At 62.8% G+C, this 56,934-nt stretch carries 53 protein-coding genes (1 of these 53 running past the window's edge); 24 read left to right on the top strand and 29 right to left on the bottom strand.

The window, feature by feature from the left end:
• Positions 1-51: 51 nt before the first annotated feature.
• Entirely contained in the window at positions 52-357 is a 306-nt protein-coding gene (locus RB548_RS25765; RefSeq protein ID WP_331376598.1) for an NADPH-dependent FMN reductase family protein, read from the bottom strand.
• On the opposite strand from RB548_RS25765, the gene RB548_RS25760 reads away from it, so the two are divergent.
• A complete protein-coding gene (locus RB548_RS25760; protein ID WP_331376597.1) occupies positions 346-1,032 on the top strand; it encodes a GlxA family transcriptional regulator in 687 nt (228 codons plus the stop codon). The two genes, RB548_RS25765 and RB548_RS25760, sit on opposite strands and share 12 nt — an antisense overlap.
• Positions 1,033-1,086: 54 nt before the next feature.
• Here RB548_RS25760 and RB548_RS25755 read toward each other — a convergent pair whose 3' ends face one another.
• The 5 genes from RB548_RS25755 to pcaD form a co-directional block, all read right to left on the bottom strand.
• The gene (locus RB548_RS25755; RefSeq protein WP_331376596.1) at positions 1,087-2,142 is read right to left on the bottom strand and encodes a 3-carboxy-cis,cis-muconate cycloisomerase; all 1,056 of its coding nucleotides are present in this window, start codon (positions 2,140-2,142) and stop codon (positions 1,087-1,089) included.
• Positions 2,143-2,232: 90 nt separating this feature from the next.
• Positions 2,233-2,847, bottom strand: a complete 615-nt coding sequence (gene pcaG / locus RB548_RS25750; RefSeq protein ID WP_331376595.1) for a protocatechuate 3,4-dioxygenase subunit alpha — start codon at positions 2,845-2,847, stop codon at positions 2,233-2,235.
• Positions 2,848-2,857: 10 nt separating this feature from the next.
• Entirely contained in the window at positions 2,858-3,607 is a 750-nt protein-coding gene (gene pcaH / locus RB548_RS25745) for a protocatechuate 3,4-dioxygenase subunit beta (protein ID WP_331376594.1), read from the bottom strand.
• A gap of 14 nt (positions 3,608-3,621) precedes the next feature.
• Positions 3,622-4,026: a 4-carboxymuconolactone decarboxylase gene (gene pcaC / locus RB548_RS25740; protein WP_331376593.1), complete on the bottom strand. Its 405-nt coding sequence runs from the start codon at positions 4,024-4,026 to the stop codon at positions 3,622-3,624.
• Positions 4,019-4,831, bottom strand: coding sequence for a 3-oxoadipate enol-lactonase (gene pcaD, locus RB548_RS25735; protein ID WP_331376592.1), 813 nt, complete (start codon positions 4,829-4,831; stop codon positions 4,019-4,021). The genes pcaC and pcaD overlap by 8 nt, the downstream gene beginning before the upstream one ends.
• Before the next feature lie 93 nt (positions 4,832-4,924).
• Between pcaD and pcaQ the strand changes: the two genes are divergently transcribed.
• Both pcaQ and RB548_RS25725 read left to right on the top strand, forming a co-directional pair.
• Positions 4,925-5,851, top strand: coding sequence for a pca operon transcription factor PcaQ (pcaQ, locus tag RB548_RS25730; protein ID WP_331376591.1), 927 nt, complete (start codon positions 4,925-4,927; stop codon positions 5,849-5,851).
• Positions 5,852-5,934: 83 nt separating this feature from the next.
• Positions 5,935-6,501 (top strand): GNAT family N-acetyltransferase, encoded by a 567-nt coding sequence (locus RB548_RS25725; RefSeq protein ID WP_331376590.1) that lies wholly within the window; start codon positions 5,935-5,937, stop codon positions 6,499-6,501.
• A 121-nt stretch (positions 6,502-6,622) separates the two neighbouring features.
• Here the strand turns inward: RB548_RS25725 and ggt are convergent, their stop codons facing one another.
• On the bottom strand, positions 6,623-8,368 hold the full coding sequence (gene ggt, locus RB548_RS25720) for a gamma-glutamyltransferase (protein WP_331376589.1): 1,746 nt from the start codon (positions 8,366-8,368) through the stop codon (positions 6,623-6,625).
• Between the two features lie 99 nt (positions 8,369-8,467).
• Complete coding sequence (locus RB548_RS25715; RefSeq protein WP_331376588.1) at positions 8,468-9,130, bottom strand: sulfite oxidase-like oxidoreductase; 663 nt, start codon at positions 9,128-9,130, stop codon at positions 8,468-8,470.
• 545 nt (positions 9,131-9,675) lie between these two features.
• Here RB548_RS25715 and RB548_RS25710 point away from each other — a divergent pair.
• From RB548_RS25710 to RB548_RS25700, 3 genes are all read left to right on the top strand, one after another.
• Positions 9,676-10,761 (top strand): glycosyltransferase, encoded by a 1,086-nt coding sequence (locus RB548_RS25710; RefSeq protein WP_331376587.1) that lies wholly within the window; start codon positions 9,676-9,678, stop codon positions 10,759-10,761.
• A gap of 11 nt (positions 10,762-10,772) precedes the next feature.
• Positions 10,773-11,984: a glycosyltransferase gene (locus tag RB548_RS25705; RefSeq protein WP_331376586.1), complete on the top strand. Its 1,212-nt coding sequence runs from the start codon at positions 10,773-10,775 to the stop codon at positions 11,982-11,984.
• A 160-nt stretch (positions 11,985-12,144) separates the two neighbouring features.
• Entirely contained in the window at positions 12,145-13,608 is a 1,464-nt protein-coding gene (locus tag RB548_RS25700; protein WP_331376585.1) for a lipopolysaccharide biosynthesis protein, read from the top strand.
• Here RB548_RS25700 and RB548_RS25695 read toward each other — a convergent pair.
• On the bottom strand, positions 13,543-14,886 hold the full coding sequence (locus RB548_RS25695; RefSeq protein WP_331376584.1) for a polysaccharide pyruvyl transferase family protein: 1,344 nt from the start codon (positions 14,884-14,886) through the stop codon (positions 13,543-13,545). The two genes, RB548_RS25700 and RB548_RS25695, sit on opposite strands and share 66 nt — an antisense overlap.
• 249 nt (positions 14,887-15,135) lie before the next feature.
• Positions 15,136-15,891: an IclR family transcriptional regulator gene (locus tag RB548_RS25690; protein WP_331376583.1), complete on the bottom strand. Its 756-nt coding sequence runs from the start codon at positions 15,889-15,891 to the stop codon at positions 15,136-15,138.
• Positions 15,892-16,075: 184 nt separating this feature from the next.
• Here RB548_RS25690 and RB548_RS25685 point away from each other — a divergent pair, with 184 nt between their 5' ends.
• From RB548_RS25685 to pcaF, 3 genes are read left to right on the top strand one after another with little or no spacing between them, the layout of a single operon-like run.
• Positions 16,076-16,933 (top strand): CoA transferase subunit A, encoded by an 858-nt coding sequence (locus RB548_RS25685; RefSeq protein ID WP_331376582.1) that lies wholly within the window; start codon positions 16,076-16,078, stop codon positions 16,931-16,933.
• Positions 16,934-16,943: 10 nt separating this feature from the next.
• Complete coding sequence (locus RB548_RS25680) at positions 16,944-17,735, top strand: CoA-transferase subunit beta (RefSeq protein WP_331376581.1); 792 nt, start codon at positions 16,944-16,946, stop codon at positions 17,733-17,735.
• Positions 17,735-18,937 (top strand): 3-oxoadipyl-CoA thiolase, encoded by a 1,203-nt coding sequence (pcaF, locus tag RB548_RS25675; protein ID WP_331376580.1) that lies wholly within the window; start codon positions 17,735-17,737, stop codon positions 18,935-18,937. The genes RB548_RS25680 and pcaF overlap by 1 nt, the downstream gene beginning before the upstream one ends.
• Positions 18,938-19,052: 115 nt before the next feature.
• On the opposite strand, the gene RB548_RS25670 is transcribed toward pcaF, so the two are convergent.
• The gene (locus RB548_RS25670) at positions 19,053-19,337 is read right to left on the bottom strand and encodes an acylphosphatase (RefSeq protein WP_331376579.1); all 285 of its coding nucleotides are present in this window, start codon (positions 19,335-19,337) and stop codon (positions 19,053-19,055) included.
• A gap of 614 nt (positions 19,338-19,951) precedes the next feature.
• On the opposite strand from RB548_RS25670, the gene RB548_RS25665 reads away from it, so the two are divergent.
• The 3 genes from RB548_RS25665 (at position 19,952) to RB548_RS25655 (ending at position 21,559) form a co-directional block, all read left to right on the top strand.
• On the top strand, positions 19,952-20,635 hold the full coding sequence (locus RB548_RS25665) for an RNA polymerase sigma factor (RefSeq protein ID WP_331376578.1): 684 nt from the start codon (positions 19,952-19,954) through the stop codon (positions 20,633-20,635).
• Between the two features lie 73 nt (positions 20,636-20,708).
• Complete coding sequence (locus RB548_RS25660; RefSeq protein ID WP_331376577.1) at positions 20,709-21,233, top strand: DUF4142 domain-containing protein; 525 nt, start codon at positions 20,709-20,711, stop codon at positions 21,231-21,233.
• A complete protein-coding gene (locus tag RB548_RS25655; RefSeq protein WP_331376576.1) occupies positions 21,230-21,559 on the top strand; it encodes a cupredoxin domain-containing protein in 330 nt (109 codons plus the stop codon). The genes RB548_RS25660 and RB548_RS25655 overlap by 4 nt, the downstream gene beginning before the upstream one ends.
• A 185-nt stretch (positions 21,560-21,744) precedes the next feature.
• On the opposite strand, the gene RB548_RS25650 is transcribed toward RB548_RS25655, so the two are convergent.
• The gene (locus RB548_RS25650; RefSeq protein WP_331376575.1) at positions 21,745-22,500 is read right to left on the bottom strand and encodes an SDR family NAD(P)-dependent oxidoreductase; all 756 of its coding nucleotides are present in this window, start codon (positions 22,498-22,500) and stop codon (positions 21,745-21,747) included.
• A gap of 341 nt (positions 22,501-22,841) precedes the next feature.
• Here RB548_RS25650 and RB548_RS25645 point away from each other — a divergent pair, with 341 nt between their 5' ends.
• The 6 genes from RB548_RS25645 to RB548_RS25620 all read left to right on the top strand — a co-directional run bounded on the left by RB548_RS25645 (position 22,842) and on the right by RB548_RS25620 (position 26,911).
• Complete coding sequence (locus tag RB548_RS25645) at positions 22,842-23,438, top strand: L,D-transpeptidase (protein WP_331376574.1); 597 nt, start codon at positions 22,842-22,844, stop codon at positions 23,436-23,438.
• 190 nt (positions 23,439-23,628) lie between these two features.
• Positions 23,629-23,766 carry an ABC transporter gene (locus RB548_RS25640; RefSeq protein ID WP_331376573.1) on the top strand — a complete coding sequence of 46 codons (138 nt, stop codon included), beginning with the start codon at positions 23,629-23,631 and terminating at the stop codon, positions 23,764-23,766.
• 152 nt (positions 23,767-23,918) lie between these two features.
• The gene (locus tag RB548_RS25635; RefSeq protein WP_331376572.1) at positions 23,919-24,509 is read left to right on the top strand and encodes a hypothetical protein; all 591 of its coding nucleotides are present in this window, start codon (positions 23,919-23,921) and stop codon (positions 24,507-24,509) included.
• Positions 24,510-24,658: 149 nt separating this feature from the next.
• Positions 24,659-25,246, top strand: coding sequence for a protein-S-isoprenylcysteine O-methyltransferase (locus RB548_RS25630; protein ID WP_331377100.1), 588 nt, complete (start codon positions 24,659-24,661; stop codon positions 25,244-25,246).
• A gap of 10 nt (positions 25,247-25,256) precedes the next feature.
• Positions 25,257-26,042 (top strand): hypothetical protein, encoded by a 786-nt coding sequence (locus tag RB548_RS25625; protein ID WP_331377099.1) that lies wholly within the window; start codon positions 25,257-25,259, stop codon positions 26,040-26,042.
• Positions 26,039-26,911 carry an SDR family NAD(P)-dependent oxidoreductase gene (locus RB548_RS25620; protein WP_331376571.1) on the top strand — a complete coding sequence of 291 codons (873 nt, stop codon included), beginning with the start codon at positions 26,039-26,041 and terminating at the stop codon, positions 26,909-26,911. Before RB548_RS25625 ends, RB548_RS25620 begins: the two co-directional genes overlap by 4 nt.
• Positions 26,912-27,138: 227 nt before the next feature.
• Here the strand turns inward: RB548_RS25620 and RB548_RS25615 are convergent, their stop codons facing one another.
• Both RB548_RS25615 and RB548_RS25610 read right to left on the bottom strand, forming a co-directional pair.
• On the bottom strand, positions 27,139-29,970 hold the full coding sequence (locus RB548_RS25615; RefSeq protein ID WP_331376570.1) for a DNA translocase FtsK: 2,832 nt from the start codon (positions 29,968-29,970) through the stop codon (positions 27,139-27,141).
• Positions 29,971-30,265: 295 nt separating this feature from the next.
• Complete coding sequence (locus RB548_RS25610; protein ID WP_331376569.1) at positions 30,266-30,664, bottom strand: VOC family protein; 399 nt, start codon at positions 30,662-30,664, stop codon at positions 30,266-30,268.
• Positions 30,665-30,897: 233 nt separating this feature from the next.
• Between RB548_RS25610 and RB548_RS25605 the strand changes: the two genes are divergently transcribed.
• Positions 30,898-31,302, top strand: a complete 405-nt coding sequence (locus RB548_RS25605; protein ID WP_331376568.1) for a DoxX family protein — start codon at positions 30,898-30,900, stop codon at positions 31,300-31,302.
• A 211-nt stretch (positions 31,303-31,513) separates the two neighbouring features.
• Here the strand turns inward: RB548_RS25605 and RB548_RS25600 are convergent, their stop codons facing one another.
• Positions 31,514-33,064 (bottom strand): calcium-binding protein, encoded by a 1,551-nt coding sequence (locus RB548_RS25600; protein WP_331377098.1) that lies wholly within the window; start codon positions 33,062-33,064, stop codon positions 31,514-31,516.
• 404 nt (positions 33,065-33,468) lie between these two features.
• Between RB548_RS25600 and RB548_RS25595 the strand changes: the two genes are divergently transcribed.
• The gene (locus tag RB548_RS25595) at positions 33,469-34,623 is read left to right on the top strand and encodes an acyltransferase family protein (RefSeq protein ID WP_331376567.1); all 1,155 of its coding nucleotides are present in this window, start codon (positions 33,469-33,471) and stop codon (positions 34,621-34,623) included.
• A 58-nt stretch (positions 34,624-34,681) separates the two neighbouring features.
• On the opposite strand, the gene repB is transcribed toward RB548_RS25595, so the two are convergent.
• The 13 genes from repB to urtA form a co-directional block, all read right to left on the bottom strand.
• Positions 34,682-35,734 (bottom strand): plasmid partitioning protein RepB, encoded by a 1,053-nt coding sequence (gene repB, locus RB548_RS25590; RefSeq protein ID WP_331376566.1) that lies wholly within the window; start codon positions 35,732-35,734, stop codon positions 34,682-34,684.
• A gap of 3 nt (positions 35,735-35,737) precedes the next feature.
• Positions 35,738-37,009: a plasmid partitioning protein RepA gene (gene repA, locus RB548_RS25585; protein WP_408642491.1), complete on the bottom strand. Its 1,272-nt coding sequence runs from the start codon at positions 37,007-37,009 to the stop codon at positions 35,738-35,740.
• Positions 37,010-37,263: 254 nt separating this feature from the next.
• Positions 37,264-38,256 carry an ABC transporter permease gene (locus RB548_RS25580; protein ID WP_331376565.1) on the bottom strand — a complete coding sequence of 331 codons (993 nt, stop codon included), beginning with the start codon at positions 38,254-38,256 and terminating at the stop codon, positions 37,264-37,266.
• The gene (locus tag RB548_RS25575; RefSeq protein WP_331376564.1) at positions 38,253-39,233 is read right to left on the bottom strand and encodes an ABC transporter permease; all 981 of its coding nucleotides are present in this window, start codon (positions 39,231-39,233) and stop codon (positions 38,253-38,255) included. Before RB548_RS25575 ends, RB548_RS25580 begins: the two co-directional genes overlap by 4 nt.
• On the bottom strand, positions 39,230-40,780 hold the full coding sequence (locus tag RB548_RS25570; RefSeq protein WP_331376563.1) for a sugar ABC transporter ATP-binding protein: 1,551 nt from the start codon (positions 40,778-40,780) through the stop codon (positions 39,230-39,232). Before RB548_RS25570 ends, RB548_RS25575 begins: the two co-directional genes overlap by 4 nt.
• A 70-nt stretch (positions 40,781-40,850) precedes the next feature.
• Positions 40,851-41,975, bottom strand: a complete 1,125-nt coding sequence (locus tag RB548_RS25565; RefSeq protein WP_331376562.1) for a sugar ABC transporter substrate-binding protein — start codon at positions 41,973-41,975, stop codon at positions 40,851-40,853.
• Positions 41,976-42,407: 432 nt separating this feature from the next.
• Positions 42,408-43,475 (bottom strand): HTH-type transcriptional regulator GntR, encoded by a 1,068-nt coding sequence (gntR, locus tag RB548_RS25560; protein WP_331376561.1) that lies wholly within the window; start codon positions 43,473-43,475, stop codon positions 42,408-42,410.
• Between the two features lie 245 nt (positions 43,476-43,720).
• Positions 43,721-44,104: a BRA0787 family protein gene (locus tag RB548_RS25555; RefSeq protein ID WP_331376560.1), complete on the bottom strand. Its 384-nt coding sequence runs from the start codon at positions 44,102-44,104 to the stop codon at positions 43,721-43,723.
• Between the two features lie 308 nt (positions 44,105-44,412).
• Positions 44,413-45,108, bottom strand: coding sequence for an urea ABC transporter ATP-binding subunit UrtE (gene urtE, locus RB548_RS25550; RefSeq protein ID WP_331376559.1), 696 nt, complete (start codon positions 45,106-45,108; stop codon positions 44,413-44,415).
• 15 nt (positions 45,109-45,123) lie between these two features.
• Positions 45,124-45,885, bottom strand: a complete 762-nt coding sequence (gene urtD / locus RB548_RS25545) for an urea ABC transporter ATP-binding protein UrtD (RefSeq protein WP_331376558.1) — start codon at positions 45,883-45,885, stop codon at positions 45,124-45,126.
• A 5-nt stretch (positions 45,886-45,890) separates the two neighbouring features.
• Positions 45,891-47,054 (bottom strand): urea ABC transporter permease subunit UrtC, encoded by a 1,164-nt coding sequence (gene urtC, locus RB548_RS25540; RefSeq protein ID WP_331376557.1) that lies wholly within the window; start codon positions 47,052-47,054, stop codon positions 45,891-45,893.
• Entirely contained in the window at positions 47,051-48,667 is a 1,617-nt protein-coding gene (gene urtB / locus RB548_RS25535) for an urea ABC transporter permease subunit UrtB (RefSeq protein ID WP_331376556.1), read from the bottom strand. Before urtB ends, urtC begins: the two co-directional genes overlap by 4 nt.
• Before the next feature lie 174 nt (positions 48,668-48,841).
• Positions 48,842-50,134, bottom strand: a complete 1,293-nt coding sequence (urtA, locus tag RB548_RS25530; protein WP_331376555.1) for an urea ABC transporter substrate-binding protein — start codon at positions 50,132-50,134, stop codon at positions 48,842-48,844.
• A 396-nt stretch (positions 50,135-50,530) separates the two neighbouring features.
• Between urtA and RB548_RS25525 the strand changes: the two genes are divergently transcribed.
• The 4 genes from RB548_RS25525 to RB548_RS25510 all read left to right on the top strand — a co-directional run bounded on the left by RB548_RS25525 (position 50,531) and on the right by RB548_RS25510 (position 56,581).
• Positions 50,531-51,535, top strand: coding sequence for a PQQ-dependent sugar dehydrogenase (locus RB548_RS25525; RefSeq protein WP_331376554.1), 1,005 nt, complete (start codon positions 50,531-50,533; stop codon positions 51,533-51,535).
• 210 nt (positions 51,536-51,745) lie between these two features.
• Positions 51,746-52,177 carry an OsmC family protein gene (locus tag RB548_RS25520; protein WP_331376553.1) on the top strand — a complete coding sequence of 144 codons (432 nt, stop codon included), beginning with the start codon at positions 51,746-51,748 and terminating at the stop codon, positions 52,175-52,177.
• A 113-nt stretch (positions 52,178-52,290) separates the two neighbouring features.
• Entirely contained in the window at positions 52,291-55,668 is a 3,378-nt protein-coding gene (locus RB548_RS25515) for a hybrid sensor histidine kinase/response regulator (RefSeq protein WP_331376552.1), read from the top strand.
• Positions 55,661-56,581 (top strand): response regulator, encoded by a 921-nt coding sequence (locus RB548_RS25510; protein WP_184108480.1) that lies wholly within the window; start codon positions 55,661-55,663, stop codon positions 56,579-56,581. Before RB548_RS25515 ends, RB548_RS25510 begins: the two co-directional genes overlap by 8 nt.
• 144 nt (positions 56,582-56,725) lie before the next feature.
• On the opposite strand, the gene RB548_RS25505 is transcribed toward RB548_RS25510, so the two are convergent.
• On the bottom strand, positions 56,726-56,934 hold the end of the coding sequence (locus RB548_RS25505; RefSeq protein WP_331376551.1) for a dicarboxylate/amino acid:cation symporter. It continues 1,120 nt past the right edge of the window; only the last 209 of its 1,329 coding nucleotides appear in the window; its start codon lies beyond the right edge, outside the window; its stop codon occupies positions 56,726-56,728.

Below are 56,934 nucleotides of genomic sequence, written 5' to 3'. Positions count from 1 at the left end.
ATTGATAGTCCTAAGATAGCAAGCGCGCCAAGATCGTCGCTGCAAGAGGCGTCACCCGATGAACTCGGCTTGGTAACAGCGCTCCGGATCGATCCGCCTGGTAAGGGCGGCGATGTGGCGCGCATGCATACGCGCGGCGACAAGCTGAACGAGGCTCGGACCTGCGGCTACCTTGCCGTCAGCGCCGTCGAGCTCGTTGCCGATTAGAAAGCGGTACGGGAGCTCCGCCACGATCATGCCAAGCTTCATCATTTCATATGCCACTTCCTTGCGCCAATCTTCCGGACATCGCGCCACGGCGCCGGGTACGACGAATACCGAGCCCAGCTTACCGATGAAAAGCCCGTGTTCCGGCAAGTTGGCCGCCTGTTTCAGAAAGCGGATCGCCCGGATGGCGTCGCTCGCGTCGCGAAGGAGCAGCAATATTGCGTCGACCTCGAGAAGATCGTCGGACCGCATTGGTCCCAGGCCGCAGAGTTCTCCAAGCGTTTTCCCGAGGTCAAGCTCGAGCCCAACCGTATTTTCACCAAGGATGGCAACGTCTGGACGTCGGCAGGCGTAACGGCCGGGATCGACCTGGCGCTTGCCATCGTCGAGAAGGATCTCGGCCTGGAGATCGCTCTCAAGGTCGCGCGCGAACTGGTCGTTTTCCTCAAGAGACCAGGGGGACAAACGCAGTTCAGTACGCTGCTCGCCGGACAGATCGCCCAGAAGACGCCCATCCGCTCGGCCCAGGACTTCATTGCCGACAACCTCGCCGCCGACTTGACTGTTGCCGCGATTGCGAGACGCGTCGGCATGAGCGAGCGAAACTTTTCCCGGCAATTCAAGCAAGAGGTGGGCATGACGCCGGCCGATTACGTCGAAAGCATGCGGCTGGAAGCGGGACGGCGGCTCGCCGAAGACACCAACATTCCGCTCAAGAAGATTGCCACGGACATCGGCTTCACCGACGACGTCGCCTTCCGGCGATCGTTCGTTCGCAGGTTCGGCACCTCGCCGGCCGCTTATCGCAGGAGTTTCGGATCGTGAAACGCCGGCGAACTGCAGGTGATTTAAGGAACCATGCAGTGGCCGGAATGCCGCTCACGCCCCGCCCAAGCGCCTGATATTGCCCGCCAGTTCTGCCGCAAGCCTGGTGGCGGCCGCCGTTGCGCCGGCCATCTGCGGGAGGATCAACCATTCGAGCGTCCAGGCTGAACCGGAGCGTTCCTGCTCATGGACGAGCGCCTGATGCACGCCCGCAAGCTGGGTTGCATTGAATCGCGCCAAGGTGACAAGCACTTCGGCTGCAACCGGATTCTGCTTGTGCGGCATGGCCGAGGAACTGCCGCCGCCGGCAAGCACGATCTCCTCGCCGGTTTGCGCCATCAGCGCCACATCCTGGCCAAACTTGCCGAGGCTGCCGGTGATCAGCGACAGCAGATTGGCGAAATCCGCCACCGCCGAGCGCTGGCTGTGCCATTGCGGGCAATCGACCAGCGCAAGCTCCTCGGCGAGCGTCTCGCGAACGGCCTCCGCCTTGTCCTCGAGCTTGTCGAGCGTGCCGGCAGCGCCGCCGAACTGCACGGCGAACAGGTCGCGGTCCATGGCTTCGAGGCGGTCCTGGTGGTCGAGGAGCGGCTCGATCCAGGCACGCAGGCGATCCGAAACCGTGACCGGGATCGCCGCCTGCATGCGGGTGCGCCCCATCAGCGGACGAAAACCCCATTGCCGGTCGCATTCCTCAAGCACCGCCACGACATCGCGGAGGCGGTAGCTGAAGAGTTCGGCGATCGCCTTCAATCGCAGCATCAGGCTGGTGTCGATGACGTCCTGGCTGGTGGCTCCGAAATGCACGTGGTTCGCCGCGTCGCCCCCAACCGCTGCGCGCAATTGCCGGACCAGTTCCGGAACGACGACGCCGTCGGCCGCCGTCGCGCGGCGGAGCGCCACGACGTCCGGGGAAAAGGCGCGACAGGCTTCGGTGATACGATCGGCCGCAGAACGCGGAATAATCCCGTGTTCCGCCTCGGCCCGCGCGAGCGCCGCCTCGAAGGCAAGCATGGCGCGGATATCGGCCGCAGCGGAAAACTCCGCCGCCACGGCCTCGTCACCAAGAAGACCGGAAAGATAGGGATGATCAAAGGCCGAGTAAGTCATTCCACATCTCCAGGATCCCGTGTTCCTGCGCGAGGCGGGAACAGCGACGTCAAAGGCACGAAGCAACGCGGGCATGACGCCACGCGATGATCATATATCCAGGAAGACCGTTTCCTTCTCGCCCTGGAGATGAATGTCGAATGTATAACTAGGCGCCGCGCCCGCGGCGACAAGCGTCGCGGCGCGAAGGCGATGTTCGATACGGGCAAGCAGCGGATCTTCGGCGTTCGCCGCCCCCTCGTCCGGGAAATACATCCGGGTGTGAAGACCGATGTTGATCCCGCGCGCAACGATCCAGAATGTGATGTGCGGCGCCATCAGGCGACCGTCCTTGAACGGCACCCGGCCCGGCTTGATGGTCTCGAAGGTGAAGACGCCGTCCTCGGCGCTCGTCGGGCACCTGCCCCAGCCGGTAAAATTCGGATCGGCCGTACCGCGCGTTTCCGAGGGCGAATTGTAGAGGCCGCTAGCATCCGCCTGCCAGATCTCGACGAGCGCATCCCTGAGAGGCATTCCCGCTCCGTCGATCACGCGGCCCCTGACGGTAATGCGTTGGCCAAGCGTCTTGTCGTTGACCATCGATGTGCCGAGATCGGCCTTATAGACGCCCGATATGCCGCAGAAGTTCGGCGTCAGGCCGATATGGACGTAAGGCCCGGCGGTCTGCGAGGCGGTTTCCTTGAGGTAGCCAAGATCCTGAACCATCGTTGCCCCCTCAGTTGCCTTCCGGCCGGTTTTCGAAGAACGTCGAGCGGCGGCCGCGCAGTAAGATGTCGAACTTGTAGGCCCGGGCGTCCATCGGGATCGTGTTGGCCCAGTCGAGCGGCGCGATCAGTTGCTCGATCGCCCGACGGTCGGGGATCGTGTTGACGATCGGACATTTCCAGATCATCGGATCGCCCTCGAAATACATCTGGGTGATCAGTCGTTGGGCGAAGCCGTGCCCGAAGATCGAAAAATGAATATGCGCCGGCCGCCAGTCATTGACGCCGTTCGGCCAGGGATAGGCTCCGGGCCTGATCGTCCGGAAGAAATAATAGCCTTCGTCGTCGGTGATCGTCCGGCCGCAGCCGCCGAAATTCGGATCGAGAGCCGCGAGATAGGTTTCCTTCTTGTGTCGATAGCGCCCGCCGGCGTTCGCCTGCCAGAATTCGAGCAAGGCACCCGGCACCGGACGGCCGCGCTCGTCGAGCACCCGACCATGCACGATGATGCGCTCGCCGATCGCGCTTTCGCCGGGTTTGGCGAAGTTGTGGATCAGGTCGTTGTCGAGTTCGCCGAGCATCGAATGGCCGAAGATAGGGCCGGTGATCTCGGAGATCGTGCCGTCGAGCGAAAGCAGCGCCTTTTGCGGCGAGCGCAGCACGGAGGTCTTGTAGCCGGGGGTGAAGGCCGGCGCGTGCCAGTCACGGTCGCGCTGAAAAAAGGCGCCCGTTTCGGGCTGATGGTTCCGTCTGTCCGACATTGTCGTTGCTCCTCTCAGGCCGCCCTGCCGGCATCCATTTCATCCCAGACCTGCTTGGCGATCTTGATCGCGTGGTTCGCCGCCGGCACGCCCGCGTAGATCGCCACGTGCAGAAGCGCCTCGCGGATATCCTCGCGGCTCGCGCCGGTGTTGGCCGTGGCGCGGACATGCATCGCCACCTCTTCATCCTGCCCGAGCGCCGCCAGCAGCGCGATGGTGACGATCGAGCGCTCCCGTTTCGTCAAGGTCGGGCGCGACCAGACATGGCCCCAGGCGGCTTCGGTGATCAGGTCCTGGAAGGGGCGATCGAAGTCGGTCGAGGCCGATTGCGCCCGATCAACGTGATTGTCGCCGAGAACGGCGCGGCGCGTCGCCATGCCCTGGCGATAGCGCTCGGAGGGCGCGGAGGCGTCACTCATCTTTCCTGTCTCCATGCATGACGAGTTCGAAGAATGGCCGAAGAATCGCGGTCAGGATCTCCGGCTGTTCGACACAGGGGATATGACCGGCTTCGCGGATCACCTCGTAGCGTGCACCGGGGATGAGCCGCGCCGTCGAGAGCACAACGTCGGGCGGCGTCGAACCGTCCTCTTCCCCGACGACGCACAACACGGGAACGGCAATCTTCTTGGCCGCCTCCGTGTAATCGGCATCGCGAACCGCAGCACAGGTGCCGATGTAGCCCGCCACCGGCTGCCGGATCAGCATGTTGCGATAGCCGGTGAACGCGACATTCTCCGGCCGCCGGAAAGCCGGCGTGAACCAGCGCTCGAGTACGGCGTCGGCAATCGCCTCGATGCCGTGTGCCTCGATCGTGGCGATGCGCGCGTCCCACATCTCCGCCGTGCCAATCTTGTGCGCCGTGTCCGAAAGCACGAGTGCACGCACCAGATCGGGACGGCGCTGATAGAGCGACTGCGCGATCAAGCCGCCGACGGAAAGCCCGCAGACGATCGCCTGGCGGACGGAAAGCAGGTCGAGCAGGGCGGCAAGATCGGTCGCATGATCCTCGATCGAATAGGGAACCTGGCCGACATCGGAAAGGCCATGGCCCCGCTTGTCGTAAAGAACGATCGCAAACTCGCCGGCAAGCCGGACGACGACATCGCGCCAGATGCGGAAATCCGTGCCGAGAGAATTGGCGAAGACAAGGACAGGCTTTTCCCCCGTCGCACCAATCACCTGATAATGAATCGTGATGTCGTTGATACGGGCGAATTGCACAGCAGATCTCCTCCGTCGCCAAATTGGATGTTTGATCTGGTTAGGTAAAATGATATTTCGTGGCTTTCCATTAACTCGTAGGTTATGGATCTCATGATCGACGCTCGTGTAAAGTTTCGCCATCTGCAGACATTTGTCGAGGTCGCACGCCAGAAGAGCGTGATGAAAGCGGCCGAACTCTTACATGTCAGCCAGCCGGCCGTTACCAAGACGATCCGCGAACTGGAGGAGGTGCTGGGCGTCGCGGTATTCGAGCGCGAGGGACGCGGCATCAGGATCACCCGCTACGGCGAGGTCTTTCTCCGCCACGCCGGCGCGGCGCTGACGGCGCTCCGGCAAGGGCTCGATTCGGTCTCGCAGGAACGTTCCGGCGACGGCCCGCCCATCCGGATCGGCGCCCTCCCGACGGTTTCCACCCGCGTCATGCCGCGCGCCATGGCGCTCTTTCTCAAGGAGGAAACCGGCGCGCGCATCAAGATCGTTACCGGCGAAAATGCGGTGCTGTTGGAGCAGTTGCGGGTCGGTGACCTGGATATCGTCGTCGGCAGGCTCGCCGCACCCGAGAAGATGACCGGGTTCTCCTTCGAGCACCTCTATTCGGAACAGGTGGTGTTTGTGGTGCGCGCCGGCCACCCGCTGCTGGCCGGCAGGCAGTCGATCTTCGCCCATCTCGGGGACTATCCGGTTCTGATGCCCACCCGCGCCTCGATCATTCGCCCCTTCGTCGAAGGCTTCCTGATCGCCAATGGCATCGCCAGCCTGCCGAACCAGATCGAGACCGTTTCCGATTCCTTCGGCCGCGCCTTCGTGCGCTCGAGCGATGCCATCTGGATCATCTCGACCGGCGTCGTCACAACCGATATCGACGACGGTCTTCTGGCGACGTTGCCGATCGACACCAGCGAGACCAGGGGGCCGGTCGGGCTCACCATGCGCACTGACGCGATCCCGTCCTTGCCGCTCTCGATCCTGATGCAGACGATCCGCGAGGCGGCTGGAGTGGCGATACCGAAGGGCTGAGCGCTGCGCGAGGAAAAGCGGCCGCTTTACTTTCGCCGATCGTTACCGAGAATGGCCTAACCAACGTTTTCACGCCGAACGCCATGGCCCAACCAGAGTTACAGCTCCAAGATTTCGCGGAAGACCATGCCCGGGACCTGCCGACCTGGTTTCCGACGCTGCGATCCCTCATTCAATGGGGCGGCCCGGATGTCCGCTTTCCGCTCGACAAGGACCAGATCGATGCCATGGTCGCCGAGACGGCCGGACGGCAGCCGAAGCGCTGGATCTTTTCCGGCCTTGTGCGAGGGGTCGTTGCTGGCCACGCGCAGGTCGCCCTCGACTGGCAAAACGGTGTCGCCCGGCTCAGCCGCGTCGCCGTCAATCCCCTGTTTCGCGGCCAAGGGCTCGCCGGCGCCTTCTTGACGCTCGTCGTTCGGCGTGTCTTTGCCGTTCCTGCTTTCGAGCGGCTGGAACTCAATGTCTACACCTTTAACGGGGCGGCAATCCGCACCTATCTCGGCCTCGGCTTTATCGAAGAAGGCGTGCGGCGCTCGTCGGTGAAAGTCGGCGACGAACGCTGGGACACCGCAATTTACGGCCTGCTGCGCAGCGATCTTCCCGATGGCCGCGTTGAGTACCGGGTCAGGCGGGCAAAGCTCAGGACATAATGCCTGCTCTGGATCACGATGATTTTAGGTCGAATCGACCGAATCATGAACGTGATCGATTCTAATAAGTTGAGACGCGGGATGCGGGCGGAAAACCGCACACACTTTTCCTCATCCCGCTCTAATACCCCCTCGCCGCGCCTGCCCCGATGCGGCTGTCGACAGCGCCGTTGTAGCGGGCGCCGCCGCCGGCCTCGATCTCGGAGAGCTTTTCTCCGCCGACGAGGATGCCGGTTGCCTGTCCCCAGATCATCCAGCTTTCGTCGATCTCGACGTCATGGCCCATGGCGGCGAGAAGCTTGCGGGTATCCGGCGAAAGCGCATAGGGCTCCATGAACACCTTGTCCGGCAGCCATTGATGGTGGAGGCGCGGCGCATCGACCGCCTCCTGGACGTTCATGCCGTGGTCGATGACGTTGAGGATCGCTTCCAGCGTGATCGTGATGATGCGCGCGCCGCCGGGGCTGCCGATCACCATGAAGGGCTTGCCGTCCTTTGAGATGATCGTCGGGCTCATCGAGGAAAGCGGCGTCTTCCCCGGCGCGATCGCGTTCGCCTCGCCCTGGACGAGGCCGTAGAGATTGGGCGCGCCGGGCTTGGCGGTGAAATCGTCCATCTCGTTGTTGAGCAGGATCCCGGTTCCGGGCGCCACCACGCCCGCACCGAAGGAGCCGTTCAACGTATAGGTGACGGCGACGGCATTGCCCTCGTCGTCGATGATCGAATAGTGGGTCGTCTCCTTGCTCTCGGTGAAACCCGCCGGCATCAGCGCCTGCGAGACGCCCGCCCTGAACGGTTCGATCTTCTCGCGGATTTCCTTCGCATAGGCCTTGTCGGTGAGTTTCCCGACCGGATTTTCAACGAAGTCCGGATCGCCGAGCGCGGTGTTGCGGTCGACGTAGGCATGGCGCATGGCCTCGATCATCGCATGCACGGTCTCGGCCGAACCGTAGCCGAGATAGGAAAGCGGATAACCCTCGAGAATGTTGAGGATCTCGCAGATGATGACGCCGCCTGACGATGGTGGCGGCGAGGACACGATGTCATAGCCGCGATAGTTGCATTTGACCGGTTCCAGTTCTCGAACGGCATATTGCTCGAAATCCTTCTCGGCGAGGATGCCTCCCTTTTCCGCGCTCGCCTTGACGATCGCGTCGGCAATCGCACCCTTGTAGAAGGCGTCAGGCCCCTTCTCCGCGATGCTTGACAGCGAGGCGGCAAGATCTGCCTGAACCAGCTTCTCGCCGACGGCGAAGGGCTTGCCGTCAGGTCTCAAGAAGATCGCCGCTGCCGCCGGATCCTCCGCCAGCCTCTCTGTTTCACCGTCGAACGAGTCGATATCGCCCTGCTCCAGCAAGAAGCCTTCCTTGGCGAGCTTGATCGCCGGCGCGATCAGCTCCTGCAGTGGGCGCGTGCCATAGCGGCTGCGCGCGTGCTCGAAACCCATCACCGGGCCGGGCACGCCGACGGCGAGATAGCCCTCGGTGCTCAAGCCTTTGACGAGATTGCCCTTGTCGTCGAGATACATCGATTTGGTGGCGGCGAGCGGCGCGCGTTCGCGAAAATCGAGAAAGGTCGTTTTGCCGTCCTTGAAGCGGATGGTCATGAAACCGCCGCCGCCGATATTGCCTGCCGTCGGGTAGACGACCGCGAGCGCATAGCCGACCGCGACCGCCGCATCGATGGCATTGCCGCCCTTCTTCATCACTTCCACGCCGATATCGGAGGCGAGATGCTGGGCGGTAACCACCATGCCGTGCTCGGCTTTTACCGGCTCCGGCGACGCCGCCTGCGCCGTCCACGGCGAAACGGCGCCAAGCGTGAATATCAAAGCAAAGGACTGGCTCTTCAAGCTCAGACTGCGCATGCCTTCCTCCCGCAAATGGAATGATTGCCCGCAAAACGATGCCCTCAACCGGCGACTGTAGCACCAAAATTCGCCGGTTGCATTTCCGAAGGCGGCGCATCAATCGCCGGAATAGCGCTCCTCAAGCCACGGGTCCCCGCGCATGTGATAGCCGTTCCGCTCCCAGAAGCCGGCCATGTCGGCAGCGCGGAAATCGATCCGCGTCAGCCACTTGGCGCTTTTCCAGAGATAGAGGTGCGGCACGACGAGGCGCATTGGGCCACCATGGGCACGGCTGATCGGGGCGCCTTCCCAACGCGTCGCGAGAACCGCGTTCTCTGCAGCGAAGTCGATAAGCGGAAGATTGGTCGTATAGCCGTCGTAGCTCGTCAGCACGACATATTCCGCCTCGGGCTTCGGCATCACCCGGTCGATGAGGTCGCGCGTCAGCACGCCCTGCCAGCGGTTGTCGTAGCGCGACCAGGTCGTCACGCAATGTATGTCGGAGAGAGTGTCGCTCTGCGGCAAGGACTGGAATGCCTTCCAGTCGAGTGACAACGGCGTCTCGATGAGGCCGGTCAGGTCAAGCCGCCAGGTCTCCAGCGCAATGTGCGGCTGCTGTCCAAGATCCAGAACCGGCCAGTCCTTGACGAGATGTTGGCCAGGCGGCAGTCGGTCGGTCTCCGGGCGCGCGACGCGCCCCGTGAGGAACTTGCCACCTGCCGCCCACTGCCGCTTGGTGGACGTCAGTTTCGTTTCCGGTATCGGTTCGTCATCTGCCATGATGCACCCGCCGTTGTTCTTTTTAAGTCGTGGGAGCGATTTGAGGCGCGAAAGGCCGCGGCGTCAAGCGAGCGGTTCGGGGCATGTGCCGGTACTCCATGCGAGCTAGATCGAATGGGCGAGCATCGATTGACTATCCGCTCCTGCCGTGACAGTCTCTGTTGCAGTGCAGCAATGCTGCGCGCCTGTCTCGCACGGTCACCCTGCTCGGTGGAGGACTGCTTTCTTGCGGCTGGATCGACATGTTTTCGGAAACTCGCACACCCCCGCGCCAGCCCCGTGGCCTTTGCTCGGGCGCGGCCTGATATCGCAGGTTGCGCCGACCCAGGGGCGACCGACCCAACAATTGCCGTCATTCTGGAGTTGATGCGTTTCGCCTCGCCCCTTCGGGTGAGGTGCCAACCTACTGCATGTTTCCTTAAATCGCAGACGCTTTGAGGATAAAAACATGCAGCAATTCAAAGTGCGACAGCGTCCTTTGCGCGTCTTGTCAGACGCGCGGCTGTAGCGGTCACGGCGAAATGCCTGTATGAAGGAGAAGCGGTATGAAGGTTCTGTTTGCCGGTGGAAACGGTTATTATCCGGAATTCAGCGGCGGCGTTCAGTCGAGCACGCACCACCTCGTCCAGCAGTTGCGTGACCGCGGTCACGAGGCCGGCGTGTTGGCCGCCTTGTTCGGCGACGGCATGTTCGGCTTCAAGGCGCGCGTCAGGCTTAAGTTGTCCGGGGAGCGCGGCGTCATGGACAGCTTTCCCGGCTATCCCGTCGTTCGGGCCTGGCACCCTTGGGAAGCGGCAACCTTCGCCGTCAACAAGCTCCGTCCCGACGTCGCCGTTGTGCAGTGCCACAAATCGGTCCCGATCGGAAAGGCGCTGCAGGTGCACAATGTGCCGCTGGTGATCTATCTCAGAAACGTCGAATTTCACGAACTCGCCGGCGATCTCAGGGAACTGACTTCCGCCCACTACATCGCGAATTCGGAATTTACCGCCCGGACCTACAAGCAGAAATACGGCATCGACTCGGTTGTCATCCCGCCGACGATCAATCCTGAAACCTACAAGACACCGACGACGCGCGAATATGTGACCTTCATCAATCCCTATAAGGAGAAGGGATTCGAGCTGGCGGTTCGCATCGCCGAGCAATGCCCCGACATTCCTTTCCTGTTCGTCGAAAGCTGGAAGCTCGCCGACGATCACCGGGCGGAAATCGAGAAGATCATCGCGCCGCTGAAGAACGTGCGCCTCGAAAACCGCACCAGCGACATGAAGACCGTTTACGGGCGGACGAAGATCCTGCTTGCGCCGAGCAGATGGGAAGAGGCCTGGGGACGGGTAGCGTCCGAGGCGCATTGCAGCGGCATTCCGGTCGTCGGATCGACGCGCGGAGGACTGCCGGAAGCGATCGGCGAAGGCGGCATCCTTCTCGACCACGATGGACCGCTCGAAGAATGGACCGGCGCGATCCGTCGTCTGTGGAGCGACGAGGCCGAATATGAACGGCTGTCGGCAGCGGCCTCGAAATTCGCCGAACGCCCGCTGATGCAGCCTGCCCGCCAGTTTGCGGCATTCCTCGAGGTTCTCGATCGCGCTGCCGCGAGCCGCGCCTCTGCGCTCAAGGCCTCCTGAGACCGGTAAGCATGCGCATCGGTTTCATAGTCGGTCAGTTTCCGTCGCTTTCGGAAACCTTCGTCATCGGCCAGATGGCCGGCCTGTTGCATCGCGGCTTCGAGGTCGATGTCGTCTGCAACGGGATATCGGATTATAATTTCGCGGATCGGCGGCAGGAGCCGCTCGCCACCCTTCTCGCACGAACCCGTGACTGGTGGGGTGCGGCGGGGCGCACGCGTCCGGTCATCGAGCGGCTGCCGGCAAAACTTCGCGACAAGGTCTCGACCGCGCTCGACATGTCGTCGGTTGCCCGCCTGAATGAATGCGATGTCCTCGTCGCGCATTTCGGGCACAACGGCGCTCGCGCCGCGCGGCTGAAGAAATGGAAGCGGCTGAAGCCGCCGATCGTCACGATCTTCCACGGCTACGACGTAGGGGTGCCGCTCTACGAGCGGGGCCTCGGCCGATACAATGATCTGTTCGAATACGGCGCGCTCAACCTGACCGTGAATGGCTTCTTTCGCCGCGTTCTGGTGGAAGCCGGAGCGCCGGAAGCCAAGGTTGCCGTGCACCACATGGGGATCGATCTCAAGAAGATTCCCTATGCGTGGAAATCCTGGCGCGGCTCTCCGCTGCAATTGATTTCAGTATGCCGGCTGGCCGAGAAAAAGGGCGTGGAATACGCGCTGCGCGCGCTCGCCCGACTGCGTGCCGTCGCGCCAGAACTCGCCTGGCACTACACGATCATCGGTGACGGTCCCTTGCGGCAACCACTGGAGGCGCTCGCCTCGGAACTCGGCATCGCCGAGCAGGTTTCCTTCCTCGGCAGCCTCGCCCATCAGGACGTCAAGGAGTGGCTGCGGCGCTCGCACGCCTTCGTGCTGCCGAGCGTCACGGCCAGGAACGGCGATGTCGAAGGCATACCGGTGGCGCTGATGGAGGCCATGGCGGCCGGTCTGACCGTGGTAAGTTCCAACCATTCCGGCATTCCCGAACTGATCGAGGATCAGAAGACGGGCTTCCTCGCCGACGAAAGAGACGTCGAGACGCTTGCAAGCCGCCTGCGCTTTGTCGCGGAGCATCCCGAGCAATGCGAGGACGTAGCGCTGCAGGCAAGGAAGAAGGTCGAGGCCGAATTCGACATGGCGGCGCTCGACAATGATTTTGCCGAAATCGTCAGCCGGATCGCCAGAGCGGAAGGAGATCGTGCGACTTCCGCTTCCATCGCTCTAACTCGTTAGAATCGATCGCGATTTACGATTTGGGGCGATCGACCCGAAATCGGCGCGATCCAGAACATTCACAGTTCGCGGAACAGAGAAACGCTCCAACTCTTTGAAACGACGCAATTCCGGACGAGTTACCGCTTGTCCTGGAATTGCCCTAGTCGAGGCAGGTCGCTTGAACGCAGAAAACATCCAATTCGGTCGGCTCGCGCTTCGTGGCGGGCTGGTGACGGGTGGCGCCCAGGCCATTCGCATGGTCATCCAGTTCGTCTCCGTCGTCGTGCTCGCACGTTTGCTGGCACCGGAGGACTTCGGCCTCGTCGCATCGGTCAGCCCGGTCGTCGCCTTCGTCGGGCTTTTCCAGAACCTCGGGCTTCAGCAGGCGGTCATCCAGCGCAAGGAAATCGGAGAGAGAGAGCTCAATCACGTCTTCTGGATCAGCACCCTCGTCGGCCTGATCTGCACCCTCGTCGTTGTCGCGCTTTCGCCGGCAATTGCCGTTTTCTACGGCGACGAGCGCATGACGGCGATTGCGATTGCCGCAGCGCTACCGCTGCTCCTCGGCAGCCTGGCCGCGCTCCCGCTCGCTTTGATGAACCGGCACCTGAAGTTCGGGCAATTGGCGTTGAACGATGTTTATGCCGCAGTCGTGGGCCTTCTCGTCACTGCCGGAGCCGCCTATCTCGGGATGGGCTACTGGTCGCTCGTCATTGGCCCCGCGGCATCTGCGGCGGTCGCCCTCATGGCCGCGTGGTGGGCCACGCGCTGGATGCCGGGGCGTCCGGCCTTCGCGATCGACCGCGACATCATCTCGTTCGGCGCCAATCTCACCGGCTTCAACCTCGTCAACTTCTTCTCGCGCAACCTCGACAACGTCCTGATCGGCAAGTATTCCGGGCCGATCGAGCTCGGTTATTACGACCGGGCCTACAAGCTTCTCCTGTTCCCGCTGCAGAACATCACGCAGCCTCTGTCGCGCGTGATGATCCCGCTGATGAGCCGCATCCAGGAGGACAAGCCCCGGTTTCGCGATATCTACATGCGCACCAACTGGCTGCTCGCCGCGGTCACCATGCCCGGCATTGCGGCGCTGACTGCGGCCGCCGAGCCAACCGTCAGCATCCTTTTCGGTGAGAAATGGCTGCCGGTCGCGCCGATCTTCGCCTGGCTTGGAATCGCGAGCCTGATGCAGCCGGTTTCGAGCACCACGGGCTGGATCTTCATCTGCCAGGGCGAGACGAAGACGATGTTCCGCTGGGGCATATATTCGTCGCTGACGACGGTGCTCTCCTTCGTCGTCGGCCTGCAATGGGGCGCGATCGGTGTCGCCGCCGCCTATGCCATCAGCGGCTACCTCTTGCGCGTTCCGGTACTTGCCTGGTTGCTGCGGCGGGTGGGGCCGGTATCGGCGATGGATTTCCTTTTCGTCCAGGGCCTCTTTCTCGTGTCGGCCCTGGCGGCCTGGATTTGCTACCGGCTGCTGCCGGAAGCCCTGACCGGAAGCTCGGACTTCCTCGCCCTCGCTTCCGCGATTTGCCTCAACTACGGACTGGCGCTCGTCTTCGCGCTCGCCCTACGCCAGCCGCGCCAGGTTCTGTTCGACATCCTTTCGAAGGCCATGAGCGCCATTCGCCGCTAAGCCTTCGATTAGGGGACGGATGAGGTCCGCTGCCGACATTGCCGAGGCGTGCTCCTCGAGCACCGCCTTGAGGCTCGTCTCGCGATAATGGTAGAGGTTTGCGACGAAGCGGTCGAGCTTGCCGCTCGCCTCCTCCGGCGTCACCGTATCGATATCGAGCAGCACATCGTCGACGCCGACGCGCTTGGCGACTTCCTTGGTCTTGAACTCGTAGGCGATCGGCAGCACCGGCGTGCCGACGCAAAGCGACATGATCATCATGTGCATGCGCGTCGCCACGACGAAATCGAGCCCTCTGGCGATTGCCATCAACTGTTCCGGCGTGTGGAACGACGCGTCGACCGACACGTGCTCGGCGATTTCGGGCGAGAGCCCCGATACGATCAGCTTCGCCGTCTTCGAATCGTCATGCGCATATTCCGGCACGCCCTGGCAGGTCGAAATGAAGGTGACCTTCTTGCCGTGATCGCGCACGAGCCTCGTCGCCATCTCGCGGACGGAATCGATGTACCGCCCCATGCCGCCGTCGCCGCCCTGGACGTAATGCCAGTGGCGCACGGAGATGCCGACGCGGCCGCTCGGTGCCGGACGGCCGATCATCAGCAGCGCCTTGATCCGCTCGACATCCGCAAGCGCGAAGACCGAATCGGCGACCACATGGCATTTCGACGGATCGTCGACGAGATCGAGGATCTGGTTGCGGGACCGCGCGTCGCGCAGGAGGATCAGCGGACTGCGGGCGAAAATCGGCGGCAGCATCCGGCGGTTGTAAGGCTTCTCGAACGGGCCGAGGGACTGGGTGAAGAAGATCGTCTTCTTGCCGAGCATCTCGCCGAGCTTGAACTGGTTGATGCGCCGCTCGAGTGAATAGTTCTCGACGAGATAGGTGCCTCCGGTGGTGATCACCAGATCGGCGTCCTTGTAGAGCGCAAGACTCTTTCGGTCCTCATCACTGAAAAAGCGGCGATCGAGATAATTGCCGCTGCCGAGATGGCGGAGCGCCTGGAACGCAGCCTGGTTGTAGACCTGCTTCAGCGCATTCTTCACGGTGTTGTCGTCGTATTTGTACTTGAAGATCGATTCCGACGGGAGTTTGCGAAGCTCGATGTCGGGATATTGTTCTTTCGGATACAGTCGCGCGGCAACTTCCGGCTGGCTGTCGAACACAAGAAATTCTACGTTCTCGCCCAATATCGATTTCAGGATATGCCTGATCGCGAAAAGAATCGCCGCGTCGCCCGTGTTCAAGCAGACCGTGTTCTCGACTACAACTTTCATGTTCTGTCATCCCCGTTGAAGGTCTCGCCAGACATTGGGAGGTGATGCCGGCCGACTTGCCGCTTGCAGAGGTATTCCGTTCCCGACGGACAACCCGCAATAGCGTTCTGTCGCGAAGTTTTGGTGAATTCATGGCCGACGGAGCGATATTTGCCGCAATGCAGCATAAGGGCGGACATGGCCTGATGAGGCGGCAGCGGAGGAGCGGTTCTACATGGCATTTTTTGCCCTAATGCCCCTTGATCGCGCCTATTGCACCAGCGGCCGCAATGCCGCCTGCGTCTCTTTGAGCAAAGACAGGTAGCGCTCCGCCAATTCGGCGGCAGCAACATGGGCGGCCGGGGCGCCGATATTGAGTGCCGCGACCACCTGTCCGCGCGCATTCAGCAAGGGAACGGCGATCGAGCAAAGCCCGAGTTCAAGCTCCTGGTCGATCACGGCATAGCCCTGCTCGCGAACCCGGCGCAGTTCCTCGATCAACTCTTCCGGATCGGTCTTCGTGTGCGGCGTATTGGCCTTGAGCTCCGTGCGCGCGAGAATATCCCGAGCTTCCGCTTCCGGAAGCGCGGCCAGCAGTACCCGGCCCATCGAGGCGCAATAGGCGGGAAGGCGGGATCCCGGCATCAGGTTGATCGACATCACCCGCCGCTGCGAGGCGCGCGCCACATAGACCACCTCGGTGCCGTCGAGCACGGAGGCGGAGGCGCTCTGACCGGCCTTTTCCGAAAGCTGGTCGAGATAGGGCTGGACGAGCGCCGGCAGCGGTGTCGCCGATAGATAGGCGTGGCCGAGCCGCAGGATTTTCGGCGTCAGTGTGAAGAACTTGCCGTCGTAGTCGGCATAGCCAAGCTCGGAAAGCGTGAGCAGCGACCGCCGCACCGTCGCACGGTCGAGATCGGTGATCTTCGCAGCCTCTGCAATCGTCAGGCGCGGCTGCGCCTCTCCGAAGGCCTCGATAACCTTCAGGCCGCGCGCAAAGCCGCTGACGAAATCCGTTTCCCGCATGATTCGCTCACCTCGTTAGCGCGTTCATTTTGTGCGATATATGAACAAATGTCAAATATCGCACAAAATATTTGACGAGTGGCTGAAACGAGCGCTTATTTCCGCCATCGCCGATGACGAAAGCCGGGCGGGACCGCGGGTCCCGTGCTCGGCGGTTCGGCAACATCAACGGAGGAGGGCCAGTATGGCTCGCATAGTGTCGCTCGCCGAGGCGGTCGCCGAAAACGTGAAGGATGGCGACACCGTCGCCATGGAAGGCTTCACCCATCTCATTCCCTATGCCGCCGGCCATGAGGTGATCCGCCAGGGCAGCAAGGATCTCTTCCTCGTCCGCATGACGCCGGACATCCTCTATGACCAGTTGATCGGCGTCGGCGCCGCACGCGGCATGAAATTTTCCTGGGGCGGCAATCCCGGCGTGGGCTCGCTGCACCGCTTCCGCGATGCGGTGGAGAATCAATGGCCGCGGCCGCTGGAAATCGAGGAGCACTCTCACGCGGCGATGGCGAACGCCTATGAGGCGGGCGCCGCGAACCTGCCCTTCGCAATGCTGAGGGGCTATATCGGCGCCGACCTGCCCAAGGTGAACCCGAACATCAGACAAGTTACCTGCCCGTTCACCGGCGAAGTGCTCGCCGCCGTGCCGGCGATCCGTCCGGACGTGACGATCATCCACGCGCAGCGCGCCGATCGCAAGGGCAATGTGCTCCTCGAAGGCATCGTCGGCGTGCAGAAGGAAGCAGTGCTTGCGGCCAGGCGCTCGATCGTGACCGTCGAGGAGATCGTCGACGAGCTTGACCCGCCCTCCCCGAATTCGGTCGTGCTGCCCACGTGGGCGGTGACGGCAGTCGTCCACGTGCCGGGCGGCGCTTTCCCCTCCTATGCGCATGGCTATTATCCGCGCTCCAACGCCTTCTACATCGCCTGGGACGAGATCGCCCGCGACCGGGAAACGTTCACCGCCTGGATCAAGGAAAACGTGCTCGACGCGAAGCCCGAGGACTTCGCCAGACATGCCGCCAAGTCGGCAAAGGTCGCGTGAGGAGGCGACGATGACGGAATTCACACCCACGGAAATGATGACGATTGCCGCATCGCGCGAACTTTCCAATGACGACGTCTGCTTCGTCGGCATCGGCGCGCCGTCGGCCGCCTGCAACATCGCCCGGCTGACGCACGCGCCGGATATCACGCTGATCTACGAGAGCGGCACCGTCGGCACCAAGCCGGACGTGCTGCCGCTGTCGATCGGCGACGGCGAGTTGTGCGACACTGCGCTCTTCACCGTCTCGGTCCCGGAAATGTTCCGCTACTGGCTGCAGGGCGGGCGCATCACCACCGGCTTTTTGGGCGGCGCGCAGATCGACCGCTTTGCCAATCTCAACACGACGGTCGTCGGTCCCTACGACCACCCGAAGGTCCGTCTCCCGGGCGGCGGCGGTGCGCCGGAGATCGCCTCCAATTGCGGCCGCATCTTCATCACCATGGCGCTCTCGAAGCGCGGTTTCGTCGAGAAGCTGCCCTTCATCACGTCGATGGGCCACGGCGAAGGCGGAAACCACCGCGAGCGGCTCGGCATGAAGACCAAGGGGCCCACCCGCGTGATCACCGATCTTTGCATCCTCGAACCGGATCCGGAGACGAAGGAACTGACTGTGGTCTCGATCCATCACGGCGTCACACGCGCGCAGATCGTCGAAAATTGCGGCTGGGCAATCAAGTTCGCCGACACGGTCATCGAGACGCCGGTGCCGACGGAAACGGAACTTTCGGTGCTGCGCGACATCAACGCCCGCACCAAGAAGGCCCATCAGGGCACGGACAAGGGTAAGGAGGCCGCCTGATGCGCGACGTTTTCATCTGCGACTATATCCGCACGCCGATCGGCCGCTTCGGTGGGTCGCTGTCCTCGGTGCGCGCGGACGATCTCGGCGCGATTCCGCTCAAAAGCCTCCTGCAGCGCAACGCCTCGGTCGACTGGGAAGCGGTCGACGACGTGATCTTCGGCTGCGCCAACCAGGCGGGCGAGGACAACCGCAACGTCGCACGCATGTCGCTGCTGCTCGCCGGCTTCCCGCTTTCCGTTCCCGGCACGACGATCAACCGTCTTTGCGGCTCTGGCATGGACGCCGTCATTACGGCGGCACGCGCCGTCAAGTCGGGCGAAGCCGAGCTGATGGTCGCCGGTGGCGTCGAGTCGATGTCGCGCGCGCCCTTCGTGCTGCCGAAAGCCGAAAGCGCCTTTTCGCGACATGCGGAGATCCACGACACCACCATCGGCTGGCGCTTCGTCAACCCGTTGATGAAGAAACAATACGGCGTCGATTCCATGCCGGAGACCGGCGAGAATGTTGCCGAGGACTATCACGTTTCGCGCGAGGATCAGGATGCGTTTGCCGTGCGCAGCCAGGCGAAGGCCGCCGCTGCACAGGCGAACGGCCTCCTCGCCAGGGAAATCGTCTCGGTCACCATTCCGCAGAAGAAGGGCGAGCCCGTCGTTGTCGATAGGGACGAGCACCCCCGGGCAACGACGATGGAAGCGCTTGCCAGGCTAAAGGCACCGTTCCGCGAAGGTGGCACGGTCACTGCCGGCAACGCCTCGGGCGTCAACGACGGTGCAGCGGCGCTCATCATCGCCTCGGAGGAAGCCGCACGAAAACACGGATTGACCCCGATCGCCCGCATCCTTGGCGGCGCTTCGGCGGCCGTGCCCCCGCGGGTGATGGGCATCGGCCCGATCCCCGCGTCCCGCAAGCTCATGGCGCGTCTCGGCATGACGCAAGATCAGTTCGACGTGATCGAAGTCAACGAGGCCTTCGCGAGTCAGGGACTGGTGGTGTTGCGCGCGCTCGGCATTGCCGACGACGACGCCCGCGTCAACCGCAACGGCGGTGCGATCGCGCTCGGCCATCCGCTCGGCATGTCGGGGGCGCGCATCACCGGAACGGCGGCACTGGAACTCGCCGGGACCGGCGGGCGCTATTCGCTCTCGACCATGTGCATCGGCGTCGGCCAGGGCATCGCCGTGGCGCTGGAGCGGGTATGACCCCGCCGGCGCCTACACGAAGGGCGCTGTAGCACTTTGATTTGCTGCATGTTTTTCCCTTAAGTCCGCTCCGAATTAAGTAAGCATGCAGCGGGCGGGGCTGCGGACCATCGTGTCAATCGGTGATTTGAAACCCCAAGGGCGCTTGTACGGACGAGGCATCTTCGCTCTCGACGTTTGACACCCGTGCCGCCGGCGGGCCTTTCCAAAAGCGGTTCAGCATCGTCGAGATCGCCGCCTCGGGTCCGGCAATCAGGGCTGTGACGGAGCCGTCGCGTTCGTTGCGAACCCAGCCCGCCAGGCCAAGCTGTGCCGCTTCGTCGCGGGTCCAGACACGGAAGCACACGCCCTGTACTCGTCCAGTGATCCGGACCAAAGCCGCTTTGCGATCCTCCGCCATGGCCGCCTCCTTCCTGTTCGGTCTTCTGAATCTGGCGCAGACGGCGGCGAATGCAAGCACATCGCTCGCGCGATCAGGCCCTGCGCGCGCCACCACGCCGGCACCGTTGCCATCTAGATCACGATGATTTTGGGTCCAATCGACCCAAAATCATAAACGTGATCGGTTCTAATAATTTGGAGCGGGATGCGGGCGGAAAACCGCTCACACTTTTCCTCATCCCGCTCTGGAAAATCTGCCCTCTCGGACTTGAAGGTACTGCACCGCAACACCATTGTATGATTCATCGATAGAGCCTCCTCCTCCCGGCTCTATCGTGGGATCGGCAACCCTCCTCCTCCCAGTTGCCGATCAGAATCGGAAGCCCGGCGCCCCTCCTCCCGCGCCGGGCTTTCTGTTTTGAGGGCTACTGTCTGTTTCGTTAAATCCTGGCCGATCAAGGGATAAAAACATGCAGCAATTCAAAGTGCTGCAGCGTCCTTTGCGTGTCTGATAAGACGCGCGGCGCTGCAGGCTCGAAGCGCGCAGGCGATCGCGATAAGATGGTCGTCTGCTGCACATCTGGGAACGTTTGAGCGGGTCCGGCATCCAATGTGCGACAAGGAGCCTCGACCATGCCCATTGCTGACACTATCCCCTCCCGAAAACGCGCGACCTCGCCGCAAGAAATCGATGCCTTCCGCGTGATCATGCAGACGCACAACCGCAAGCTCTATCGCATTGCGCGAAGCATCGTGCAGAACAACAGCGATGCCGAGGACGTTCTCCAGGAGGCCTATGTCCGCGCCTTCACGCATTTCTCCGAATTTCGCGGCGACTCGGCGATCACCACGTGGCTCTCGCGCATCGTAATCAACGAGGCCCTGGGCCGGCTGCGCCAGCGACGGCGCAGGAAGCGGCTTACCGACGACATGTTGCAAACCCATCAGGCGGACATCATCGCCTTCCCGCGCAACGCAGACACCGACAATCCGGAAAAAACGATGGCACAGCGACAGATTCTCGACCTTGTCGAAAAGGCGACCGATCAGCTTCCGGATATCTACCGCACCGTCTTCGTCATGCGGGTGATCGAGGGGCTCAGCAACGAAGAGACCGCCGATCTGCTGGCGCTTCGCCCCGAGACCGTCCGAACGCGGCTCTTTCGCGCGCGACATCTCATCAAAGAGCAACTGGAGAGACAGATCGGTCCGCTACTGCTCGACGCCTTCCCCTTCGCGGGCAAACGTTGCGAGCGTCTGACCGAGGCCGTACTTGCCCGCCTCTCGCGACAGGAACCGGAGGACGGCGACAGGTAATCGGGAACGTTTCGACCCGCGAAGCATCCAAAGCACGTCAACACGCTTTGAACTTCGAAGAAAGGAACATCCGATGACCGTACGCTTAACCACTGCCGCCGCCGCATTCGCCCTGTTGCTCGGAGGTAATTGGGCGCTCGCCGCCGACAAGCCCACGGATCCGCAGATCGCGCATATCGCTTACACCGCAGGTGTGATCGATGTCGAAGCGGCGAAGCTGGCCATTGCCACATCGAAAAACAAGACCGTGGTCGAATTCGCCGAGAGCATGGTGCGCGACCACGAGTCGGTGAACAAGCAAGCACTCGATCTCGTCAAGAAGCTCAATGTTACGCCCGAGGACAACGACACCAGCAAGGCATTGTCGCAGGCGGCCGAAAGCAAGCGTTCGGAACTGGCGAAGCTGACGGGCGCGGATTTCGACAAGGCCTATGTCGAGAACGAGGCCGCCTATCACAAGCAGGTCAATGGCGCGCTGGAAACCCTGCTGATCCCGTCCGCGCAAAATGCCGAGCTCAAGTCTCTGCTCGAGACCGGGCTGAAGCTGTTTCAGGGCCATCAGCAGCACGCCGAACATGTCGCGACGGAGCTGAGATGAACGCGGCAGCGAACCCGCTAAGACCAGCTTTTCTCGCCCTGTTGCTGGGAACGGCGACCATCGTCGTTCCCGCTCAGGCGGAAACCATTGAAGTGACGATCGACCGCCTCGTCTACGCGCCGGCGGAGATCGAGGCGAAAGTGGGCGATGAAATCGAGTGGATCAACAAGGATGCGCTCGTTCACACGGCCACCATGAAGGGAGGTACTGAAGTGCTCGTGCCGGCGAAAAAATCAGGTCGCCTTCTGATGAGGGAGCCCGGCAGCTTCGACTATATTTGCCGTTATCATCCCAATATGGAGGGGCACATCACCGTTCGTCCGTAAACCCACGTGCCGCTGCGTCCTTTGCGCGTCTGATACGACACGCGGCGCTGCAGGAGCGCCGGGGCAGCCCGGCTCTCCTCTCACTCCGTCCGGATCGCCACGTCGGCCGGCGCGAATTACAGGCCGCCGACGTGGAACGCGGCCCCGTCTTGCCGCAACATGCCGCTTCGCCGGAAGCTTGCGGCTCAATGGGCCGTATAGGCGCCGTCCACGAGGTGGACGCTTCCGGTGATGAAGCTCGCCTGCTCCGACAGCAGGAAGCACACGAGGGACGCCACCTCCTCCGGCTTGCCGCGCCTTGCCATCGGCTGCAGCGACATCATGCGCCGGGTGCTCGCGATGTCGGCATGCTCCGACAGGAGCGGCGTTTCGATCCACCCGGGACCGACGGCATTGATGCGGATGCCCATCCGCGCATATTCCATTGCGGCGACCTTCGTCAGCCCGACGATCCCGTGCTTGGCTGCGGTATAGGCGGCGGCGGTCGGCAGGCCGACCGAGCCGAGAATGGACGACATGTTGACGATCGCGCCGCCGCCCTGCGACAACATGGCGGCGATCTCGCGCTTCATGCAGTAGAAAACGCCGTTCAGGTTGACGTTCATCACCTTGTGCCACTCGTCGAGCGGGTAGTCGGCCGTCGCCTTGCGGATGCCGTCGATGCCGGCGTTGTTGACCGCCAGATGAAGGCCGCCGCATTTCTCGACGGCGAACCTCACCAACTTATCCACAGCTTCTGCATCGGCCACGTCGACGACGAAGTCGTGGGCCTTGCCGCCGTGCGCACGAATCTCGGCGGTGATTCGGCGCGCGGCGTCAGCGTCCAGGTCGGCAACGACGACCTCGGCCCCCTCGCTACCGAGTTGCAGGGAAACCGCCGCGCCAATACCGGAACCCGCACCGGTCACGATCGCAACCTTCCCCTCAAAGCCAAGTTTCATTTGTCTATCCTTATTGTCGTGCCTCGACCTAATCGAGCGGGCACGGCACCGCAAGACGTTTCACAAGTTAGCTGGAGCCGCATCTACGTCAGCGACCCGAAACCTCCACGACTCGCGAGAACCCGCCTGTTGATCCCGCCGCTATTCATTCGCCTGAACTAGGTACCCCTACAGATATACCACGCTTCTCCCGCTGATGCTTTCGGTCGCGAGCAAAGATGTACGCCTTTCCAACCCTTTACGCTGTCCAGCCACTTTAATCGACGTACAAGACTTGGCCGCTGCGCGCGGCAATGTTAAAGACGAATCTGGGGGCGCATCATTTTGCTCAGCAGGTAAAGATGGACGATAACCGAATTACGCGCCGGACGCTCGTTTTGGGCGGTCTGGCTCTGTTGACCTCTGGATGTAGTTCAAGCTGGCAAGGGATGGGGGTGCCTGTTCCATCCCTGTTCGGAAACCAGTCCGGCGTGGACCGTCGCTACCGAAGGCAGCATGTCCGCTATGAAGGATACGAGGCGCCCGGAACGATCGTCGTTAATACGATGGAGCGCTACCTCTATTCGATCGAAGAGGGCGGCTGGGCGACGCGTTACGGAATCGGCGTCGGAGAAGAGGGGCTTACCATGAAAGGCAGGGCGGTCATCGGCCGCAAGGCGGAGTGGCCCGCATGGACACCAACCGCCAGCATGATCAAGCGCAAGCCGCACCTGGCGCAATATGCGGGCGGTGTCTCCGGCGGACCCCACAATCCGCTTGGCGCGTCGGCCCTTTATCTCTACCGCGGCGGACAAGACACCATGTTCCGCGTGCACGGAACGAACGAGCCTTGGACGATTGGCCACGCGGTTTCGAACGGTTGCATTCGCTTGACGAACGAGGATATCGTCGACCTCTACAGCCGCACGCCCGTGGGCACCGAGGTATTGATCATCTGATGGTGTTTCCCCATAATTTTCGGTATAAATGATGAAGCTGTGTGTTTTTGGAACACCGTTGAAAGTTCGGCAACGACAAACCGAACGGCAACTGTGTCCTTTCTGCACTAGGCCGAGTCGCAAATCGCCACTATTACTTTGAATGTTGCCTTCGATAACCCATTCCGACTATTGAGGAAAGGACTACTTGATGAGCCGAATTCTAATCGTGATGATTGCGTTGTTTTCCGTCGCCAGCCTGAGCGCTTGCGGGGCCGTTGGCAAAGGCAAGGGCAAGGAACCGCCACCGGCGGCAGCGCCAGTTGAACAGGCGCCAGTCTATAAGTAAAATTTGACCTTTGCGCGGGGAGGGTCTTACGATCCTTCCCACGCTACTTTTCATGGCCGCACCGGCTTAGGATTTACAGCGCTGACGCCTGAAGCTCACAAAAGCTGGCTTCAACTTGGCGCTCATCAAAGCTCGGGAGATAGAGCGTAGTAATGGCGCTTATACGAGGTCGCATATCGCTTGTGGTCCTGCTCGCACTGGCAACCACAGCATGTCAAACCGAAGACAAGGCTCCCCAACCGCGTTTTGTTTCGAGTTACGATGCCACCGGGGCGCTGTCCGACGGAAAGTCTCAACAGAGAAACTACGGCTACTTTATCGAATTCCGCTCTCGCTACGCGCTCAGCTACGGCCACTCCTACGTGATTTTCGGGCGCACGAACAAGGCTGGAGCAATGATCAATCCCGAGGTCGCAGGACTCGCCCCGGCTACGACCGACGCCGGACCGTACGTCATGGGCCATTTCCTGCCTGTCCCAGCCGAGACCGGGTGGAGCGACGGCGACCTGGAAGAGGAATACAGGTCGGCAAGCTGGCGCGTTCTGCTGACGGAGGCCGAGTACCAGAAAGTCGTCGCGGACATCCGAAAGCTGAAGGCCAAGTCCCGTCTCTGGCACGCGTCGCTCTACAACTGCAACGCCTTCGTGGCGGAGATTGCGCGTTCGATGGGGTATGAGACACCCGGCATCTGGCTCAGGCCGCAAGAATTCATTACAAAGCTTCGGGAGATGAACGGCGGGTGAGTGCAATTGATCACCCCACCGGTCATCCGGCGGTCGGGTCATACCACCGCTGAACCTTTGTCGGTCGGAGCGGAGCATAATGGCCACAACCTTGACAGCCGTTGCGATGGCCGCGGATCGCAGCGAAGCTTAGGTGAGCTAGAGTGAACATATCAGTCGCTTCCGTCGGCGAAATCATCTGGGTGCTCGGCATCGTCGCCTGGTACTTCATTCGGCGTCCGTATGAGCGCCGGGCCAAGCGCGTGCGGGTCGTCAGCCACCGCCGCTCGCGTTCCGAGACAGTCGGGCTTGCAGCGGCCCTCATCGGCCTCGCGGTCGTTCCCGGTTTTTACGTCGCCACCGGCAAGCCGGAGGCGGCCGACCATCCGGCGCACGCATGGGCGGTCGTCGTCGGCGCCTTGACCTTCGCCACGGCGATGTGGGTCTTCCGCAGAACCCACAAGGAACTCGGCCGCAACTGGTCCATTTCGCTGGAGATTCGCGACAAGCACGAGCTGATATGCCGCGGACCCTATGCGCTCGTCCGTCACCCGATGTACACCTCCTTCCTGCTTATGGGCATCGGCCAGGCCTTCCTGCTGTCGAACTGGGTGGCGGGTCTCGCGGGTCTGGTGGGCTTTGCTGTCCTCTTTTTCCTCAGAGTGGACGAGGAGGAGCGCATGATGCTGGAAATATTCGGCCCGCAGTACCGCGCCTATATGGACAGGACCAAGCGAATTATCCCCTATCTTTACTAGAGGTGGCATGATGCGAGGCCGAGCCCTCAAGCTTTCGGCGGCACGACGCCTTGTCGGAGACCTGATGCGATTTTCGATCGGCGTGCCACGGGTCACGGTACAGCGTCAGATGAACCTTGGCCCCCTGCAAAAAGCCAGATTGGCACAGCCAAGCCGGCCGTCCTGGACAGTCCTTTTCCTGAAGGGATATGCGCTCCTCTCCAAGGAGACACCGGAGTTTCGCCGCGCCTACGTCAAATTCCCGAGGCCGCAGCTCTACGAATATCCGGGAAGCGTTGCGTCGGTCGCGCACGAGCGCGAACATGGGGGCGAACGGGTCGTGCTCTTGAGCACGATCAAGACTCCCGAGCAGCGTTCGATTGCCGAATTGGGGGCGATGATCCAGTCAGCGCGATCGCGTCCGGTACTCGAGATCAAGCAGTTCCGCCGTGCCTTGAAGCTCGCCCGCGCACCGGCGCCGATCCGATGGCTGCTCATGTGGCTTGGCCTCAATATCGGGCGCCAGCGCGCGCGCCATTTCGGCACTTTCCAGCTGTCGGTCTATTCCGGTCTCGGCGCGGAGTCCCTCAATCCCCTGACGCCGCTCACCACGATTTTCAATTACGGTCCGATCAGCGAGGATGGAGTGGTGACCGTCCGCATCCACTATGACCACAGGGTCATGGACGGCGCCAATGTCGCGCGGGCGCTGGAACGGTTCGAAAAGATCCTGAACGGCGAAGTCGCCGATGAAGTGGCCGGTCTTTCCGAAAGCGGAACCGCCCCGAATGCTGCAGCATCGGGGTCAGCGGCATGACGAGCCCCGAGTCCCGGCCGGCCGTCGTCGTGGTCGGCGCCTCGCGCGGCATCGGCAAGGCGATCGCCGAGGCTGCCGCGAAGGACGGCGCCACCGTCGTCCTGGTCGCGCGTTCGGAAGAAGGTCTGCAGGCGGCCGCGGCCTCCGTGCGGAAGGCAGGCGGCGAGGCTTTCACACTTGCTCTGGATCTCACGGCCGCCGATGCGGCGGCGTGCCTCGAAGACTTCCTATCCAACCAGCGGCTGGTATGCGACGTTCTCGTCAACAGCGCCGGCTATGGCCTGCGCGGCGGGGCCGCGACACTGCCGCTCGACGAGCAAATCGGAATGGTCGATCTCAATATCCGCGTCTTGACCGAGCTCACGCTCCGTTTCCTTCCCGGAATGGTCGCGCGCGGCAGGGGCGGCGTGATCAATCTCGGTTCCGTCGCGAGCTTCACGCCCGGACCGTTCATGGCCTTGTACTATGCGAGCAAGGGCTTCGTCCGTTCCTTTTCAGAGGCGCTGCATCAGGAGGTGCGCCCGGCCGGCGTGACAGTCACCTGCGTCGCCCCCGGACCGGTATCGACGGAGTTCCTCGAAAAATCGGGCGCCGACAGGGCGGCGCTGTTCAAGATCCTCCCCAAAGTGGAATCGGAATACGTGGCCGAACGCGCCTGGCGCGGATTCAAGGCCGGCCGACGTCTCGTAATCCCGGGCATTTCCGCCCGGCTGGCGATCCTGCTCGCCGGGCTCTTGCCTTCCGCAGCCCTCCTGCCCCTGATCGGCCGCCTGCAGCTGCGCGGCAGTGATCCCTGCCCTTGCGGTTCGGGCAAGACGTTCAAGAGCTGCTGCCGCGCCGGCCGATCGCAACGGCACGCGCCGTCCTGATCCTTGCCGTTGCGACGGCGGATGGCTCGCGCCGCTGCATGATTTCGCGATATTAGCGCCGTGCGTTCAAGTGAACGCACAAAGGACGCTCTAGCACTTTGATTCTAGAGCATCTTATCCGCTTTCAGTGATTCCACTTGAAAGCGGGATGCTCTAGCCGGTACCGAACCTGTTTCCCGTCCGTCACGCTGATCACAGCACTCGCGTCCTCGAGGCGAGGCTGCGAATCACTCCATATCGTCGCTGTCGGGCACGCCGGAGTGGTCGCGTTGGCCGTAGATGATCTCGCGCTTGCCGACATGGTTGGCGGGGCCGACAAGGCCCTCCTTCTCCATGCGCTCGACGAGCGAAGCGGCACGGTTGTAGCCGATGCCGAGGCGGCGCTGGATGTAGGACGTGGAGCACTTCTTGTCACGCAGTACCACCTTGACCGCCTGGTCGTAGAGCTCGTTGCCGTCTTCCGACGCGATAGCGCTCTTGTCGAACACGGCGCCCTGATCCTCTTCCGCCTCCTCTTCCTCTTCGTCCGCGGTCACAGTTTCGAGGTATTCCGGGCGGCCCTGCGTCTTCAGATGCGCCACGACATGCTCGACCTCCAGGTCGGAGACGAAAGGCCCGTGGACGCGGGCGATGCGGCCGCCGCCGGCCATGTGCAGCATGTCGCCCTGGCCGAGGAGCTGTTCGGCGCCCTGCTCGCCGAGGATCGTGCGGCTGTCGATCTTCGAGGTGACCTGGAAGGAGATGCGCGTCGGGAAGTTCGCCTTGATCGTGCCCGTGATGACATCGACCGACGGGCGCTGCGTTGCCATGATCAGGTGAATGCCGGCGGCGCGCGCCATCTGCGCCAGCCGCTGGATCGCGCCTTCGATCTCCTTGCCGGCGACCATCATCAGGTCGGCCATCTCGTCGACGATGACGACGATATAAGGCATCGGCGCCAGATCCATTTCCTGCTGTTCGAAAAGCGGCTCGCCCGTCCCCTTTTCGAAACCGGTCTGGACCGTCGCGAGGATCGGTTCGCCCTTCTCGCGCGCCACGGCCGCCCGCTGGTTGTAGCCGTCGATGTTGCGCACGCCGAGGCGCGACATCTTGCGATAGCGGTCCTCCATCTCGCGCACCGCCCATTTGAGCGCCATCACGGCCTTCTTCGGGTCGGTGACAACCGGGGTCAGCAGATGCGGGATGCCGTCATAGACGGAGAGTTCCAGCATCTTCGGATCGACCATGATCAGCCGGCATTCCTCCGGCTTCAACCGGTAGAGCAGCGACAGGATCATCGTGTTGATCGCCACCGACTTGCCCGAACCGGTGGTGCCGGCAACGAGCAGGTGCGGCATCTTGGCAAGCTCGGCGATCACCGGTTCGCCGCCAATGGTCTTGCCGAGGCAGAGCGCCAGCTTGTAGCCGGTCTTGCGGAAATCGGCGGACTCGATCAGTTCGCGAAAGTAGACCGTCTCGCGGGTGGCGTTCGGCAGCTCGATGCCGATGACGTTGCGCCCGGGCACCACCGCGACGCGGGCCGAGAGCGCCGACATCGAGCGGGCGATATCGTCGGCGAGGTTGATTACGCGGGACGATTTGACGCCCGGCGCCGGCTCGAATTCGTAGAGCGTGACGACGGGGCCTGGCCGCACATGGATGATCTCGCCTTTGACGCCGAAATCTTCGAGCACGCTTTCGAGGAGCCCGGCATTCTGCTCGAGTTGCTCCTGCGTCATGAAGAAGCCTCGGCCTTCCGGCGGCTCCTGCAGCAGTTCTTCGGACGGAAACGCATATGCGTCGACGGTCTGGACTCGCTCGATCGCTCCGATCAGCGGCAGCGACGGGGAGGAGCGCTGCACGACGGCCGGCATGGTGACCATTGCTTTCGCCGTCGGCGCTTCGGAAACCTTCTCCGGCACCGCAGCGAACGCGATCGGCTCGGCCGGCGCTGCGGCGGATGCTGGCGCGACCACTGCGGCTGCCGCCGGAGCGGGTTCCTCCACCGGCGGCCCGTCGATCGCGTCTGGCGTCTGAGCGGAAGCGGGCAAGTCAGCGGCCGGCGCTGGACGCCGGCATTCGACGACCCGGAACAGCGAGGTGATTCCGGTCGTCGGCAGCGACGGGATTTCCACCGGCCGGGCGGCCACGGTCTTCGTTTCCACTGCGGCCTCAGGCGAGGTTGCCACGGGAACGAGCGAAGGCGCGGCGGTCGCTGGGACCACGACCACGGGCTCCATGAATTCGAAGAAGGCATGATCGGAAAGATAGGCGAGGCGCGCGTCGGGCTGAACGCCGATCTCGGTAACCGCACCGAGGGTGATTGCTGGAGCCTCCGGAAGCATTTCCCCAGCCTTCGCGTCGACCGCTTCCTGTTCGGATGCCGGTTGCGTTGCCACCGCCGTCGGCCCTTGCGGCGCTGCGACCGGTACCGAAGCCAATGCCGGCTCGGCCACGTCGGTGTTTTGGGCCTGCTGAGAACGCCAGGAGGGAAGCTGCTGCATCAGTACGCGCAGGAGTTCGGATGGACTGTGGTTGGGTGTCTCCGGTTCGACAGCCGGCATATCATTCGCCGGGGCCGCTTCGACCGCCGCCTCCCCGACATCATCCCTGGCCGCAACATCCGTCTCGGCGACCTCGACCGGCACCTCGGCTTCGGTTTCGCCCTCCTCGATCGCCGGCGCGCGGCGCTTCATGAATTCGCGCTCGGGCGTGCGGGTGAAGCGGACATTGGGCGACAGGAAGAAATGGCTTTCCCAGGTCGTATCGCCGTCATGCCCGGTGATTTCCGCAAGCGTCGGAAGCGGATCTCGCGTGGAGGCAGTCACTTGCGCCGGAGCGTAGGCTGAGCCCTGCCCATAGAGCCGCGCCGCCCGCCCGGCGTAGCCTGTGTCGTCGGCTACCTGGCCGGCAGCCCGCCGCGGCGCTTCCGGCGCCTCAAACAGATGGTCGTGTTCACCGGAGCCTGCCGTCTGGGCGTGAGCGCTGCTCGTCGCACCCGGATGGGGAGCCTCGAAATCGTCCGCCTGGTTTGCATCATACAAAGCTGCCGTCGAGAAATTTGTCCGGGGAATACGCATGGCCTGAAAACTCGAAATTCATTATCGAAGGGGCTGCCTTAAGCGAATAGGAAATGAAGGTTAACAACTTACTTCCGCAAGCCTCGCGGATGGGACCGAGCGACCCTTCGAAAACGCCCCGGCGGGTCTCTTTCGACCCGCGCATCCAAGGCCTTCGGGGCTTTCCACGGCCGCATTTCGCCTCCGTTCAAATTCTGTTTCAGACCCCGAAAAAATTAATCCCGCCACCTGCCAGCCGCACGGCCGTCGTCGCAGAGGAGACCGGTATGGCCTGATCGGCATCGGCGCTTTGGCGCTACGCTCCCGGGTTCCAGCCGCCGCTGCCGTAGGGGCGCGTGATGATTTCCAGCAGATGGCCGTTCGGATCTTCGAAATAGAGACCTCGCCCACCATCGTGGTCGTTGGTCTCGTCCCGCCTTCGCTGGCCGGGATCGGCCCAGTAGCGCAGGTTCCGCTCGCGGATGCGATCGAATATTGCGTCGAACTCGGCGTCGCCCACCAGGAAGGCGTAGTGCTGGCGCACGATCTCGCCTTCGGTATCAATATAGTCGAGATTGGCGTCGTTGTCGGTCGTGACCATGTGGAACGGCCCCCAGCGCCGCGGCGCCGGCAGACCCAGCATATCGGCAAGGAATTCCGCCGAGGCCTTGCTGTCGCGAGCCGACAGGATCGTGTGATTGAAGTGGACGGCCATCTTGCCCTCTCTACGATGAACGAAACATCAAACGCGATGGAGGCTCGCCCGCCTAACACCCGCGGCCCGCCTCTTGTTCCGGATCTCTGCGTCGATCCTTGCGCGGCATCGCCAAAACATCCACGAATCGTCCGACATGGATTGCCTGTGGCCGTTCAAATTCTATTTCAGATCGGGAATGTCCTCGAAGCGTGGCGGCGCTATCGCCCAACGCGAAGAAAAGGTATTCCGACATGAGCGACAACCTTGCACTTCAGAGCGGCCTGGCCTTCATCGGTCGTCTGCTTCTCGCCGCCATTTTCCTCTCGTCCGGCTTCGAAAAATTGGCGGATCCCGCAGGAACGATCGAGTATATAAGGGCGGCCAATCTGCCGCTGCCCACGGTAGCCTATGCCGTCGCTGTCGTCCTGGAACTCGGCGGTAGCATCCTTCTCGTCCTCGGCTATCAAACCCGCTTGGCGGCACTTGCCCTGGCGGTCTTCACCCTGGCATCGGCTCTCGGATTTCACACCAATTTCGCAGACCAGAACCAGGTGATCCACTTCATGAAAAATCTCGCCATCACCGGCGGGTTCCTGCAGATCGTCGCCTTCGGCGCGGGTGGCTTCAGCCTGGATCGACGCGCCGGCCGCGTCTGAGTGATATATTTGAAGTCGTGCCCCGTTTGAAATGACTCGTGTTGTGCCCAACCTGAGCGTTAACTGACGACCATTTTCGAGTGCGCTCACTCCAAGGCGCCCACAGCGCCGCGCATCTAATCAGACGCGCAAAGGACGCTGTAGCACTTTGAACTGCTGCATGGCCCTCTATCGCACCGGCATTGATGCAGCCCGCCAAGCCGTTCAGCGGTCAGACGAAAAAGTCGACGTTGCCGGCGGCAAAGTCGGAGCGAGCAACCCCCTCAAGCAGGATGCCGTCGCTGCTCGTTCTGCCGAAGGAGACGAAGACACCAGTCCCCGTATCTGATGCCAACGACAGAAAGCCTTCGAAATCATGGATGTCCATCTCGCGTTGGGCGTCCCACTCGAAGCGCAGCACGTCACCGCCCGTTGGGTCGAAATCGATGATGTGGTCGACGCCGTTGCCCGTGGAGGCATCGCCGCCCCAGATGAAGGTGTCGGCGCCGGTTCCGCCGATCAGCCGGTCGGCGCCGCCACCGCCCCGCAATTCGTCATCGCCCGCCCGGCCATCGAGAAGATCCTCACCGTTATTACTGGTGAGGAAGTCGTTGCCGGCGCCACCGCGTAGCGTGTCGTCGAGCTGGTAGTAATCGTTCGTGACCACCCGGAAGGTCTCGACCCCAGTGAACACCAAGCTCGAGCCCATGCTTCCAGCCATCGCGTCGAAGTCGATGGCGCCATTGAAACCGTCCGCCGCGATATAGAGCGTGTCCTCGCCCGCACCACCCTCAATCGTGCCCTCGGGTTTCACCAGCCAGATGAGGTCATTGCCGTCGCCACCGTCAATGGTGTCGGCGCCGCCATAGCCGACGAGCGTATCGTCGCCGCCCTTGCCGAACATCATGTCGTCGCCGGAACCGGTCTGGAAATGATCTGCCCCGCTGCCGCCGACGAGTACGTTGTCGCCCTCGCCCGCATAGACCAGGGCCTGCATGATGGACGAGCCGATGACCAAGTCGTTGCCGCTGCCGAGGAAGACGACGGCGTGCTCGAAACCGCTGAAACGGAGGCCGGTCGAGGCCATGCCCTGCTCCAGATCGAGAGCGATACCCTGCGGCTCGCCGTAATAATGCAAGGAGAGCAGGTCGTCGCCGTCGCCGCCCGCCGCCTCGACTGTGGTGAAGGTGGTGGTGACAACGTCATCACCCGCCCCGCCATAGAGGCGGTTCGCGCCGATGCCGTCGCTGATCAGGTCGTTGCCGTCCCCCGCGTCGACGACGTCGTCGCCTAAGGCGCTCGCACCCAGGTCGAGCGTCCGGCCCGTCCCGATCACATCGTTGCCCGCTACGGTCGAGATCGAATCGTTGCCTGCTGTTCCCAAGATGAAGTCGGCGCCGTTCCCCGTTGTCAGTTCCAGCCGCTCGATGTTGCTGAAGAAGATGTGATCGGTGAAATCCGAGCCGCCGCCGATCATGCCGTGGCCGGAAACGCCGTTGAACCGCACCGGCTCGCTTGTCGTCGTAAGGTCGACGACAAGCGTGTCAACACCGGCGCCGCCCGTCACGGCTCCGCCGATGCCCAGAAGAACGATCTCGTCGTCGCCATCACCGCCAACCAGCCGGTCAAAGCCGCTCGCACTCGTCAGGAGATCGTTACCGGCGCCAGCATCGATGTGGTCGTTGCCCTCTCCGCCATCGAGATCGTCATCGCCGGGCAGCCCCCAAAACCGGTCGTCGTCCAATCCGCCGCGCAGTCTGTCGTCGCCCTTCGATCCAACCATCCTTACCACGATCTCGCTCCTCCGCTATCGGTGACAGTGAAACTTATAGTGCATCTAGGTGAAAATAGGCAATGCGGAGATATAAATCCGCCGACGATATTAAGGCTATGTAGCCTTTACGCCAGAATTTACTTTAAAATTACTTCATTTATACGCCAGGTATAATCGAATAATTGAATTTTTTCCGGTTGTCGGGCGCGAACTTAGTGTCGCCTTAGTCGGCCTCTAGGCAGTCCCTTGTGCGTCGCAACATAGCACGCAGGCAGTAACCTTTACTGCATGTTTCCTTAAATCGTAGCCGATTTAAGGACAAAAACATGCAGCACTTCAAAGTGCTACAGCGTCCTTTGCGCGTCTGATAGGACGCGCGGCGCTGTAGTAGCCAACAAGGACGAAGATTGCTGATGGCTGACTATGATCCCCGCAAAATCCGAATCGATTGCCTCGATGGACTTCGAGGGCTGGCATCTCTCTGGGTGATGATCGGCCATGCGCTGTTGCTGACGGGTTGGCGCCTGCCGATTCTGTCGGAACCCGATCTCGGTGTTGATCTCTTCATCATGCTTTCCGGCTTCCTGATGGTATTTCACTATCAGCTCCGTGCCGCCAAGGAGCCGTGGGAGCTGACGTCGACCTGGGGAAGCTTCTGGATCCGGCGTTTCCTCAGAATTGCACCGCTCTACTATGTTCTTCTCGCCGTTGCCTTCGCGCTCGGCGCCTGGCTGTTCGAATCGCGAATGGTCATTGACGCCTTCCTCGGAAGGACGCCGCAAGCACCCCACCGCTATCTCGACAACGGATTGACCAACGGGCTGATGCACGCGAGCTTCCTTTTCGGTCTCTCTCCCGACTATGCCTACCGGACACCGCTCCCGGACTGGAGCATAGGGCTCGAAATGCAATTCTATGCGGCCTTTCCCTTCATCATGCTTTTGCTCAAGAAAGGTGGCTGGCTGAAGGGCGCACTCGTTACAGCCATCATTGCCCTCGCGATCGTGTCGACGTTGAGCCTGCTGGGTGTCCACTTTCCAATGCCGGCGTTCCTGCCGCTGAAGATGCATATCTTTCTTTGCGGAATGCTGCTGGCGCTTGGTCTTCAAGCCGACAGATCGAAGGCTGTTCTCCACGGCGGGGCCGCCATGGCGCTTGCTCTTCTGCCGATCGGCGGCGACATGACAATGACGAAAATGCTGATGCGCGTCGCGCTGGTCGCCGTCTTCTTCGCGCTCCTCTATCATCGCCTGATCGGCGAGACTCTTGGCGGGCGGATTCGCGCGGTTTCCTCGTCGCTCGGCAACAGGTTCTTCCATTGGCTCGGCGAACTTTCATTCGGTGCCTATCTCTGGCACCTCATCTTCCTGCAGCCGATTGCCGCCTATTTCATCGCCGCTTTCGGTGACACGATCACGGCGCCCGTGCGCTTCGCCGTGGTTACCGCCATCCTCGTGCCCTTGGTCTACGCGGCCGCCTGCATGACTTTCCTCGCGGTCGAAAAACCTGGCCAGAGGCTCGCCAAGCGCTTGATCAATAGACAAAAACCTCAGCCCGTTCGGGCGTGAGTGAGGTTGGAGCGGAGCAGATTTGCATAGGGGGTGCTGCCGCAAGCCGAAAGAGAATCTACGACTTCTGGTTTGCCACGAAGGTCGCGTGCCATTTTGCTAGCATCGACACCGCTTCCTTGAGGAAGGCCGGATGGGTGCCGGGCAGGAACTCGATCCTCGGGGCTTTTCCATCGAGCCTCAGCCGCGCGAAGACACGGCCCGCCTCGTCTCTCAACTCCTCCGGTTTCTCCGGCTCCGGCTTGTCGCTTTGCGACAGGCGATTGAAGACGAGCTGGAAGCGCTGGTCCGTGTCTGCGGCGCGGAACCGCGGCGAATCGATTTCCTCATCCGCCAATTCGCGCGCCTCTTCCTTTTCGAGAAGCGTGGCGATCGCCATCCACCGCTCGCGCCCGGCCTTCGGCGCCGGGCCGACCGCCCGGGCGAGATGATGCGGCACACTGTCGGCCACCTGGAGGAGGCGCGACAGCTCGCTTTTCTGAATAGCGAGCGCGTCGCCGATCACCTTGCGATCGAAGCCGCGTGCGGCGAGCGCCGCAGCAAAAAGCGCCCGCTCGATGAAGGAAAGGTTGCGCCGCTCGGCATTTTCCTTGCCCTGGGCGAGCACCAGCTCGTCATCGGAAAGCGGTCGGACGATCGCCTTCACCTGCAGTTCGAGCCGGCGCACCGCCTTCAGCCGGCGATGGCCGTAGGCCGTCTGGTAGTGACCCTGCCTTTCCGGGTGCGGACGCACGAGGATCGGCGATTGCTGGCCGTTCTCGCGAATGCTTTCGACCAGCGCCAGAAAATCTGGATCGTCCACTTCGCCGTCGGTCAGCCGGTCCTCGACGAAGGAGCCCTCGACCAGCGCCGGATCGAGCGCCACGACGCGCTCGCCCTGCGTGAGAGCTTCCCTGAGCGCGCGCGCCTCCTCCGCCTCGCGCGTAATGTTGCCGAGCGAAAGCCCCATCGCCCGGACCGCGCCCGATGCGGCGCGCGGGGCATCCGGAGTAGAGGCGGGCCGCCCGTTGACAGGTGTCAACTCGCTCTCGATCTTCTGTTCCGCCGGGGCCGCAGGAGCACCGCCCGAAAACAGCGCCCGCAATTCGTTCTTACGGTTGTTGCCAGCCATGTCCTAGCGCCCCCACGCCGCATGAATGAGAGCCTCGACTTCGCCGTTGACGGCGTTCAGCGACTCGATCGCCCGGTCGTAGGTCGCGCGGGTGAAGTTCTCCCGGCCGACCTCGTAGAGCGTCTGTTTCGTCAGCCCAGCGTCCGAGATCGCCGTCGATTTCACCATGGCCGAGGTCAGCACGCGATCGCCGAAGAGCGAGCGCATGAAGCCGACGATCTGCGCCTGCGGCCCGTCATTGGGCTCGAAGCGGGTGACGAGATAGCGCAGGAAATCGAAATTGAGTTCGCCGCCGGCTTCGCGCACGACGCCGAGCAGGTCGGAGGTCATGTAGAGGAACTGGTTCATCGAGGCGACGTCGAGCATCTGCGGATGCACCGTCACGATCACCGAGGTCGAGGCGCAGAGCGCCGAAAGCGTCAGATAGCCAAGCTGCGGCGGGCAATCGATGACGACGACATCGTAGTCGTCGGCAACACTCGCAAGCGCCGCCTGCACGCGCGCGAAGAACAGCGGGCCGGCATCCGCGCCGCTCTGGCGGGCGCTCAGCGCCTGCGGCGTCGTATGCTCGAACTCCTGCAGTTCGAGATTGCCGGGCACCAGATCGAGCCCGTCGAAATAGGTCTTGCGGATGATGTCCTTGAGCTGCCGGGCCTCGGCATCGTAGCGGATAGCGCCGTAAAGCGTGTCGTTGCCGGTGAGGTCCAGTTCCGGCTGATAGCCGAACAGCGCCGAAAGCGAGGCCTGCGGGTCGAGATCGACCGCGAGCACCCGATGGCCGGTCATGGCGAGATACTGGGCCAAATGCACCGACGAGGTCGTCTTGCCGGAGCCGCCCTTGAAGTTGGTGACGGAGATGACCTGCAGGTGCTCGCCGTTCACGTCATCGCGCCATTTCAGGTAGCTGCGCGCCTTCGCGGCATTGCCCTTGGCGAATGCCTGGTCCGCGAGGTGGCGGCGAAGCGCATTGATGTCGAAAAGCGAATAGGAGCGCCGCCCGCCGGACCCGGTGTCGGGCTGAGGCCCCTCGCCCGCCAGCGACAGCTGCCGAAGATAGCCGTCCGAGACGCCGATCAGCCGGGCGGCCTCGCCCGAGGTGAAGCTCCGCAGCGTCTTCATCGCCGTTGGCGGGAACAAGCGTTCGCGCATCGCCTTGAGCTGCTCCGACAGTGCCCGCGCGTCCGCCGCGATCGCCTCGTCCGCAGGCCGCCGGTCGCCCGTTCCGCTCAAGCCCACCGCTTCCCCGACCACCGCCATCGATCCCGCCATGTCCATTCCCATATACCCTCTCGCGTTTCGCATCGCATTTGCGGCGGCGATCAACAGTGTCCGTCTTGCGGCGGCGCAAATGCGCCCGCAATATCTCCTTACAGACCGGTCACTGAGCTACGCTGAAATGCGGAATATGCGATCTATTCCGTTAGAAGGTGATTCATCCTCTGATTCGCGTCAAGCCATTTCGGGAAATGCCATTAGATCACGCAATTCCAGGAAAACCGCTTCACACTTTTCCTGGACTTGCGCTTGCTTCACCGGTTCGGCGGCGTGCGGCCGTAGAGGAGCAGCATGACGATGATGACGACGCCGTAGACGATCTGGCGGCCCGCTTCCGGCATCTGCATCACCGATAGGATCGATTGCAGCAGCGTGATCAGGATGACGCCGGCGACCGTGCCCAGATAGGAGCCGCGCCCGCCAAGGATCGAGGTGCCGCCGAGCACGACGGCGGCGATTGCCGGCAGCAGATAGGCGTCGCCCATCGCCTGCGCCGCCTTCGAGGAGTAGCCGGCGAGCAGCACGCCGCCGAAGGCGCTGAGCGCGCCCGAAATCGCGAAGGCGATCATGACGATGCGCCGCGTGTCGACCCCCGAAAGATAGGCCGCGCGCTCGCTGTTGCCGATCCCGTAAACCGCCCTGCCGAAGGAGGTGCGCGTGAATAGGAACACCATCACGGCGCTGATCGCGATCCAGACGAGGATGGCGTTCGGCAGACCTGGAACCACGAAGCCGGTCGCGAGCCAGCGCACCGCCGGCGGCGCGGAGTCCTGCGGCGAGAAGCCGCCGGTATAGACGACCATCAATCCTTGCGCGACGACATTGCTCGCAAGCGTGACGATCATCGACGGGATGCGCAGATAGGCGACGCCAAAGCCATTCAGCAGGCCGAAGGCCGCGCCGCAGAGGATCCCGAAAGGAATGGCGATCACCGGTCCCATGGCTCCGAAGCTGGCGGCGGCACAGGCCATCATCGCGCCGGTCGTCATCACCCAGGGAACGGAAAGATCGATGTGGCCGAGGAGAATCACCACCATGACGCCGGCGGCCACGACCCCGAGGAATGAAGCGACCTTGAGTTGTTGCAGGAGATAGTTGAGCGACAGGAAATTGCTGGAATAGAGGCTGCTCAGAAAGAGCAGCAGCAGGATGCAGCCAAAGGCGGTGACAACGGCCGGATCGGCGCGCCGGAGGAATGCCGGCAGGCGGGTCCTGATCGAGATGCGGTCCTCGGATGTGTCGCTCATTGGAACCAGTCCAGACGGTTGCGCACCCGCAACAAAGCCAGCGAGCCAATACTGACCGCGATCATCAGGACAACGCCCTGGAGCAACGGCTGCCACAGCGGATCGACGTCGAAGACGAACAGCATATCACCGGTCGTGCGGGCGGCGAAGGCACCGAAGATCGCGCCGACGGCGCTGCCGCGGCCGCCATAGAGCGACACTCCGCCAAGCACGACCGCCGCGATCGACCAGAGCGTATAACCGCTGCCGCTGGCATAGGCCGCCTCGCCGGTATAGGTGAAGAAGGTCAGGAACAGGCCGCCCATCGCGGCGAGCAGTCCGGCGAGCGTATAGGCTGCAAACTGGCCGCGCCGGATCGGCACGCCGGACATGAAGGCCGCCTGCTCTGATGAGCCGGCCGCATAGGCGGCGCTGCCGAGCCTCGATCGCCGGAAGGGCAGCCAAACAAGGACGACCGCCGCCGCCAGCGCCACCAGGCTCGATGGAATCACGCCGAAGAGGCGACCGGTCAGCGCATCCGCGAGGTCCTCGTTGACGGAGCCACCGGGAAAGGGTCTCAGCAGCAGCGCCAGGCCGAAATAAACCGCGCCCGTCGCGATCGTCGCTACGATCGGCTGCAGTCGCCCATAGATCACCAGGAGCCCGTTGATGGCGCCGCAGGCCATGCCCGCCGCGAGGACGGCAACGACACCCAATGCGGTTGGCAGCGGCTCGCCGACGACGATCCAGGATGCCAGGCAATTGGTCAGGATGAAAATCATCCCGACCGACAGGTCGATTCCCGCGGTGATCACCACAAGCGCCTGAGCCATGGCGACGAAGGCGAACAGCACCCCCTTGTTGGCGGCGGTCTGAGCCACATTGGCGGTCAGCCCGGCCGGATGGTTCGCAATGTAGACGGCAAACATCAGGAGAAAGATTGCGAGCCCCATCAGCGTCCCGCGTTGCTCGTTCAGCCAGTAGCGCCACTCGCTCATGCCGCCGTTCCCTTCCGGCCGCCGTCGACATTGAGAGCGCTCGCGATCAGCGCGTGCTCGGTGATATCCCGGCCTTCAAGCTCGCGCACGATGCGGCCGTCATAGAGAACGAGGACGCGGTCGCAGCAGCCGATCAGTTCGTCATAGTCGGTCGAATAGAAAAGGATCGCCGCCCCGGCGTCGGCCAGTCGGCGCAGAAGCTGGTACATCTCCTGCTTCGTGCCGACGTCGATACCGCGTGTCGGATCGTTGAGCAGAACGATCCTCGGCTTTCGCATCAGCCACTTGGCAATGACCACCTTCTGCTGGTTTCCGCCCGATAGGGCGCCCACCGGGATGTCGAGCCCGGCGGTCTTGATCGCAAGCAGCCGCAGCATCTCGTCGATCAGCTGCTCTTCGGCGGTGCGGTCGATGATGCCGCCGCGCGAAACATGGTCGAGTGCCGCGAAGGAGAGGTTCTCCCTCACGGTCATCGGCAGCATCAGCCCCTCGGTCTTGCGGTCTTCCGGAATGAGCGCCATGGCGCTGCGCGAGGCGCGGGCGACCGCGGGGCTGGCGATCGTCATCGGCGCGCCGTCGATGAGCACCGAGCCCGTGGTCCCGCGCAATACGCCGAAGAGAGCAAGCAGCAGGTCGCGTTGGCCCTGGCCGTCCAGCCCGCCCAGGCCGACGACCTCCCCTTCGGCGACCGAGAGCGAAATATCGCGGAGCCGGTCCGCCCAGCCGAGGTTCCGGCATTCGAGGCGGGGAGGCTTGGCGGTGGCCGCACGTGGCGGCTTCGGCGGAAAGACGTTGCTGTATTCGCGCCCGATCATCATTTCGACGACTTCGCTGTTGCTGCGGGTGCCGGCGCGGAAGCTCGCGACATTGCGGCCGTTGCGGAACACGGTGCAGGTGTCGGCGAGTTCGGCGATTTCATGCATGCGGTGTGAGATATAGAGGAGCGCCAGACCCTCGGAACGCAGGCGCTTCAGCACCGCAAACACCTTGGCGACATCGCCGGCAGTCAGCGCCGAAGTCGCTTCGTCGAGGATCAGGATGCGTGGCTTTGACGCCAACGCCTTGGCGATCTCGACCATCTGCCGGCGCGACAGCGGCAGGTCCTTCACCGCTGCGCGCGGGTGAATGTCTTCGGCGCCCGCCCGCGCCAGCGCCTCTTCCGCGATCACCCGCTGGGCCCGTCGGTCGATCAGGCCGAAGCGGCGCGGCGGATCGGCGATGGCGATATTGTCGGCGACGCTAAGGTCGGGGATCAGGGACAGTTCCTGGAAGACACAGGCGATGCCCGCGGCCGAGGCTGCAGCCGGCGAACGGAAGGTGATGTCGCGCCCATCGAGCAGCATCCGCCCCTCGTCGGGCGCGACCACGCCTGCGATGATCTTGATCAACGTCGACTTGCCCGCACCATTCTCGCCGAGGATCGCGTGGATGTGGCCCGATTCGACGTCGAGCTTGGCATTTTCCAGGGCGCGCACCCCGCCATAACGCTTGGACACACCTTCCATCCGGAAGAGCGGGGACGTCGCCTGTATCTCTGCCGTTGTCATCCGTCGCCTCGGCTGCCGCAATTTTCGCGCATGCCGCGCCTGAGCGCGACATGCGGATCAGGAAGGGCCTCTATTGGTTTTCCTTCGTCTGCCCCATGATCTCCTGGGCGGTAAAGTTGATGCCGCAGGTCGGGAAGGCGTTGCCGACGAAGAAATTGTCCGACTGGTCGGGGTAGAAGTCCTGGCCCTCCTTGAAGTTCGGATCCTCGACGATCGCCAGCGGCAGCTTGATCGATTGCGGCACCACCTGTCCCTCGAGTGCCGCGATCGCCGTCTTGATGGCGACGGCGACCTGAGCCGGGCCGGTGCCGGCCGACGAGCACTTCAGCCCCTCGCCGGCATGCTTGGCGCAGAACTTGCGGAAACCGTTTTCCGTCTCGCCGCCGAACGGAACGAAGGGATGGCCGGCGTCGATCATCGCCTGCACGACACCGGTGTCGCCGCCCTGTGCGGTGATGCCGTCAAACGTCTTGTGCACGGCAATCGCATCGGCGGTCGCCTTCTGCGCCGTCGGGTCGTCCCACTTGCCGATCACTTCGACGACGTCCCATTTCTCGCCGGTCGACGCAAAAGTTTCGTGGATGCCGTTGTGGCGGTCGGTATCGACCGACGTGCCGGCGACGCCGCGCACCTCGAGGATCTTGCCGCCGTCCGGAAGATGCTTGGCAAGCCAGTTCGCCCAGAGCACGCCGAGGCCCTTCTGGTCGACGTTGACGTTGATGGCATCCTCGGTGTCGAGAATGTTGTCGAAGGCGACCAGGACCACGCCGGATTCCTTGGCGCGCTTGATGACGGGGCCGAAGGCGGTCGGGTTCTGGGCGTTGACGATGATCGCGTCATAGCCGGAATCGATGAAGTTGTTGATCGCCGATATCTGCGCCGGCACGTCCTCGCCGGTGGAAACGACCTTGAATTCCTTGAGCTTCGCCGCGACGTCCGGCTGCGCGGCGTAGGCCTTGGCCGTCTGGATCATCTGGATGCGCCATGTATTGGCGATGAAGCCGTTGGCGAGCGCGATCCGATAGGGACCGTCCTTCTTCGGGAACTTGAAGAACTTCGTTTCAGCCGTCCAGGGCACGAAACAATCCGGCTCGGCCGCCGGCCCGCTGACGATTTCGGGTTCGGCGTATGCTGTCGTCGATAGAAGCGTGAGCGCAGCGGCCGTGAGAATGCCGCTGACGAATGTTCTGGTCATCGAATTCCCTCCCATTTTGTGGTTATGACGGGACAGGGTATCGAAACAGGGGGCCGCTAGAACATCCCGCTTTGGGTTGGATCACGTAAGCGGACAGATGCACTAGAATTATTGTGCTCGAGCGTCCTTGTGCGTCCACTCCAGCGCCGCGCGTCTCGGCAGACGCGCAAAGGACGCTGTTGCACTTTGAATTGCTGCATATTTTTATCCTTAAATCGGTTCCGATTTACGGAAACATGCAGTGGAACGCACTAGGCTCCAGACGTCGAGCACTCGCCGCAGGCAGCGCCTGCGCTCGTTGCCAATCCGGCACGACATGTCGATACGCGAGTCCGGTGACGTCAGACAGGTCTCCTCCCGAAACGTCACAAGCAGGGATGGTAGCGCTACCAACGGGCATTGTAAAGCAGCCGCATTCTGGCTGGGCCGCGGTCAGATCGCTGGTATCGCTGCGCGCGTCGTGCTCTCGCGAATCTTCAGCTCGAAGCCGAGATCTACGACGGTCCGCCGCGGCCGCTCGCCGGCAATAGCGGCCCGCGCCATGGCGATGGCGCGCCGTCCGATCTCGTATCGGGGGGTCCGCACGCTGGTGACAGAAGGTGACGCCACCTCCATCATTTCGAGATCGTTGAAGCCGGCTATGCTGATTTGAGCCGGAACCTGCAAGCCTGCGCGATGGCAGGCGAAGAGGACGCCGAGCGCCACGTCGTCATTGTTGCAGATGACCGCGTCGAGGTCGGGGGTTCTTTCGAGCGCCTTGTGAAAAAGGCGTACCCCCATCGAAACGCTCGAGGGCGAAATGGTTGTCGTCACGAGCGCTGCATCGAAGCGGCCGGCTTCGCGCATCACCGCCTCATAGCCTGCGAGCCGCCGCCGGGACCGCGGATCCATGCGGGCGCCGAGAAATCCTATGCGCTTGCAGCCGACATCGATCAGGTGCCGCGCCACCGCCTTGCCTGCCTCCAGATGGGAAAAGCCGATCATCATGTCGACCGGATCCGGCCCGATTTCCATGATCTGCACGACCGGACAACCGGCCTCCTCGAGCATCTGCCGCGTCATCGGCCCCTGATCTATGCCGGAAACGATCAGCGCCGACGGACGCTGGCCGAGGAAGACCCTCAGCAGCCGCTCCTCCTCCTCACCGGAGTAGTGCGTGTTGCCGAACTGGATCTGCAGCGGGCAATCCCCCAGGCCATCGTGAATGCCGCGCAAGACTTCGGAAAAGACATTGTTGGTCAGCGACGGAACGAGCACGCCGATGACATCGGCGCGCGCCGAGGCCAGCGCACGCGCGCTCGGGTTCGGCACGTAACCCAGCTTGCTGACGGCCGCGGCGATGCGCTGGCGCAGTTCCGGGGAGACGCGCTCGGGATCGCGCAGCGCTCGGGAAACGGTAATGCTGCCGACGCCGGCGAGACCCGCAACATCCGCGAGCGTCGGGCGGCCGCTGCCACGGCGCGATCGATTCCTGACTTCGCTGTCGTTAGACGACGCCACACCACGCCTCAATCTGGCCCATCGGCGACGCTCGCCGCCGTCCATTCCATGTGTTCGGCACGGAGGAGAGTTTCGCTTGGCCCGGCGCTCCTCTCACCGGCTATCTTACGGCGCATGGCATGAAAGGAAAGGACTCTCTGTCACACGACAATCTGCGGGTCGGCGTTGGTCAAACACCGACTGCCAGACAACGAAACAGCGCGGCATGAGAGCCGCGCTGTCTGCGCAATCCGGCTTCGGTGCTGTCACTCGGCGTGAAGCGGCTGATTGAAGCGGTCGACGAAAGTCTCGATAGAACCGCGCCCGAAGCGCCTCAGCCGGCGTCTTACCAGAACGGACATGACGCGGGCGGCGGTGGAAAAGGTCATCTCGTCGAGCGGTCCGCGGCCGCTCCATGGCTTGCTCAGCCGGTCGGTGACGATACCGATCATGTTGGCGGGCATGATATCTGTGCAAGGTTTCATCCAGTCGAAGACGTCGCTGATCGGCAGGACCTTGCCTTCGTAGGGTACGACCGGTTCAGGCATCCCCTCATCCCAGTCGTCATAGGCCTCGAGTGCGTCTCGAAACAGATTTTGCAGGGTGATCGGGGCGTGCCCTTCGTAAAGGTCGGGCAGGAAATTCGTCATTTGTGTCTCCTCACAACGTGTAGATCGGGAAACGCGAATGGCCAATTCTGTCGGTTACGAAATACCATGCTCCTACAGCGCCGCACGTCTTATCGGACGCGCAAAGGTCGCTGTAGCCCTTTGAATTGCTGCGTGTCTTTGTCCTTGAATCGAGGTCGATTCAAGGAGACATGCAGTAGGCAGCCGAGACGCGAGCGGCACACAATCGATAGATTGCGGGCAGAGACGGAATGCATGAAACAGGAATAGGTTCCCGGCGGCGGCACGTTTTGTTCCGGAAACCGTCGCGCGCGCTCTCCATCCTGCTTCTAGACGGTCAGATGTCGTCGCGCCTCCGGTGTATCCAGCGTCTCGGCCGGCCCATCATGCACGAAAGCACCGCGGTCCATGATGTAGACATGATCGGCAAGCTCCCGGCAGAAGTCGAGATATTGCTCGACCAGCAGGATCGCCATGCCGGTCGAGTCCCGCAAATATTTGATCGCACGGCCAATATCCTTGATGATCGACGGCTGGATGCCCTCCGTCGGCTCGTCGAGCACCAGGATCTTGGGGCGGGTGACGAGCGCCCGTCCGATGGCAAGCTGCTGCTGCTGGCCGCCGGAAAGATCGCCGCCGCGGCGGCCGAGCATGGTTTTCAGCACCGGAAACAGGTTGAAGATGTCCTCGGGAATCGAGCGATCGGCCCGCTTCAGCGGCGCGTATCCGGTTTCGAGGTTCTCCCTGACGCTGAGCAGGGGGAAAATCTCGCGGCCCTGCGGCACGTATCCGACGCCGAGCTTTGCCCGGCGAAAAGGCGCCATGCCGTCGAGGGGCGCGCCGTTAAAGGTGACGGTGCCTGCGGAGAGCGGGTGCTGGCCGGTGATCGCCCGCAAGAGACTCGACTTGCCGACGCCGTTGCGACCGAGCACGCAGGTGATCTTTCCCATCTCCGCCCTGATCGAGACGTTGCGCAGCGCCTGCGCGGCGCCGTAGTGAAGGCTGACGTTTTCGACGCTCAACATGGGTCCAACTCCTTCTCAGCGGCCGAGATAGTTTTCGATCACCTTTGGATCGCTGCTGACGAAATCGATCGAGCCCTCCGCCAGCACCGAGCCCTCCGCGAGGCAGGTCACCTTGACGCCGAGATCGCGGATGAAGCCCATGTCATGCTCGACGACGACGACCGAGCGGGTCCTGGCGATCTCCTTCAGCAGCACCGCCGTTTCGGCCGTCTCCGCATCGGTCATGCCGGCGACCGGCTCGTCGACGAGCAGAAGCTCCGGCTCCTGCGCAAGCAGCATGCCGATCTCCAGCCATTGCTTCTGGCCGTGCGAAAGGTTGGCGGCGAGGTCGTCGCGGCGCGCCGTCAGGCGAACGGTCGAAAGGATTTCCTCGATGCGGGTCTTGTCCTCGGTCGTCAGGCGATAGAACAGCGTTGCGAAGACGCCGCGGCGGCGGTTCAGCGCCAGCTCCAGATTGTCCCAGACGGTGTGATTTTCGAACACGGTCGGCTTCTGGAACTTCCGGCCGATGCCAAGCTGGGCGATCTCCGCCTCGTCCTTCCGGGTCAGATCGATATCGCCTTTGAAGAAGACCTCGCCCTCGTCGGGCCGGGTCTTGCCGGTGATGATGTCCATCATCGTCGTCTTGCCGGCGCCGTTCGGCCCGATAATCGCTCTGAGCTCACCCGGTTCGACGACGAAGGAGAGCGAATTCAGCGCCTTGAAGCCGTCGAAGGAGACGGAGACGCCGTCGAGATAGAGCAGGCTCTTCGGTTTCTTCTCGTTCTTCTCATGCATGGCAATCACTCCGCAGCCATCGGTTCTGCAGCCGGCAGGCCTGCCTCTTTGTCGGTGACGGTCGCCGCATGATAAGAGCGGCGCCGGGCGAGATAGTGCTGCGCCGTGCCGACAATGCCCTTTGGCAGCAATAGCGTGACGAGCACGAAGAGCCCGCCCAACGCAAAGAGCCAGAATTCCGGGAAGGCGGCGGTGAAGATGCTTTTCCCACCATTGACGAGGATGGCGCCGATGATCGGGCCGATCAGCGTGCCGCGGCCGCCGACCGCCGTCCAGATCACCACTTCGATCGAATTGCCGGGCTCGAATTCGCCGGGATTGATGATGCCGACCTGCGGCACGTAAAGCGCACCGGCAACACCCGCCATCATCGCCGAGACAGTGAAGGCGAAGAGCTTCATGTGTTCCACGCGGTAGCCCAAAAAGCGGGTGCGGCTTTCGGCATCGCGCAGCGCCACCAGCACCTTGCCGAACTTGGAGCGCACGATACCGGATGTAATGACGAGCGAGACGGCGAGCGCCAGTGCGGAGGCCGCAAACAGTGCGGCACGCGTGCCGTCCGCCTGGATATTGAAGCCGAGAATGTCCTTGAAATCCGTGAGCCCGTTGTTGCCGCCGAAGCCCATGTCGTTGCGGAAAAAGGCGAGCAGCAACGCATAGGTCATGGCCTGGGTGATGATCGAGAGATAGACGCCATTGACCCGCGAGCGGAAGGCAAACCAGCCGAAGACGAAGGCGATGAGCCCGGGCACCACGACCACCATCAGCGCCGCGAACCAGAACATGTCGAAGCCGTACCAGAACCAGGGCAGTTCCTTCCAGTTGAGGAACACCATGAAGTCCGGCAGGAGCGGATTGCCGTAGGAGCCGCGCGCGCCGATCTGGCGCATCAGATACATGCCGATCGCGTAGCCACCGAGCGCGAAGAACGCGGCGTGGCCGAGCGAGAGGATGCCGCAAAAACCCCAGACGAGATCGAGCGCCAGCGCCAGGAGCGCATAGGTCAGGTACTTGCCGAACAGCGAGACCAGATAGGTCGGCACGTGCAGCGGATGGTCCGGCGCCGTCAGGAGATTGAGGCCTGGGATGAGAACCGCAAGCGCCAGCAGGATCGCCACGACGACGATAATGGTGCGATCCAGCGACTTGATGAGGAACGAGGTGATCATGCTTCCACCGCCCGGCCCTTGAGTGCAAACAGCCCGCGCGGCCGCTTCTGGATGAAGAGGATGATCAGCACGAGCACGAGGATCTTGCCGAGCACGGCGCCGGCATAGGGCTCGAGGAACTTGTTGAGGATGCCGAGCGAGAAGGCGCCGACCAGCGTGCCCCAGAGATTGCCGACGCCGCCGAAGACCACGACCATGAAGCTGTCGATGATGTAGCCTTGACCGAGGTTCGGCGAGACGTTGTCGATCTGCGACAGCGCCACGCCGGCCATGCCGGCAATGCCGGAGCCGAGCGCGAAGGTGAGCGCATCGACCACAGGCGTGCGGATGCCCATGGAGGAGGCCATGCGCCGGTTCTGCGTCACCGCCCGCATCTGCAGGCCCATCGGGGTCTTCTTCAAGAGAAAAAGCAAGGCAGCGAAGACGGCGAGCGCGAAGAGAATTATCCAGAGACGGTTCCAGGTGATCGTCAGCCCGCCGAGCTCGAAGGCGCCGGACATCCACGACGGATTGCCGACTTCCTGGTTGGTGGGACCGAAGATCGAACGCACCGCCTGCTGCAGGATCAGCGATATGCCCCAGGTGGCAAGCAGCGTCTCGAGCGGTCGGCCATAGAGGAAGCGGATAACGCCGCGCTCGATCGCCAGACCGACGGCGCCGGTAACCAGGAAGGCGAGCGGCAGTGCGATCGCCAGCGACCAGTCGAAGAGCCAGGGAAAGGACGTGCGCACGATCTCCTGCACGAGAAAGGTCGTATAGGCGCCGAGCATCACCATCTCGCCATGCGCCATGTTGATGATGCCCATGACGCCGAAGGTGATGGCAAGGCCGATCGCGGCGAGCAGCAGCACCGAGCCCAGCGAGAGCCCGTACCAGACGTTCTGGCCGGCCGCCCAGAGCGCCTCGGTCTGCTCGATGCTCGCAAGCGCCGCCTCGATGTCCGGCTTCAGGGTCTCGTCGGCGGTGCCGAGGGCGGCCGACAGAATCGAAAGCGCCTCGCGGCCGCCGTTTTGCTTCAGAGTTTGCACGGCCTGTCGCTGCTCCTCGTCGGGCCGGTCGGAGACGAGGATCGCCGTCGCGCGCGCCTGTTCAAGCAATGCGCGGATGGCCGCATCCTTCTCGGCCGAGAGTGCGTCTTCGATGATCGGGAGCGCATCCGCGTTGGGCGACTGCAGGATGGACTGCGCTGCCTTGAAGCGTTGATTGCGATCGGGGCTCAGCAGCGTCAGGCCGCCGAGCGCTGTGCGCACGGCACGGCGCACGCTGTTGTTGACCTTGATCTTCTGCAGTGCGCTCTTCGGCGCCTCGCCGACGCTCTCGCCGGAAAGCGGATCGCTGAGCGTCAGGTCCGCCCCGCCTTCACGCGTCAGGAATACCTGGCCGTCGGCCTTGCGGACATAAAGGTTGCCATCGCCGAGCGCTTCGAGGACCGGCACGATCTTTGGATCGCCGCTCTTTGCGAGCGCCGCGATATGTTCGTCCATGTTGGAGAGCTTCGCCGTACCGAGCGCGTTTACGAGGTCGCGCATTCCTTCCTCCGCCCGCAGCCCCGCAACCGGAATCGAGGTGAAAAGAAGCAAGGCCACAAGCACGGTTTGTAAGATGCGAAACATTCGCCCCTCGCACGGTTTCGCGTCGGTTCGCGGCGCGGCATCGGTGAAAATGCCCCTCCGTCCGAATGGACGCTTTCGGACGGAGGGTATTTCGATCTATCGGTTCGTCATGAAACGACGTTGTCGAAGAAGACCGGAATGATCCTTTTCGAGAACAAGTCTTTCGTCATGAAATCAGGAACCTTTGCCGCCGCATTTGCCCGTTGCGATGTTGAAATTGCCGCAGGACATCGGCGCCCGCCAGTCGGCGATCAGGTCCTTCGAATCCGGCAGGTAATCCGACCACTCGTCGCCGACCACGAGGCCGGGGGTTTCCCAGACCGTCTCGAACTGGCCGTCCGCCTGGATTTCGCCGATCAGCACCGGCTTGGTGATGTGGTGGTTCGGCATCATTGTGGAATAACCCCCCGAGAGGTTCGGCACGGAAATGCCGACCATCGCATCGAGCACGGCGTCGGTGTCGGTGGTGCCGGCCTTTTCGACCGCCTTCAGCCACATGTTGAAGCCGATGTAATGGGCTTCCATGGGATCGTTGGTCACGCGCTTGTCGTTCTTGGTGTAGGCCTTCCAGGTCTTGATGAATTCGGCATTGGCCGGGTTGTCGACCGACTGGAAGTAGTTCCAGGCGGCGAGATGGCCGACCAGCGGACCGGTATCGAGGCCGGCAAGCTCTTCCTCACCGACCGAGAAGGCGACGACCGGGATGTCCTCGGCCTTGATGCCCTGGTTGGCGAGTTCCTTGTAGAAGGGTACGTTGGCGTCGCCGTTGATCGTCGAGACGACGGCGGTCTTTTTGCCGGCCGAGCCGAACTTCTTGATGTCGGAGACGATCGTCTGCCAGTCGGAATGGCCGAAGGGCGTATAGTTGATCATGATGTCCTCGGGCTTCACGCCCTTGGAGATCAGGTAAGCCTCGAGGATCTTGTTGGTGGTGCGCGGGTAGACGTAGTCCGTGCCCGCGAGAACCCAGCGCTCGACCTCTTCGTTTTCCATCAGATAATCGACGGCGGGGATCGCCTGCTGGTTCGGCGCGGCACCGGTGTAGAAGACGTTGCGCTGGCTTTCCTCGCCCTCGTACTGGACGGGATAGAAGAGGATCGAGTTCAACTCCTCGAAGACCGGCAGCACGGATTTGCGCGACACGGAAGTCCAGCAACCGAAGACCGCCGAGACCTTGTCGACGGAGACGAGCTCGCGCGCCTTTTCGGCGAAGAGCGGCCAATCGGAGGCCGGATCGACGACGACGGCCTCCAGCTTCTTGCCGAGCAGGCCGCCCTTCTTGTTCTGCTCATCGATCAGCATGAGCATGGCGTCCTTGAGAGTCGTTTCGGAGATCGCCATGGTGCCGGAAAGCGAATGAAGAATGCCGACCTTGATCGTGTCCTCGGCGGCGAAGGCGCCGTTGAACGCAGTCGTCGAAAGGGCGGCAGCGAGGAATGCGCCGCAAACGCGTGCCCTGATAGTCATCGGATTGAACCCCTCTAGTTCTGGTCGCCGCAACGGGGCGATGATTATTCTTGGCCGTTGCTTCACCGATCATCCGATGTTCGTGCTGCGCTGCACATACGTCATTCTACGTAGGCGGCGGGGGGAAGAAGGAAGTTCTCAAGCCAATCGGGACGCGTCATTCGCGATCTCATGCGAGGCCGACCTGGCTCGGACCGAAGATCACTTCGCCGTGAGACCTGCAGCGCCGCGCGTCGTGTCAGACGCGCAAAGGACGCCGTAGCACGTTGAATTGCTGCATGTTTTACCCTTCAATCGGCTAGGAGTTACGGAAAGCATGCGGTCGGCCCCGGCTTGAAACGAGAACAAGCCGCTCCAATTCCTCCAGCAAATTCAGCTTGCATTCGGAGGACGCCGATGGACGTCTTTTCCTCAAAAGCCGGATTTCTCTCCGCTCGAATGGGATTTCTCGCGCTGGCGGTGGTCGCCTCCGGAGCCGCCCTTGACCCGGCACGGGCCGAAGTCCTCGCCCGCGTTCCCGCCGCGCGCGAAATGGCGGTCTGCGGCGACATCGTGTTCGTCGGTACCAAAGGTTCCTCTGTCTATGCCGTGCCGTTGTCCGGCGGCGGCGCCCGGAGGGTCGCCTCCGGGTTCTCCGCTGCGAACGGCGTCGCATGCTCTGGCGGTCGTTTGTTCGTCGCCTCGAGGGACAGTGTAACCGCGTTCGACATCGGACGGGGGGGTGCTCTGAGCGGCAGGCGCGATATTCGCCGAGACCTGCCGAATTCGGGAGCCCACAGTTTTCGTTATATCGCCGTCGGCCCCGATTCCCGGCTCTATGTCTCGTTGGGGTCACCTTGCAACATTTGCCGGCCACGCGGGCTGCAAGGCACGATCGTCGGCATGAACCAGGACGGGTCCGACCTTCGGCGCGTCGCCTGGGGTGTGCGCAACTCAGTTGGCTTCGACTGGCGCGGCGGCACCATGTACTTTACCGACAACGGCGCCGACGGAATGGGCGACGATATCCCGCCCGACGAGCTTAACGCGCTTTGGCCGGGCGGCTTTTACGGCTTTCCCTACTTTGGAGGCCAGACCCGCCTCAAAGGGTTTGAGGACGCATCGCCGCCCGAGCGGCAGATTGCGCCCGTCTTCGACTTTCAGGCCCATGTCGCGGCCCTCGGCATCCACTTCTTCCGCAGCCTCGGCGGCGACGCTCTGGTCGCCCAGCACGGCAGTTGGGACAGGTCGGTTCCAGTCGGGTATCAGGTGGTGCGGGTGCGCTTCCGGGGCAGTCGACCGGTCTCAGCGAAGACTTTCCTCAGAGACGTCGGCCGGCCGGTGGACGTCAAGGAAGCGCCGGACGGCTCTATTCTCGTATCCGACGATGCCGGAGGAGCGGTTTACGTCTTCAGGCGCTGACACGGGATCTCGCAGCCGTCGGCTGCGGACCGATCCCACGGCGACCGTGGAGGCGCTGACCAAGTTCCCGAGAAGCGAAGACGTCTGAAGCGCGAGGGCGAGTCGATTAGCGGCGAAATCGACGTGGCTGTCTGGCCGCGGCATGATTTTTCCGGTTATTGGAGATCTCAACGCCGGCCGGCTGTTGCACCTGAACACAAGGGAAAAGTCATGAAAGCACGAATCAAATGGGTTGAAGAGCGAACGTTTGTCGGCGAGTCCGGAAGCGGTCACAAACTGGTATTCGGAACGGCGTCCGGGCCGGAGGGCCGAACGCCCGGCCCGAGCCCGATGGAACTGGTGCTGATCGGCGCCGGCGGCTGCTCGGCCTACGACGTTATTCACATCCTCGAAAAGGGCCGCGAGGCGGTCGAGGACTGCACCGTCGAGCTCGACGCGGAGCGAGCCGAACAGGACCCGAGAGTTTTCACCCGCATCCACATGCACTTCGTGGTGAAGGGGCGCGGTCTCGCGGCGAAAAAGGTGGAGCGCGCGATCGCCCTGTCATTGGAAAAATACTGCTCGGCGTCAGCGATGCTGGCCAAGACCGCGACGATCACGCATGATTTTGTCGTCATCGACACGGCCGCTCAGAGCGGATGACCGTTTCAAGCTTGCTTTCGCTTTTTCCGCATTGCATAAATTTCACGCACTGGCCGGCTGTGCCGCGAAAAGAGGCAGGCGCCGACCGGCAATGCGAGAGATGACGAGGCAACATGGCGGCACGCCAGCGCATCATTCCCGTTCGACGAGAATACAATCGCTGGGTCGCCAACCAGACGCTTGAGGATTATGCGCTGCGGTTTACCGCCAAGAGTGCGCGGCGTTTTTCCTCAGAGCGCATCTCGCAGACGGCGATCGGCGCGATCTCCTTCCTGGCGCTGGAGGCCATCGGCGGCGCCATCACGATGTCATACGGCACGACGAATGCGATCGTCGCGATCCTCGTCGCCAGCATCATGATCCTGCTCGTCGGCCTGCCGATCAGCCGCTACGCGATCCGCCACGGCGTCGACATCGACCTTCTGACGCGCGGCGCGAGCTTCGGCTATATCGGCTCGACGATCACCTCGCTGATCTATGCGAGCTTCACTTTCATCCTCTTTGCGATCGAGGCGTCGATCATGTCCGGCGCGCTGGAGCTTGCCCTCGGCGTGCCGCTCTGGATCGGCTACATCGTCAGCGCCGCCGTGGTGATCCCGCTCGTCACGCACGGGGTCCGACTCATCAGCAGGTTCCAGCTGATGACGCAGCCCTTCTGGATCGTGCTCAACATTCTGCCCTTCGCCTTCATCGCGCTCGCCGACTGGGAGAAGGTGGGGCTGTGGCTTTCCTATTCCGGCATCCACCATGCCTCCGGTCCTTCCGGCACCGTCGCGCCCTTCGATCTCGTCGAGTTCGGCGCCGCCTCCGCGGTGATATTCGCGCTGATGGCGCAGATCGGCGAACAGGTCGACTTTCTCCGCTTCCTGCCGCCGGACGGCCAGAAGAAGCTCCATCACCGTATCGCCGTCTTTCTCGCCGGCTCCGGCTGGGTGATCCTCGGTGCGCCGAAGTTGCTGGCCGGTTCCTTCCTCGTCGTACTGGCGCTCAGCGCCGGCGTGCCGTCGACACGCGCGGCCGATCCGGCGCAGATGTACTACACCGCTTTCGGCTACATTTTTCCGTCGGATACGGCAGCACTTCTTCTGATGGTCGCCTTCGTCGTCATCTCGCAGTTGAAGATCAACGTGATGAACGCCTATGCCGGCTCGCTTGCCTGGTCCAACTTCTTCTCGCGGCTCACCCACAGCCACCCCGGCCGCGTCATCTGGCTGGTCTTCAACGTCTCGATCGCGCTCCTGCTGATGGAGCTCGGCATCTACCGGCTGCTCGAGGAAACGCTCGGCATCTTCTCGATCATCGCCATGGCCTGGCTCTGCACAATCTCGGCCGATCTCTTCGTCAACAAGCCGCTCGGCCTGTCGCCGCCCGGCATCGAGTTCAAGCGCGCCCATCTTTACGACGTCAATCCGGTCGGCCTCGGCACAATGGGGATCTCGGCGGTCCTTGCGCTGACGGCGCATTTCGGCGCCTTCGGCGATATCGCCGCCTCGCTCGCCCCCTATATCGCGCTCGTCACGGCCTTCATCGCCTCGCCGCTGATCGCCTGGGGAACGGATGGAAAATTCTACCTCGCCCGCAAGCCGCGCAAGAGCTGGTTCCGGGAGAGCGAGATCACCTGCTCGATCTGCGAACACCCGTTCGAGCCGGAAGACATGGCTTGGTGCCCGGCCTATGCCGCGCCGATCTGCTCGCTCTGCTGCTCGCTCGACAGCCGCTGCCACGACATGTGCAAGCCGAAGGCGCGATTGAACACGCAGATCGCCACGGTCGCAAAGTCGTTTCTGCCCGAGCTGGTGACCGAAAAGCTCGCCACGAGGCTGGGCCGCTACGCGATCTCTGCCATCCTGTCGATCACCGGCATCGGCATCATTCTCGCGATGATCGCCCACCAGACGACCGCCGCCTCGCCCGAGACCGCCGCCGTCGTCGAGCGGACCGTCGCGATCGTCTTCTTCGTCTTCGCGATCGTCACCGGCGTCGTCTGCTGGTTCTACGTGCTCGCCCACGACAGCCGCGTCGTAGCAGAGGAAGAGTCCTCGCGCCAGAACACGCTGCTCTTGAAAGAGATCGCTGCGCACAAGAAGACCGACGCCGCATTGCAGAACGCGAAAGAAGCGGCGGAAGCGGCGAACCGGGCGAAGAGCCGCTATGTCGTGGGCCTGAGCCATGAACTGCGCACGCCGCTCAACGCCGTGCTTGGCTATGCGCAGGTCCTCGAACGCGACGAGACTATACCCCCCTCACGGCAGGGGGCGATAAAGGTGATCAAGCGCAGCGCCGATCACCTTTCCGGCCTCATCGACGGCCTGCTCGACATCTCCAAGATCGAGGCCGGCAAGCTGCAGGTCTATTCCAACGAGATCAACATTCACGATTTCCTCGACCAGATCGTCGATATGTTCCGCCCGCAGGCCCAGGCCAAGGGCATCGCCTTCGAACACGCCCGTGCAGCGTCGCTGCCGCAATATGTGCGAACGGACGAGAAGCGGCTGAGACAGATCCTCGTCAATCTCCTGTCGAATGCGTTGAAGTTCACCGAACGCGGCCGCATCCGCCTCGACGTCGGCTATCGCAACCAGGTTGCCACCTTCACGATCGAGGATAGCGGCCGCGGCATCAGCGACAAGGACCTGCCGCGCATCTTCGATCCCTTCCAGCGCGGCGAAGCGGAACATCGCATGCCCGGGCTCGGGCTTGGCCTCACCATCACGCGACTGCTCACCCAGACGCTCGGCGGCGAGATTTCCGTCACCAGCGAAAGGGACAAAGGTACGGCCTTCCGCGTCCGCCTGATGCTCTCCGCCGTCGACCGGCCGGCGGTGCTCAACGACCCGGTGCGCCGGATCCGGTCCTACAAGGGCGCCCGCCGCACCATCGTCGTCGTTGACGACAACGAGGATCATCGCGACCTGATGCGCGAGGTGCTTGCCCCGCTCGATTTCGTCGTGCTGACCGCGGCAAGCGGACGGGACTGCCTGACGCTCATCGAAGACATCGAACCCGACCTGTTCCTGATCGACATCTCCATGCCCGGCATGAACGGCTGGGAACTGGTGACGCGATTGCGTGAGAGCGCCCAGACCGCGCCGGCGATCATGCTGTCAGCCAATATCGGCGACGGATCGACGGCCGGCACCGCAGGCGGTCACAATGACACGCTCGCCAAACCCTTCGGGGTCCGCCAGCTCGTCGACAAGCTGGCGATCCACCTCGGTATCGAATGGATTCATGAGGACGACGGCAGACACGCCAACGGCAAGGCCGATCCTGTGACCAGTCCCGGACACCACCATGTGGAGGAATTGATCCGGCTCGGCGAAATCGGCTACGTCAGGGGCATCGAAGCGAAGCTGACGGAGATTGCCCTGAACCCGGAGAACCAGGCTTTTGCGGAGGCGGTGCGCGCCTATGTCCGTGCCTTCGACCTTTCCGGCTACGACGCCTTCCTGAGGCAGCTGACGGCAGGGGAGGCCGAGACGCGTGGCTGAACCCGCCAATCCGCGTGACATCGTCCTCCTCGTCGACGATTCGCCAGAGGCACTGGGCTTCCTGACCGAAGCGCTGGAACAGTCCGGCTTTTCGGTGTTGATCGCCACCTCCGGCAACGCCGCCCTGAATATTGCCGACCGCATCACGCCCGACATCATCCTGCTCGACGCCGTGATGCCGGGCATGGACGGTTTCGATACCTGCGTCCGGCTGAAGGCGAACGCCTCCGTCACCCAGGTTCCGGTGGTCTTCATGACCGGACTCACCGAAACGGAGCATGTGGTGCGCGCGCTGGAGGCCGGCGGCGTCGACTATCTCACCAAACCGATCAACATCGACGAACTAAGGGCCCGCATTCGCGTCCATCTCTCCAATGCGCGTTCCGCCCAGAGCGCGCGGGTTGCGCTCGACGCGGCCGGGCGGCACCTGCTCGCCGTGCGCGGCGACGGCGGCGTCCGCTGGTCGACACCGCAGGCGACGCGCCTCGTCAACGCCGCGACAGGAAGCGACGACGGGCTTGCGGTCGTGACCGCCCGCATCGCCGAATGGATGCGGCAACGGGAAAAGCAGGGCTCCGGTCAGGGCAGCTTCACGCTGCAGCAGGCGGGCCAGACGGGCCTGCAGATTTCCTATCTCGGCGCCATCGGCGCGAACGAATATCTCTTCCGCCTGACCGCCGAGCACGGGATCAGCGACGACGAGATGCTGCGCCAGCATTTCCTGCTGACGCAGCGCGAATCCGAGGTGCTCTCGTGGATCGCCAAGGGCAAGTCCAACCGCGATATCGGCGAGATCCTGGGCTTAAGCGCCCGCACGGTCACCAAGCATCTCGAACAGATCTACGTGAAGCTCGGCGTCGAAAACCGGGCGTCGGCTGCCGTCAAGGCGACGCAGGTGCTGCACGGGATCTAGTTTTTGTGGTCATCGCTACCCCCTCTGGCCGGCCGGCCAGAGGGGGTCGCTTGTCGCCAACGCTCCACCATGTGCAAAAAAGCGCGGCCTGACGAAGCAGACCGCGCCAAACCGCACTCATCGTGCGTTGCCCTGGGAGGCAAGTTATTCGGCGGGCTGGATGACCGCCGGGATGTTTTCGACGGCAGGTGCTTCACCGCCGAGTGCGGCGGCGAGCTGCGCCTGATCGAGCTCACCTTCCCACTTCGCCACGACGACCGTGGCGACGGCATTGCCGACGAAATTGGTGAGCGCGCGGCATTCCGACATGAAGCGGTCGATGCCGAGGATCAGCGCCATGCCGGCGACCGGTA

Source organism: Sinorhizobium chiapasense, assembly GCF_036488675.1.
GTDB lineage: Bacteria > Pseudomonadota > Alphaproteobacteria > Rhizobiales > Rhizobiaceae > Sinorhizobium > Sinorhizobium chiapasense.
Note: the sequence above shows the minus strand (reverse complement) of the source record. Positions and strands in the feature narration are given on the sequence as shown.

Bases quoted from the DNA above. Each gene is read 5' to 3' on its own strand.
- RB548_RS25755 (WP_331376596.1), bottom strand. From the start codon at position 2,142: ATGACTTACTCGGCCTTTGATCATCCCTATCTTTCCGGTCTTCTTGGT.
- pcaG (WP_331376595.1), bottom strand. From the start codon at position 2,847: ATGGTTCAGGATCTTGGCTACCTCAAGGAAACCGCCTCGCAGACCGCC.
- pcaH (WP_331376594.1), bottom strand. From the start codon at position 3,607: ATGTCGGACAGACGGAACCATCAGCCCGAAACGGGCGCCTTTTTTCAG.
- pcaC (WP_331376593.1), bottom strand. From the start codon at position 4,026: ATGAGTGACGCCTCCGCGCCCTCCGAGCGCTATCGCCAGGGCATGGCG.
- pcaQ (WP_331376591.1), top strand. From the start codon at position 4,925: ATGATCGACGCTCGTGTAAAGTTTCGCCATCTGCAGACATTTGTCGAG.
- RB548_RS25725 (WP_331376590.1), top strand. From the start codon at position 5,935: ATGGCCCAACCAGAGTTACAGCTCCAAGATTTCGCGGAAGACCATGCC.
- ggt (WP_331376589.1), bottom strand. From the start codon at position 8,368: ATGCGCAGTCTGAGCTTGAAGAGCCAGTCCTTTGCTTTGATATTCACG.
- RB548_RS25715 (WP_331376588.1), bottom strand. From the start codon at position 9,130: ATGGCAGATGACGAACCGATACCGGAAACGAAACTGACGTCCACCAAG.
- RB548_RS25710 (WP_331376587.1), top strand. From the start codon at position 9,676: ATGAAGGTTCTGTTTGCCGGTGGAAACGGTTATTATCCGGAATTCAGC.
- RB548_RS25705 (WP_331376586.1), top strand. From the start codon at position 10,773: ATGCGCATCGGTTTCATAGTCGGTCAGTTTCCGTCGCTTTCGGAAACC.
- RB548_RS25695 (WP_331376584.1), bottom strand. From the start codon at position 14,886: ATGAAAGTTGTAGTCGAGAACACGGTCTGCTTGAACACGGGCGACGCG.
- RB548_RS25690 (WP_331376583.1), bottom strand. From the start codon at position 15,891: ATGCGGGAAACGGATTTCGTCAGCGGCTTTGCGCGCGGCCTGAAGGTT.
- RB548_RS25685 (WP_331376582.1), top strand. From the start codon at position 16,076: ATGGCTCGCATAGTGTCGCTCGCCGAGGCGGTCGCCGAAAACGTGAAG.
- RB548_RS25680 (WP_331376581.1), top strand. From the start codon at position 16,944: ATGACGGAATTCACACCCACGGAAATGATGACGATTGCCGCATCGCGC.
- pcaF (WP_331376580.1), top strand. From the start codon at position 17,735: ATGCGCGACGTTTTCATCTGCGACTATATCCGCACGCCGATCGGCCGC.
- RB548_RS25670 (WP_331376579.1), bottom strand. From the start codon at position 19,337: ATGGCGGAGGATCGCAAAGCGGCTTTGGTCCGGATCACTGGACGAGTA.
- RB548_RS25665 (WP_331376578.1), top strand. From the start codon at position 19,952: ATGCCCATTGCTGACACTATCCCCTCCCGAAAACGCGCGACCTCGCCG.
- RB548_RS25660 (WP_331376577.1), top strand. From the start codon at position 20,709: ATGACCGTACGCTTAACCACTGCCGCCGCCGCATTCGCCCTGTTGCTC.
- RB548_RS25655 (WP_331376576.1), top strand. From the start codon at position 21,230: ATGAACGCGGCAGCGAACCCGCTAAGACCAGCTTTTCTCGCCCTGTTG.
- RB548_RS25650 (WP_331376575.1), bottom strand. From the start codon at position 22,500: ATGAAACTTGGCTTTGAGGGGAAGGTTGCGATCGTGACCGGTGCGGGT.
- RB548_RS25645 (WP_331376574.1), top strand. From the start codon at position 22,842: ATGGACGATAACCGAATTACGCGCCGGACGCTCGTTTTGGGCGGTCTG.
- RB548_RS25640 (WP_331376573.1), top strand. From the start codon at position 23,629: ATGAGCCGAATTCTAATCGTGATGATTGCGTTGTTTTCCGTCGCCAGC.
- RB548_RS25635 (WP_331376572.1), top strand. From the start codon at position 23,919: ATGGCGCTTATACGAGGTCGCATATCGCTTGTGGTCCTGCTCGCACTG.
- RB548_RS25625 (WP_331377099.1), top strand. From the start codon at position 25,257: ATGCGAGGCCGAGCCCTCAAGCTTTCGGCGGCACGACGCCTTGTCGGA.
- RB548_RS25620 (WP_331376571.1), top strand. From the start codon at position 26,039: ATGACGAGCCCCGAGTCCCGGCCGGCCGTCGTCGTGGTCGGCGCCTCG.
- RB548_RS25615 (WP_331376570.1), bottom strand. From the start codon at position 29,970: ATGCGTATTCCCCGGACAAATTTCTCGACGGCAGCTTTGTATGATGCA.
- RB548_RS25610 (WP_331376569.1), bottom strand. From the start codon at position 30,664: ATGGCCGTCCACTTCAATCACACGATCCTGTCGGCTCGCGACAGCAAG.
- RB548_RS25605 (WP_331376568.1), top strand. From the start codon at position 30,898: ATGAGCGACAACCTTGCACTTCAGAGCGGCCTGGCCTTCATCGGTCGT.
- RB548_RS25600 (WP_331377098.1), bottom strand. From the start codon at position 33,064: ATGGTTGGATCGAAGGGCGACGACAGACTGCGCGGCGGATTGGACGAC.
- RB548_RS25595 (WP_331376567.1), top strand. From the start codon at position 33,469: ATGGCTGACTATGATCCCCGCAAAATCCGAATCGATTGCCTCGATGGA.
- repB (WP_331376566.1), bottom strand. From the start codon at position 35,734: ATGGCTGGCAACAACCGTAAGAACGAATTGCGGGCGCTGTTTTCGGGC.
- repA (WP_408642491.1), bottom strand. From the start codon at position 37,009: ATGGACATGGCGGGATCGATGGCGGTGGTCGGGGAAGCGGTGGGCTTG.
- RB548_RS25580 (WP_331376565.1), bottom strand. From the start codon at position 38,256: ATGAGCGACACATCCGAGGACCGCATCTCGATCAGGACCCGCCTGCCG.
- RB548_RS25575 (WP_331376564.1), bottom strand. From the start codon at position 39,233: ATGAGCGAGTGGCGCTACTGGCTGAACGAGCAACGCGGGACGCTGATG.
- RB548_RS25570 (WP_331376563.1), bottom strand. From the start codon at position 40,780: ATGACAACGGCAGAGATACAGGCGACGTCCCCGCTCTTCCGGATGGAA.
- RB548_RS25565 (WP_331376562.1), bottom strand. From the start codon at position 41,975: ATGACCAGAACATTCGTCAGCGGCATTCTCACGGCCGCTGCGCTCACG.
- RB548_RS25555 (WP_331376560.1), bottom strand. From the start codon at position 44,104: ATGACGAATTTCCTGCCCGACCTTTACGAAGGGCACGCCCCGATCACC.
- urtE (WP_331376559.1), bottom strand. From the start codon at position 45,108: ATGTTGAGCGTCGAAAACGTCAGCCTTCACTACGGCGCCGCGCAGGCG.
- urtD (WP_331376558.1), bottom strand. From the start codon at position 45,885: ATGCATGAGAAGAACGAGAAGAAACCGAAGAGCCTGCTCTATCTCGAC.
- urtC (WP_331376557.1), bottom strand. From the start codon at position 47,054: ATGATCACCTCGTTCCTCATCAAGTCGCTGGATCGCACCATTATCGTC.
- urtB (WP_331376556.1), bottom strand. From the start codon at position 48,667: ATGTTTCGCATCTTACAAACCGTGCTTGTGGCCTTGCTTCTTTTCACC.
- urtA (WP_331376555.1), bottom strand. From the start codon at position 50,134: ATGACTATCAGGGCACGCGTTTGCGGCGCATTCCTCGCTGCCGCCCTT.
- RB548_RS25525 (WP_331376554.1), top strand. From the start codon at position 50,531: ATGGACGTCTTTTCCTCAAAAGCCGGATTTCTCTCCGCTCGAATGGGA.
- RB548_RS25520 (WP_331376553.1), top strand. From the start codon at position 51,746: ATGAAAGCACGAATCAAATGGGTTGAAGAGCGAACGTTTGTCGGCGAG.
- RB548_RS25515 (WP_331376552.1), top strand. From the start codon at position 52,291: ATGGCGGCACGCCAGCGCATCATTCCCGTTCGACGAGAATACAATCGC.